We start from the raw sequence: 57671 nt of genomic DNA, 5'->3' as shown, positions 1-57671 counted from the left end.
CACAGATGATCCTTGACCTCCGGCGTTATCTCGACCTTTTCCCGTGCCAGGATCGCGCCAATCCATTCGGTGGCCCATCCGCGCTCGGAAGGATCATCGATCCATGCCAGCGGCTGCAGCGCAACGGGTTGATCGCCTCCTTCAGACAATGCGCCACCGAGATCATGCCAATCACCGCCCATGGCGAGGGCGGTCGCCCGGATGGAACCGCCAAAATCGAAAGCAAAGACCTGAGAGTTCGGATAACGCCTGAATTGCAACGCCATTAGCGCGAGCAACACGGATTTGCCGGCGCCGGTCGGCCCCACCACGAGGGTATGGCCGACGTCACCGACGTGGAGCGAGAATCGGAACGGTGTTGATCCCTCCGTCTTGCCGAACAGAAGAGGTGGACCTTTGAAATGCAGGTCCCTCGCTTCGCCCGCCCACACGGCCGACATCGGAATCATATGGGCGAGGTTGAGGGTCGAAACCGGTGGCTGCCGCACGTTGGCGTAGACGTGCCCCGGCAGACTGCCGAGCCAGGCTTCGACGGCGTTCACCGTTTCGATCATGCAGGTGAAATCGCGGCCCTGAATGACCTTCTCCACCAGGCGGAGCTTTTCATCGGCTGCATTGGGATCGCCGTCCCAGACGGTAATGGTCGCCGTGACAAAGGCTTGTCCGATCCGATCCGATCCCAGCTCCTGCAGCGCCGCGTCTGCATCGAGCGCCTTGTTGTGGGCGTCGGTGTCGAGCAGCGTCGACGCCTCGTTGGTCATGACTTCCTTGAGAATGGCGCCGATCGACTTTCTCTTTGCGAACCACTGCCGGCGAATCTTCGTCAGCAGCTTGGTGGCATCGGTCTTGTCGAGCATGATGGCCCGGGTCGACCAACGATACGAGAATGCCAGGCGATTCAGGTCGTCCAGGATCCCTGGCGTCGTCGTGCCCGGGAAGCCGGCAATCGTCAGAACCCGCACATTGGCCGAACCCAGCATCGGCTCGAGCCCGCCAGTCAGCGGTTGGTCGGCCAACAACGCGTCGATCTGCATTGGAATCTCGGGCACCCGAACGCGATAACGCTTGGTCGAAATGGTCGAGTGCAGGTAGGTCAGCGTGTCCTGATCATCGAGCCAGGCGCATTCGGGCATAAACCCTTCGACCAATTGCAAAACACGATTGGTTTGATCGACAAACCCGCGGAGGACCTCGCGCGCGTCGGCTCCAACGGAGCGATCGCGGCCCTCATAGAGCAAGCGCTCTGCCCTGGCGGCCCCCTCCTCCGGTGGCAGATAGAGGAAGGTCAGGAAGTAGCTGGACTCATAGTGGACGCCGGCCTCTTCGAACTGAGCTCTGCGCTCGGCGTCGACCAGTGCGGATGCGACATCCGAAAAGGTGCTCGGAGGATAGGCCCCTGCAAAATGGCGCTGCGCTTCAACGAATACGGCCCAGCCTGATCCAAGGCGGCGCAGGGCGTTGTTCAGACGGCCGGCAACAGCGACAAGCTCAGCCGGCACCGCGCTATCGAGGTCGGGCCCTCGGAACCTTGCTGTCCGCTGGAACGAGCCGTCCTTGTTCAGGATGATTCCCTCGTCGACAAGGGCTGCCCAAGGCAGGAAGTCGGCGAGACGGGCGTCAGAATGGCGATATTCGGTGAGGTTCATCATGACCGAGTACTCAGAGGTTGAGATGACCGGGAATGCGCAGATGTCGGCGCACCACATCGACGAAGGCGGGATCGCGCTTGGCGGCCCAGACGGCGGCCATGTGGCCGATGAACCAGAGCACGAGACCCGCGATCCAGAGCCGCAGCCCAAGCCCAAGCGCCGCCGCCATCGTGCCGTTGACGATCGCGACGGATCGCGGTGCACCGCCCATCAGGATCGGGTCGGTGAGCGCGCGATGAACGGGCACGACAAAACCTGCGATCTGTTCATCCATCAGATCACCACGCCGCCGCCGAAGGAGAAGAACGAGAGAAAAAAGCTCGAGGCGGCAAACGCGATCGACAGACCAAACACGATCTGGATCAGCCTGCGGAAACCGCCTGACGAATCCCCGAACGCGAGCGTGAGCCCGGTCACGATGATGATGATGACGGCGATGATCTTGGCGACCGGCCCCTCCACCGATTGCAGGATCTGATTGAGTGGCTGCTCCCACGGCATGTTCGAGCCAGCAGCCCATGCCGGTGCCGACGCCAAAAGAACCGTGCCGGAGGCGGCCACTGAAACGGCATCTCGAGGAAGGCGAAATTGCTGACGCATGTCAGTCTCCTGCTGATGAAAGGCTGTAGTCGCCGCCGGCACCAAGCCCCGCGACAAGGGCGAGTTCAGCGAGGCGACGGTCAGCGCCGCGGCCCGCAAGAACGGCGACGAGGTTGATGGTCTCGGCGATCAGGGCGCGCGGAACCGTAACGACGGCTTCCTGGATGAGTTGCTCGAGCCGCCGCAGTGCACCGAGCGCGGTGCCCGCATGAATGGTGCCGATTCCGCCGGGATGGCCGGTGCCCCAAGCCTTGAGCAGATCGAGCGCTTCGGCGCCGCGGACCTCCCCGATCGGAATACGATCTGGACGCAGTCGCAGCGAGGACCGGACGAGATCCGATAGTGTGGCCACGCCATCTTTGGTCCGCAAAGCTACGAGATTTGACGCTTTGCACTGGAGCTCGCGTGTATCTTCGATCAGCACGACCCTATCGGAGGTCTTTGCGACCTCGGCCAGGAGCGCGTTCGTCAATGTTGTCTTGCCGGTCGATGTCCCACCGGCGACGAGGATGTTCTTCCGTGCGTCGACCGCGTTCTTCAGGATCTTGGCCTGCTCCGAAATCATGATCCCGTTGGCGACGTAGTCGTCGAGCGTAAACACGGCGACGGCGGGCTTGCGGATCGCAAAAGTCGGTGCTGCAACGACCGGAGGTAAGAGGCCTTCGAAGCGCTCGCCGGTCCCAGGCAATTCGGCCGAAACCCGTGGCGCGCCGGCATGCACCTCGGCGCCTACGTGATGGGCGACCAGGCGAACAATGCGCTCGCCATCCGCTGCGGATAGCGTTTCGCCTGTGTCGATCAGACCATTCGACAACCGGTCGATCCACAGCCGCCCATCCGGATTGAGCATCACCTCGATGATCGCTTCGTCTTCGAGGTAGCCCGCGATCGCCGCGCCCAGCGCACTACGCAGCATTCGCGCACCGCGCGAATTCGCTTCCGATTGAATCGAATGGATTGCCACCGTTCGCCCCCACCGAATGAGGACGTCCAAAGAGCGCCCTCACATGGGGATGATTAGAAAAGGCATAAATTGACTTGGCGCAACAAGCGCTTTCGATGATCGTAGGCTGGCGTAGAAAGAGAAAGACTGAGAACTGAGGTTTGAGGCCTGCTCAATCGTATCGGTTCGCCGCGCGTTCTGCTCACCACTCCGAATCGTCGTCCACGGGCATGAGTATGGTCGAATTCTCATACAGGCCAACTGACTCGGCCGGGTCGCAAACATTCGCCGGCGTGAAGAACGGAATTGAACTCATCCATGAAGCGAAGGATCGGCGCCATGGCAGCGCGAACCAAACCAACGCCGCGATCTGCAGTGCTACGTTGAAGCCGAACGCGATCTGATAGGCGTGCACCGACCTATGGCCATCGTTCGTGGGCCATTGCTCCAGGATCAGGCCTGTCGCGTATTGTGCCAGAAATGCCCACCCAAAGTGCAAGACATTCAGGGCGCCGTTGGCGCGACCGGCAAGCTCGGGCGGAAAGTAGTCCACTATCACCGCGAAGCTCACCACGGTTGCCGTTCCGACGATTGCGACAACGGACCAGGGCAAGATCGACGGCAGAGGCACTCGCAGGATCAAGGTCAACTCGGCTACCACAAATAGCACTGCGACCATCGCCAAAGTCGCCTCCGCCCCGATTCCTCGCCGTTTCATGTAATGGACCGCCATGCCGAACAACCAGGCACCACAGCTCAAGACGATCGACATTATGAAGAGTTGTCGGACGAGGCTTGCGCGATCAAGCCCCTCCACGTCTGTCAGCCACGGCGATGCCCACAATCCCTGCAGAGACCAGGCCGATCCAATGCAAGTCGCCGACAACGGGGCAATGCGCCAGAAGCGCCGATCGCCGAAAACGGAGCCAAGGGTGGCGCGCGCTGTTGATGGAACAATGCCTCGTTCTGGCACCACAACATAGATGAGAATGGCACTCGCACCAGTAGCGGCCGCCACGATCTCAAAGAGCTGCCGCCAGCCCATCCAAGCGAGTAGGCCTTCGACGGGAGCCGTGGCGGTCACCGCTCCTAGCGACCCCAGCATGATCATGTAGCCGTTAAGCAAGCCAACTCGTTCCCTGGGGAACCAAAGGATGATGGACTTCAGTCCTGCCGTCAGCGCCGCCGCTACTCCGAGCCCGATCATTGCGCGTGCGACTATAAGTGACAGGAAATCGGTCGATACCGAGAACAGTCCGGCGCCCGCCGCTGCGAGCAAGAGCAGAACGCTCTGGACCCGCCGCGGACCAAAGCGGTCCAACAGTATGCCAACGGGGATCTGAGCCGCCGCGAAAACAAGGAAATAAACTGACGTAAGCAACCCGAGGTCGGCGGTCCCAAGCCCGATATCCGAGCTGAGATGACCGGCGATCAAGGCGTTGATCGTTCGAAACAGATACGAAAGATAATACCCAGCGGTAAAAGGAAGAAAAACGCGCGCAATTCGACTCCATGCTGTTGAAGATTGCATGCTGGCCCTTTTTGCTCGCTCCGGTCGTTCGAGCCGATAGCGCGTCCAGCTTTTTGTCAGCTCGGCTAAATTGGTGCGGTCGTAGGTTGGCGTAGGAAAAGAAAATCCGGCGCGATAGTGTGTCCAAGGGCTCAGTCAGTTTCGCTGGCCGGCTCCTGACGGCGGATATCTTCTGGAACCTCGCGCAAAAAGCTTTGCCCCTTTTGCAGACGGCGCCCGAGCGCCTCGATGAATCCTTCAAAGCGCTCCCTGCCCTTGGCCTGCGCGGCGGCCTGCGCATCGTTGGGCAAGGGTGGCGTGATCGTCAGCCAGAAACGGATGAAGAGGGCCAAGGTCTCGGCCGTCAAACCAACGTCACGTTCCAGCCTCTGCATCTGTCGCGACAGCCGATCGAGGCGCCGGGTGAACGCTGCCTCCTGCCTGTCAGCTCCATCCGGTGACAGAAACGAAGCAACGGCGGCTTCGACGATCGCTGAGCGGGACAGCTTCTTGCGATCGGCCAGATCAGATATCTGCTTCAGAAGCTCCGGCGGGAAATACACATTCATCCGGTCACGCATGTGTCTCAGAACTCCATTCCGTCATCCGGGTCCATTGCGACCTGACGCGCGACGCCACGCATCTGCTGGCGGAGAAGCCGAGTCTGGCGGACGGCATCGTCGTCGTCGTCAAGAACGGCTGCAAATTCCTCGACTGGTGTCGGTTCGGTCGTCTCCTTGGCGATCGCGACATGATCGGGAAGTTCGGGCTCTCGACGGAGGCCGCTATTCGCCGTGTCTTCCTCTCCTTGCCTCCTGTTGGTCGGAAGGGGCGCCGGCGTCAGCGTTGCAAGTGTCGACCATCCATCCGTTCGCGGTGATCGGCCGGCGGTCGAGGGATCGGGCGGCGGCAAGACTCTTTCTGTGAACCGCCGATCCTCGTAGTAGCGCACCTTTTTCGCTCGGATCGGCGGCGTGCCCGCCACCATCACGACTTCGTCCGTTGGCGGAAGCTGCATGATCTCTCCCGGAGTCAAAAGCGGCCTTGCCGTCTCCTGCCGTGAGACCATGAGGTGCCCCAACCAAGGATTTAATCTGTGCCCGGCATAGTTCTTCATCGCTCGCATCTCTGTCGCCGTGCCGAGCGCGTCGGATACACGCTTCGCCGTCCGCTCGTCGTTGGCCGCGAAGCTGACGCGGACGTGGCAGTTGTCGAGAATAGCGTTGTTGGGCCCATAGGCCTTCTCGATCTGATTGAGCGATTGCGCGATCAAGAAACTCTTGATGCCGTACCCCGCCATGAAGGCGAGCGCGGACTCGAAGAAATCAAGCCGCCCCAACGCCGGGAACTCGTCAAGCATCATCAGGACGCGATGCCGGCGATCGCGGGCGTGCAAGTCCTCGGTCAGGCGCCGGCCGATCTGGTTCAGCACCAGGCGGATAAGGGGCTTGGTCCGCGAGATGTCCGAGGGCGGCACCACGAGGTAGAGCGTCGTCGGGCGGCTATCTGCAATCAGATTCGCGATCCGCCAGTCGCAACGGCAGGTCACCTGGGCCACCACGGGATCGCGGTAGAGACCCAGGAACGACATCGCCGTGGAAAGGACTCCAGAGCGTTCATTCTCCGATTTATTGAGAAGCTCGCGGGCAGTCGATGCGACCACGGGATGAGCCCCCTGTTCGCCAAGGTGCAGCGTGGTCATCATCGCCTTCAACGTGGCTTCAATCGGCCGCTTCGGGTCAGACAAAAAGGCGGCCACGCCGGCCAAAGTCTTGTTCGCCTCGGCATAGAGGACGTGGAGGATGGCGCCGACCAAGAGCGAATGACTGGTCTTCTCCCAATGGTTCCGTTTGTCGAGCGAACCTTCAGGGTCGACCAGGACGTCAGCGACGTTCTGGACGTCGCGAACCTCCCATTCCCCTCGCCGGACCTCAAGGAGCGGATTGTAGGCCGAAGACTTTGGGTTGGTCGGGTCAAACAACAGGACGCGACCATGATGAGAGCGAAAGCCGGCGGTCAGTTGCCAGTTCTCGCCCTTGATGTCGTGCACGATGACCGAACCCGGCCAAGTGAGAAGCGAGGGGACCACCAGGCCGACGCCCTTACCGGATCGGGTAGGTGCAAAACACAACACGTGCTCCGGTCCGTCATGGCGGAGGTAGTCATGGTCGATCTTGCCCAGCACCACGCCATCCGGTCCGAGAAGTCCGGCCGCTCGAACTTCTTCCGCATCAGCCCAGCGCGCCGAACCATAGGTCTCGACATTCTTGGCCTCACGCGCCCGCCAAACCGACATGCCGATCGCCACCGCGATCGAAACGAAGGTTCCCGACGCCGCGATGAAGGCACCTTCGACAAAGACCTGAGGTGCATAGGCGTCGTAGACGAACCACCACCAGAAGAAGACCGGTGGGTAGTAGATCTTGAAGCCCATCAATTCGAACCAGGGCCGCCCGAGTTCCGGCTGATAGGCGAGCCGCCAGGCCGTCCACTCGGTTGCTCCCCAGATAGCGAGCAAAACGATCAGGCCGACAGTGATCACCTGTCCCCAGAGGATTTTGGTTCCGGACATCCCGAACGCCCTTCTGCAACTGAATTGATGAGATAGCTAGAGACCTAGATCGCGCTTGCGACCAAAACTCCATTCGATGCCGCCGCCGTCCTTCACGACGCCGGTGACGTGTTGGCCGAGCCTCTTTTCGAGTTCGCGGGACCAGGGCACGAGCTGAAAGCCAAGACCGTTGTCGATCATGGCAAAGCGTCCCGAGGCGAGCGTCAGCCGCTGGCGATACGTGCCCGCCACGTGCTCCCCGGAGGCGGCGTTCATCTGAGGCAGTCCGGTACTGGCCGAGACTTTTGCTGCCACCTCGTCCAGTTCGCGTCGGCGCAACGTGTTGAGGAGGTCGCGCTGCAGGATGACACGCTGGCCCTGCCGCCGTGCCAGGCCCTCCTGAACCAGATGCTCGGTACGGGCTTCGATGGCGTCGCGGGTCTCGCGGCCGAACCCGCCCATGGCAAGCGGCATGGGGTCGCGTTCAACCAGCCGGTGGTCGAGCCAGGTCGCTCCTCTTGCCGTGACCTGCCCGCTGAGATCGAGATCGGAGCGGGTCGCGAGCACCAAGGTGGGGCGCGGATCGCCGGTTTGGCCGAAGCGCCGGACTTCGACGATGCCGCCGACCGGCGGCGCCTGTTCGAAGGCCTCGACCCCACGGAAGCGAACGTGGTGCGCGCGTCCATCTGTTCCGTCGATCAGGGCGTAGGCCTCGCTCGTCAGTTCATCATGCAATCCCCGATCGACCAGTCGTCCGATGATCTGGGACGATGGCTGTCCACCTTCGATGACGTAGTCGGCAACGCCGCGCGCTTCCCCACGCTCGGTAAAGGCGCGGTGCATCGTCTTAATGATGTCGCCGCGCATGCCGAGGTCGCGCAAGCTGCGCTCCGCCTCGAGCCCGACCATCCATTCTCCGGGTGCGACGGATGCAGCAAGACCCATCCTCTCGAGGTGCTGAAGGCGACCGACCATCAGGCGCCGGATCTCGGGATCGGAACTGCCGGGATGTTCGGGGCGAGCATCGATATAGCCGGTTTCGTCAGCGGCCAGACGGATTTCCTGATCGAGCCGCGTCCATCGCTCTGCCGTGACTTCTATCTCCAGCGAATTGCGGATCTCGTGCTCCGGCTTTGGACCCAGTTCGATAGCGACCAGTTCCTCGGCCCGTGAGCGCAGGCCCCGGCTGATGTAGTCGCGGGAGATCACGAGATCTGCCCCTTCCTCATCGACTCCCCGAACGAGAAGATGGATGTGCGGGTTATCCGTGTTCCAGTGATCGACGGCCACCCAGTCGAACCGCGTGCCAAGATCAGCCTCCATCTGCTTGGCCAGGTCACCGGTGAAAGCCCTAAGGTCGGTCATCTCGTCGGCGTCCTCGGGCGAGACGATGAACCGAAAATGATGCCGGTCTTCCTTGCAGCGTTCCGCGAAAGCCGTGCCGTCAGCACGGTCGCTGCCGGCATCGAACATCTCAGCCCGCTCGCCGCCTCGGGTCACTCCGTCGCGCTTCAGGTAAGAGAGATGGGCAGTCAGCGGTGCTGAGCGGAAGACTTGTCCCTTATGACGGACCACACGCGCCTTCACCACAACGCGCCGCGTCGGGCTGAACAATCTGGCGCGGCTAAAGGACAGCCGGCCGCGGCCAAAGGTCGAGCGCCCATAGGTGGCCGAACGCCTGCCGGCCACCGTCTGACCCGAGGTGTGACCGGCTTTCTTCGCGGCACGTAGCACCTGGTTGATGAAGCTCTTCGGTTTCGAAGCCCGAGTGCCGCGGATGCGCCCAGGCCGAACACGCAGGTCGCTGTCGCGCACGCTCACGGCAGGGCTTCCCAACGATCAAAAGCGCACACGGTGCCGAAAACGCCTCTGATTGCATTCGTCAAAATGCAAGGCGCGGCACGCACCCCGACCGACCGGCACGCCGGAACCCAGGCCATACCAATGGATTGCGGTTCGACCGGCGAGCCTCTTTTATCTCGCCCCTGTGCTGTTGTGCTTCCCCGCTGTCCTCCCGCTTCCGCCAATTCCACTGTAAAGCACCCCAACGCTCGCCAGTTCAGGCCATTGCTCATTGCGAGCCTCCAACATCAGATCTCTCGATGAACAGACTGGCCCTCTTGGGAACGATCGATGACAACGCGTGAACATCAGAAGAAGCGATGACGCTGTTCGCGACGCTCCTGGCCCGTTGCCAATCTGGAATGCTCTTGCGTTCCGATTGCGTGACGAAGAGCGGCGCGACGGTCCAAGAGAGCTGGCCAGCGGATCGGCCGAAAGTGAACTCAACTCCTACCAATGCCGCGAGATTAGCGACATAGGCTTGCGTCTCAGCTGACAGCGGTTCACCGGCGAGGTGCCTTTCGTAGCGTGCTGGTCCAGCATTGTATGCTGCAAACGCGCCGGGTGCGCCATAGCGGTCGCGGAGCTCAGCTAGATACGCCGTGCCGGCCAAAATGTTATCGCGAGCATCGTATGGATCGTTGCCGAGCTCGTACCGCAGGCGAAGGTCAGCCCAGGTCGCCGGCATGATTTGCATTAATCCCATTGCACCCTTCGGCGACTTGGCGCGCGCGTTGCCGGCACTCTCAAGCCGGATCACTGAGCTGATCCAGCGCACGGGCACTTCGAACCGCAGTGAGGCCTCGACGATGAAGGGCGCAAGCACATTATTGGCCTGATCCTTCGCTGGCTGGCCAGCAAATTCCGTCTCGGCGAGAGCGACACCGTTGCAGATCATGAAAACGAACAGCAGCGGCACGACCGCCCAAATGAGCGTTCTGGACCGAGCCAAGCATGCCGCCGTGCTCGCGCCCGCCCAGGGTAAAGCTGCTTCGCGCCGGCCGTTCGGCCGCTTTGGACCGCCGCTGGGCGCGGCGACCTTGCAAGCACTGGCCGGGACGGAGGAGTGGTCCCTCAATCGTTCGAACAGAGGAATAGCGCGGCAGACACAGGAAACACACACGATCACTCCTCCCAGGTCCACACGGGGAACGCACGCCCAATGACAGCCGACGCAGGAAGAAAGCCGAAATATCGACCATCCAGGGAGTCGTCCGATTGCCAGTTCATGAGAAAAAGTTCGCCCACGCCGACCACGAGGCAGCCCTCCCATTTGGGTAGCGGCCGGTCGCGCCCGTCGCGATCCCTCGCCTCGCCCACCGCAACCTCGTCGACGGAGATGGTGAGCCCGCTCCTGCAGACGGTCTGCCCTGGAAGTGCCAGCACACGTTTGAGCATCGGGACGCCGACGGGCAGATAGCCGTTCAGATCGAGAAGGGTCGCAAGCGGCTCCGGTGGCAGAACGGCGACCAGCTCTGTGACATAAAAGCTCTGTGCGGGGCGTAAACGATAGAGGCCGAACGGGACACTCGCGGATGCGTTCCAGATGTAGAGTGGAGTTGGTTCTACGATTATCGTCGCGGCAAGAGCAGCGGCAGCGCCAAACATTGCGAGTATGGTCTTCAGGCGGCTCATCATCGCATGGCCCTCCGCCGATGAAGCCAGGCCTGATGGCGCGCCATCGTATAGGCGCGCGGGTTCTCGTTCACAGAGACACGGTTGTGAACGTGATGCCAATGGTCGGGAGCGACATCGGCCGGATCGATGCCGAGCGCCTCAACGGCATCGATCATCCGCAGTACCCGTTCGACTTTCTGCCAGCCGGAAAGCCGCAGCAGAATTTCTCCTCCGGGCTTTACGTACGGCACGGTTGAGCAGCGCTGTCCTGATGCGACCGCGCGCAAGATGTCGACCCGCGAAATGACAGTTCCAAAGTCGTTTGATGTCCAGCGGACGAAGGCGAAGATGCTGCCTGGCGCAAATGACAGGATTCGTCGGTGACGATCGACCGTCTTCTCGTCAGCGACGCAACCGAATCGAATGCGATTTTCGATGCGTTTCTCAACCCACAGGACTTCTACTTGCGTGAGATCGCTCATGCATTGGCTCCTCAGTTAGGCACAATTCGCTTGGCTTTCGCGAGCGAGAAGCGGTTCGTCGTGAGATCGTTGGCGTCTCGAGCCGCGGGATCGCCTGGGAGTGCCCGAGAAAGCTCGGGCTGGTCAGGCTCGGAATGATGTCTGCGCCGCATGATCCTGTGCTCGCGCGGTGATCAACGACGTTCCTGGCCCGCATAGGGGCGCAGCGTGGGGTGCTTCTTGGCCGGCAGTACAGTCCCCTTGCCTGGATCGGACGTTGACGTTTTGGCCCCGAGATCAGCCCAGGCTTTCAGATCGTCTAGTGCATAGACGACGCGTCCACCGATCTTCCGATACGTTGGCCCTGTGCCGTATGTGCGATGCTTTTCGAGCGTGCGACCGGACAGGCCAAGATAACGCGCGGCCTCCGGTGTGCGCAGAAAACGCGGCGGTAGACCGGCCATAGAATCAGACATTTGAAAGCTCCAGGATGAAGCGCGCGGTGGAGGGTCGCGCCGGCGCGTGTACGGCCATCATGGAGAAACGCGATGTCGGAGGGGGATGCCGAAGATTGGGGGGCGGATTTTCGATACCCCAAGCCGAAGGCGTCTATTCGCCGCTGCGGCCGGGCCGTAGAAGTCGGCGATAACCACCGCGCACCAACGCGACGCCGGTTTGCACCAGACGGACTGTGCGGCTGCGCAGATCATGCGTCTTCCAGGCCCGGTCGGGGATGCATTTCTTGCCGAACAACGCCTCTGCAATGGCGCGATATGTGCTGCCGGCAATTTGTGCATCGATCGCTCGAAGAGCTTCGCTCAGGCGTTCGCGCCTTTGTTTTGACAGATCCCGAAACGCCGGGCCCGCGGTGCGTCCGTTCATCGCGCGCCACAGCCGTCGTGCAGCAAACCCACGTTCTTCGAAATCGCCGTCAAACGGCAACTCGGCAGCATAGCGAGCGCCAACAGCGGGTGGCTCTTTCGACCAGACACGGTGGTCGACCGCGCCGATGCGCAGCACCGCGTGCCAACCGTCAGGGGCGCGGCGGACCTCGCCCGCCTCGAAATCAAGCAACGGCTGAGACGCTGCGCCAGTGCTGACAGGCAACGCGATCGTTGCGACCGGCACGACTGTCGGCAGAACCTCGGGCGCCCAATAGATAGTCTGCTGCTTGAAAGACCTTAGCGGATCATGGGCGAAAGCAGATGCCCCACTTCCTCCTGAACTCGGAACTCACCTCGCCGTCCGGGCTATTGGCGATAATCGCTTCGTAGTCGCGTCGATAGTCCAAGTTGCGACGAAGACATTCCCAGGCGATGTCAACGATCTCTGCATCCTGAAGACTCTCGTAGGATTCCGGTGACCGCCAGTCGAACTCAGGCATTGCTTCCGCCCCATTGCACGCAGCTAACAAGGATTGCGGCGCAATAACTATGATCGAATGGGTTGCAGGAAGACCCTAGTTTGGCACCACGTGGTGCTCCCGGATCACCACGTCTTGGCTGGAGAAGATGATTTCTGAACGGATGCTTTGGTCGAGGAATTTGTTCTAGTTCGACCCCGTACCACGCAAGAGACGCCCCTGTTCGGTCATCCATTTCGCGCGCGCAAGGTGACTCTGGTATGCGTTGCTCGCGCGGTCCGGCTCATGCTCTGGATCGATGTGGAGCACTATTCGAGCGACTTCCCGCCAGTCCGCGCCCTCGCTGTCGGCCTGCAGAAGCCGAATGTACGTGACGACATGCTGTTCGTCATAGGTCGTCATCGTCGATTCATTCGGCGCCACATCCGCGACGTCGGGGTCCACCGGCAGTCTAATCATGTCAAATTCGGCACTTCATGGAACCATGAACCTCTCTCTGGACCAAACTATCGAAATAGGTCGGTTATAGCCAGTGGTTTGATGGCCTACTGAATGGCTGCTTTTGCGCATGAGAGCTCGTGCGCTTGTGGCCTGGAATGTCCGCCGGATCCGTGTCGATCGCGGCATACCGCAAGAGCAATTGGCTTACGATGCCGGGATAGATCGCTCGTACATGAGCGGCCTTGAGCGGCAATCGGAAAACCCGACGATTGATCTGCTCGACCGATTGGCTGAAACGCTCGGTGTTCAGTTGTCGGAGTTTTTCCTTCAGCCGCCCAAAGGAGCGACGACGCCTAGGACACTACCCAAGGGTCGCAAGCCGATCCGACTGAATCGCGTGAAGAAGTAATTCCACGACGAATTCGAAGCCGGATGATGCCCCCTTTTGAAATTCTCGACATCCAAAGATTGCGGTTCATGCATAGGCGCTTGTAATTACGAGCGTCTGGCTGCCGACTTCGCGTTCCAGCAATAAACTCCCCGGAAATACAAATCCGGTGACCCATCCCCCAAGAACTCCGTTCAATCGGATACGTGTCATCTCAATCGGATTCGTGTCATCAACCAGAAACAAGATCGCATCGCGATCGCTGACGTAAAGCGTCGCCGTGTCTTTGGTCACCTCCACAAAGAGATTGTGGGTCATCGTTGACCAGTCCATCATCCCCCGGAACCTTTCAACGCGTGTCGGTCGTCCCATTGCCCGCGATCTTCCTGATCGCAGCGACCAACTCACGATCCCAAATGTCCGTAGTCCAGCCCGGTGACAGCACGAAGCTCGACGTGCCCGTTATTGGTCTCCAGGGGTTTCACGAACGGGTTGCTATGTGACGGCATGCCGTGTTGCAGTTTGATAGCTAGCAGCACAGCAGGAAGCCGCCGCAGACGGGATGTCGGCGCATCGAAAGGTCCCGCCTCCGAAGAGGCGGGACTGACGATCCCGAGGGATCAGTCGCCGTTGCGGCGAGACCAGATCAGGGTAAAGCCTTCGTCCCCTTCGACCTTCACCAGCGAGGCGTGGATCGGAGCCGGGAAGCTCGGATCGTCGAGCTTGACCGAGAGGTATTCGCGATCGCTGTCACGGGCGGTCTTCTTCCAGGCTGCGCCAAACTCGGTCACGCCGGCGAAGATGCGGAAGTCGGGCGCCTTGTCGTTGTCCTTCTCGGATGCGACGAACCTTGCCTTGATGTTCAGCGTCAGCGTCTTGATGAAGCCGACGAAGCCGTTGTCCGAAGCGGTGAAGGTGCCAATGGTAGCCATGATAGTCTCCGTTTGTTGTTCGGGGCCGCGCCAATCGCAGCCTCGATGGCGATCCTTGGCCCGAGGAGTGATCGGCCCGCAGCCTTCAGGCCCGCAGCGTAGCGGAGGACGGCGACAAGCCAGCTTTTTTGTCTCCCGCGAGGAATGCCGCCACTTGGCGGCAGGGGAAAAAAGCAGGCGCAGCCGTTGCGGGAAGGCGATCGAGGCCTTGGCCGACCCTCGGGCCCGATCAGTCCATTCGAGGTTGCGCTGGACGCAAGCCATGAACGAACTGACCGAGACAACCGTGGCGGCGGAAACCGACGCTGCACAAGGACACAGCTGGCTGGGTCGAGCGCATGCTGACGCCAGCGCATCAACGGCAAGGAAGACAGACCTTGGCAAACGCTAGCGCCCCTCATCGTAATCCCCTCTGCTGGGACGCGGTGCGGCCGAAGGTGCCGCCGGGGGCAACAACTCTCGCAGTCATCACACGGTCAAAGCGTCGGCCTCACTCGCTCGCTGTTGATTGAGGTTCTTTGGACTGGCGCCCACTTTATCCGGATCTACATCCGCCCTGTCTCGGGCCGCGGTAGCCTTGCTGCGAGAGCCGCCGGCAACAGCGCAGTTGTTTTGATTGTGCGGTCTCGATACGCCGGGGAGCTCTTTAGCCGGTCCCACTTTTGGGAGCGAGGCAAGTGCGGCACGCTCGGAATTGCGGGCCATCGTCCGGTCCGAACAGGAAATTGGGAAGCAACCCGTGAAGATTTTTCACACATGAGTGCAATTAGATATTGTTTTTCATAAGAAGTTTAGATTTTGATGGTTTTCTGAGCTTCGGACAGACAATTCAGGAAACGCGAGTATTTTTCAGGAAACTTACCGTGTGCACACAATTTTCAGGGCAAGTGAGCGTTTTTCACGACCGGCGGCTCCCGGAGACGGCCACCCCCGTGGGGTACGCCGCCCTGATTGACGCCTATAATCTGCCTGTTCCGGTTCCCCGGGCCCTGTCGGCGATCGGCACCAAGCATCGCATCATTGAACAGGACGGTTGGCGGATCCTCACGCCGCGCCATGCGCCTGAGGCCTCACTTGAGGGGCACCTGACCTTTGCGCTCAAGTACGAGGGCTTGGATCTCGCCCTCCTGAAGCGGCTCTTCCTCGCCGTCAGGGACGAAGAGGTCGCCGAGATTGTGCGTCAGAAGCCCACAGGGGTCTACACGCGCCGCATCTGGTTCTTGTACGAATGGCTGCTAGGCCGCGAGCTCAAGCTGCCTGCTGCGGACAAGGTCTCATATGTGGATGCTGTCGACACCGATATCCAGTTCGCAAGCGCAGGGCAGAATTCGGCTCGGCATCGCGTCCGCAACAACCTTCCCGGCACGCCGGAATTTTGCCCGCTCGTCTTCAAGACTTCCGCACTGAACGAATTCATCGCGCAGGATTGGAAAGAGCGCGCGCGCGCCGTCGTGAGCCGGGTACCGAAGGATCTGCTTGCCCGCACTGCCGCATTTCTTCTCCTGCAGGACTCGAAGTCCAGCTATGTGATCGAAGGAGAAGCGCCACCGCAGGACCGAATCCAACGATGGGGCCGCGCCATAGGCGAAGCAGGTCGCGCACAGCTCGACGACCAGGAATTTCTCCGCCTGCAGCGGATCGTAATCGGGGACGATCGCTTCGTGAAGCTTGGCTTCCGCAAGAACGGCGGCTTCGTCGGCGAGCATGACCGCGACACGCAACGCCCCATTCCCGACCATATCAGCGCACGGTCTGAAGACATCGTTCCGCTGATGGCCGACCTGATCGCTTTCGACCACAGTGCCGCAAACGGCCTCGATGCCGTTATCGCGGCGGCCGTGCTCGCTTTCGGGTTCGTGTATATCCACCCGTTTGAGGACGGCAACGGGCGCATTCATCGCTATCTGATGCATCATGTTCTCGCACGACGTGGGTTCAACCCGGCGGGCGTTCATTTTCCCGTATCCTCAGCAATCCTCGATCGGATCGTTGAGTACAGACGCGTGCTCGAGAGCTATTCAAGCAGACTGCTTTCCTGCATCCAATGGGAGGCGACGCCAGGCGGAAACGTCAGGGTTCTCAACGATACGGCAGATTTCTACCGGTTCTTCGACGCTACACCGCATGCGGAGTTTCTGTACGCCTGCGTGCGTCAGACGATAGAGCGGGATCTTCCGAACGAAACCAGCTTCCTACTCAGCTTCGATACGTTCCGCGCCGGCATCGAGAGCATGATCGACATGCCGGAGCGAACGCTGAACAATCTAGTTGGCTTTCTCAGACAAAATCAGGGAAAGCTGTCGAAGCGCGCGCGAGAGAATGAATTCGCTGCGTTCACGGAGGACGAAGTCTCAAAGATTGAACAACTGTACGCGGACGCGTTCGGCCAACACTGAGAATCACCTACAGCCGCGTGAGCAAAGGTCAGCCAGAGGAATGATTGAACCCATGACTTCGAGGGAAAATCCATGGGCCAACACCGTGATCGACTCGCGGAGATGACCGATCGTCCACCATGATGGACGATGTCGACAGAACGCGCGATGAAATCGCGGGCTAAGACAATCCTGCATAAAATCCGGCATCGACGAGCCGGCTGATGTCATCTCGACGAGCCCAGGCGAACCGAATTCGCCTAAAGTTGTAAGGACGGCGCTCACGCGCCGTCCTTACGAAATTTCCAGACTGGAATGCCGAGCCTCTTCGCCTTGTCGGCGAGGTTATCCTGTATGCCGGTACCCGGGAAGCACATGACCCCGATTGGCATCACTGCCAGCATAGCGTCGTTGCGCCTGAATGGCGCAGCCTTGGCATGCTTCGTCCAATCCGGTTTGAAGGTGATCTGCGGTACCTTGCGATTGCTGGCCCATTTCGCAGCGATCAATTCAGCGCCTTTCGGCGAGCCGCCGTGAAGCAGAACCATATCGGGATGCCTCGCGTGGACCTTGTCCAGCCGGTCCCAAACGAGCGAAACGTCGTTGAAGTCGAGCCCGCCGGTGAGCGCGATCTTCGGCCCGACTGGCATCAGTACCTCGGTTTCGGCCCGACGCTTGGCAGCGAGAAAGTCGCGACTATCAATCATCGCGGCGGTGAGCGTGCTGTGATTGACGACCGATCCAGAGCGCGGCCGCCAGGCCGAGCCGGTATGGACTTCGAAGTATTTGGCGGCCTGATCGCGAAAGAGTTCAATGGTGTTGCGGCGCTCGATCAACGTGATGCCCTCGGCCGTAAGACGTTCGAGCTCGACAGATCGTACCTCCGAGCCATCCTGCTCACATTGGCTCCTCTGCTGTGCCTGCTCGTTCGCGTCGAGCTCGCGTTCGATGCGGTCCACCACGCGGTGAAAGAGATTGACGGCCGACCAGAGCAAGTCGCCAAGATCAGGTTCCAGACGCGTGTCGTTCAGCGTCGAGACCAGGGCATCGAAGATGTCGGCGACGGCACCGGCAATCGACTCGCCTTCTGGAAGCGGCCTTGGATCGGGCTCGTCCTGTAACGGGCGGTAACCATAGAGCTGAAGCTCGTTGAGGACGTGTTCGGTCGGAGACGGAGCGTACGGTGGTTCGAAATCTGTGTCGTTATGATCGGTCGTCATGAGTGAGGCCCTTTACCAGATCGGCCGCGCCCATCGCGGCCTTCGTGGCGATCACCTGACGGCCGGCGGATCGGACCGGAACCCGGAGCGAGAGCGAAGGGCTGAAGCGACAGCGGAGGATGGCAGAGGTACGGCTATTTTGCTTCGCGATGCAAAGGCGCAAACGGCGCCGGCGGAAAATAGCCGCAACCTCTGCCATTGCAGGACCGCACCCGCCGGCTGTCCGATCGCCCTCTAGAAGGCCTGGAGCGACGCCGTCTGGCGGCCTCAGCCTCAATGACCGATCGCAACGCTGTCTGAACGAGCGACGTTCAACCTGTCTCGACAGTCATCAAGGACATGAAGCGCGCGACGTCCCGCGGCGCGAGCTGTACGCGCAAGGCCTCACGCAGCTCAGTGATGCCGAAAGCTCGCAGATCCTCATTGAAGTCCGCAAGCCGGGGCGACAGAGGGATCGCTTCGATACCGGCCTCTGAGGCGCGTTTGGTCATAGCCGCTACCGCGAAATCGCCAGCCGAATCACGATCGCGCGCGACGTACAGCCGGCGCAGCCGCCGCGGGAGCAGCAGAAGAGCAACATGGTTTGCGGAAAGCGCGGCCGCCATTGGCAGCGTCGGGGCTGCGCAGCGGAGCGACAGCATGGTCTCGATGCCTTCTCCCGCCACAAGCACGTCGTCGGCCGTACCGAATCGAACCGCGTTACCGAGAAGGTCACCCATGGCTCGTCGCGGTGTATCGATCGGCGCCTTACCCAAGCGCGCAATATCAAAACCGTTGGGATCAAGCCAGGTGCGATGCACGCCGGTGACCCGACCATCAAGATCTGTGACACGTGCGACCAATGCCGGCCAGATCTCGGTGGGCGCGTCCTCATTGGGTCGGTAGTAGCAGCGCGGTTGAAAGTGCAGCGCACCGTCATCGCGCGACGCTGAAATGCCGCGGTTGCGCAGATAGACCTCAGCGAGCGTCCCGGCGACTGGCTGTGACATGGCGAAGAGCCGCCGGGCCGCCTCGCGCGAACGGGACGGTGCTCTGCCGTGTCTAGGCTTCGGCGACGACTCGGGGTGTGGGCGGGGCAAATTGAGAAAGCGGCGCGCTTCAGCTGCCACGTCGCGGAAGTCGAGGAGCGCGCAGCTTGCGCGGATCACGTCGAGCAGGTCACCGTGCTCGCCCGTTGCAGCGTCAGTCCATTTCCCGGCCGGCTTCTCGGGCGCGTCCCTTAATCGGACGAACATGGAGCGTCCCGGCGTGTTGCGGGCATCGCCAACCAGCCAATAGTAGCCTTGGCGCCGACCGTTCGAGAGATAGTGACGACACACCGCCTCGGCCTCGCGCGCGAGGCGGTGCGCCAATTCGGAAGCATCGCGTCGCATCACGCAGCCTCCGTCTGGCCGTTGTGCTCATTCGGATAGCGCTCCAGCTTGAGCCCGTTGAAGGCGACGTCGCGGGATGGGGACAAAGTGGTCTTTTGGCCAGCTTTCGTCATCTCGAGTCTCCACGGCGGGCGCGAGAGCCTCTCTCTCGGCTTTCAACCCGTCGCGGAAATCCCGTCCCCCTCTCACTCTTCTTCCGAGGCCACGAAGAGATTCCTCAAGCCACCTCCTTTCGCCCACGCACAGTCCGCACCCTCACCCGCTATGTCGACTGCGCGATCGGGCAAAAACCCGACAATGTAATCCGCGGCCTTCCTGGCCTGGCTTGCCGCGCGAAAAATTGCCCGATTGTCCTCGCGCAGCACCTCAAGCCACGAGGCGATGTAATCCGAATGCCGCACTGTCGGCACAATGCCGAGCGCGGCACACGAGAATGCTGCGCACAGTTCCGCGATCAGCTCCTCAAAGGCATACTTCTTGGTGCCGTAGGCTCCTGTCAGATCGCGGTTGAGGCGCGAAGGATGTCCGCTGGCGTGCCCCATCTCGTGCAGCGCAGTGCGGTGCCAATTGATTGGCTCGAAGTAAGCTTCCGGCGGCGGCACCTGCACATAATCTTCAGCCGGCACGTAGAAGGCGTGGTTGCCGCCGATACGAAAGTCGATTCCGCTCGCCTCAATCAGGTTTTCGACGGCCGGTTCAATCATGCCCGGTGGAGACGGCGTGGCGGTTACGATCTCCGAGGGCAAACCATCGCACTGATCGGTATTGAAGACTGTGAAGCGCTTAAGGAACGCAATCGCTTTTGCTTCGTCGCCGGTCTGGCTTGCGCGGCGTTTTTCCTCGGCCGGCACGAAGTGGTCGGCATAGACGACGGAAGTACCACGCTCGCCTTTCCGGACGTGGCCGCCTAGCGACAACGCCTGACGAAAAGTAAGCCAGTTCTGACTGGCGAAGCCGCGCTCGACGGCGCGCCAAAGAATCAGTACGTTGATCCCACTGTATCGCCGTCCAGACGCAGCGTTCTTTGGCATTGCGAGCGGTGGCTTTCCCGCGGTGCCCCAGGGCTGAACCCAAGGCACACGGCCGGCCTCTAGCTCGGCGATGATCTTGTCAGTGATTTCGTCAAAAAGGCTCGCCCGGCTCTCACCGGCGCGCGCAAGGGAACGATGCTTGGACATCGCGGCTCTCCGCGACGGGCGCCGCGAGCCTCTCTCGCAGCCTTCAACCCGTCACCGAAGAGCAGCTCGCTTCTCTCACTCTGCCGTCCCGCAGCGGCCACGAGGCAGTTCTGCCGACGAAGAAGGCGTTGCGCACACACCCATCTGGCTGCAACGCAGCCACTATGGCCGAACAAGCGGCGGCGCGACGGCGGGCAAGGGAGGCAGTCGCAGGAGCGTCAGCATCGCGCCGCCCTCAGGCGCGACGCGGGACCGACTGCAGTCTCAAGACCGGTTAAGAAGGCACCCGCAGGAGGGTTAGCATAGCGCCGGCGCGGAACGCGGCGGAACCCGGGACCGAGTGCCTCCGGCGAGAGACACAATATAGCGCGCGAGCTGGGGTAATCCGATCCCAGCCCCTCTCGCTAACCTCAGCTGGGATTGATCCGACCCAGCAAAGGAGACGCAAGATGGCTCTATTCGTCGGACTGGATGTTTCGCTCAAAACCACCTCCATTTGTGTCGTTGAGGCGGACGGCTCGCCAGTATGGGAAGGCAAGGCTGAGAGCGAACCAACGACGTTGATCAAAGCGATAACACGATGGCGGGAACAGATCGCTCTGGTTGGCATCGAGGCCTGCCCCCTTTCTGACTGGCTCTACGGTGCGCTGGTCGAGTGCGGTTTTCGGATGGTGTGCATCGAGACGCGCCACGCTCAGCGCTTTTTGTCTTCTCGTCCCAATAAGACGGACCGTAGCGACGCTCGTGGGATCGCTGACATGATGCGGCTTGGTCACTACAGGCCCGTTCACGTGAAAAGCAAAGCGTCGCAGATATTAAGGACCACGCTCATCGCGCGCCGGAAATTCGTCGACCACATGCTGGCGATCGAGGATAGCATCCGCGGATTGTTGAAGGTACACGGCCTCAAACCGGGGCTTATCCACCGTGCTCGGTTCGCGGCCAAGGTCGAAGCCCTGCTGTCCGAGGCACCGGAGCTGCGAATGGCTATCGAACCGTTGCTCGAGGTACGCAACGCGATGCGAGTCAAGAAGGCACTGTTAGACCGTCAGCTTTCGCAGGTGGCGCGTAAGGACGAGATCTGCAAGCGTCTGATGACCATTTCAGGCGTGTTGGGCCGACTCCGAACAGAAGCGCGGACCGGGCAGAAGCAGTAAGCGGCAACGATCGTCACCCTAAGGGCGGAGACGCATCGCGGCTCCGGTCGCAGGCGCGTGCCTGCGAGTAGAGCGTGACCGAACCGAAGGGAGGAGCCGCCAAGGCCGCAAGTCTCCTCGTGCCTCAAGAGCAGACATTCATGGGTAAGTACTTCACGGTGGCGATGGGCCAGATTCGGCCATCTCAGCACGACGCGCATCTTGATCAATTCGAAAAGCTGCAGCAGGTCGCGACGACCGCGATAGCAGTCGGGGCTTGCTCTGGCCGGCAACCCCGATCATGCGAATGGCTTAGGGACTGAGCGGCGTGAGGGCGTTGCGCAGTGGCGCGCTGGAAATTTGCATCAAACCCGCAAATGGCTGGCCCAGCTCCAGGACTAGGTAGATCGCCCCGGCGGCCGACAGTGCAAAAACGAACAGCGAGCCGAAAACGGTTGCGCTGGGTTTGGCAAACAGGCCGAAGCTTCCAAAGATGATGGTGAGCCAGAAAATCAGCACCACCAGGAACGGCATAGGGATTGAGTTGTTCGTCTGTGCGAACAGCAGCAGGCGGGTCTGCGCAATGTCGGTGGCGATCTGTATGGCCCGGGCTTGCAGGGACCGCTGGGAATCGTTCTGCGGCGAAAGCTGCGGAAGCTTCGCAAAGAATGCGTCGCTTGCGGCGCTCGCCTCGAAGGGGTTCGCCTTGGCAACCTCGGAACTGTTCTCGCGCCACATTCGATCGGCTAAAACAACGATGCCGCGCCGTAACAGATTGCGTACGTCGTTCGTCTCCGGTCCGTACTGCGCCAGCAGATTGTCGAGCAGGACAACATTACTCGTCATCTGCGTGACTTGAGTGCTCTGCGTGTCGTAGGAGCCCTTAGCCGAGGCGATCAGCAGGCCGAGGACAAGCGCGGCTATCGTCCCGATCAGGCCCGTGCCCAGCCTGACGACATCCTTGTCATCCGTGCTCAGGTGATGCCCAGGAAGGAACATACCGAGCAAGGCGCCGCCTGAGATGCATACAAACGTGATGCACGATACTGCGATTGCATTCATGACTCACCTGTGTCGCGACTTGGCGGTGTGTCGCCTATGCGGCGGAGGCAACTGCGTGTCCCTTCGCGATCAATGTGCGTCGGTCGTGAATCAAGTTCTCCAGCCGGTGGGCTGCCACGTTCAATGTGGCATCATCCACCGCGCTCTCGTCTCCAGCAGCGGATTTAGCGCGCTCCGCCTTTAGAATGCCGTCGATTTCTTCTTCGATATCCGAAAGTTCAGCCTCTGTGTCGACTTTCCGAATCCGGCGCGCCAGGGCATAGAGAGAATCGAGCGGGCCTTCGGTTGCGCGGTTGCCGACGCCCAGGAATTTCCACGCCGCCGCAAGCATGGTGGCAGCGCCACCCAGTACCATCGGCGTCAAATAGATCCAGTTGCCGTATTCATCCATGAAGCTCTGCGTGGTGCTGTTGTAGACGGCCGCCGCGCCAGGGTGCAGCGGAAGGTAGGCATCCTGGTCGGTGCTGGGCGCGGTGATCTGCGCGAAAATCGGCTGCTCGCGCAGAAGATTCCTGCGCGCGCTCATGATCGCCTCGGTGAGGCTGGTTACCAGATCAGTGCCGAGCTTCTTTTGCGCAACTAGGTATAGTGAGGTCCTTAGGGTCGTCAGGTCATCTTCCGGGACCGGCGGCGATCCCCGCAGCGTGCCCTTCGGGACGTCGACGCTTTCAAAGGCGCGTTCATTCTCTGCAATTGCCCCCGCGGACTCGATCGGGATCAGTACCGGGACCTTTTTATGGTCGAGCTGAAAAAATCCGCGAACGAGCGAGAGGTATTTTTCGGCGAGCGGGATCGTGACAAGCAGGGCACTGACCTGTTTTGACTGAATGGCTTGCCGGACATCCGTCACAGCAAGGTTCTTGAACGCAACTTTTGCGCTCGCCAGATCATATTCCTTGGTCAACACATCGACAATTTTGGCGTTCGCTAGTCCGCCGACCACACCGACCGTGCGTCCCTTCAGGTTGGCCATGCCGTCGATCGACGATCCCGGCGGCGCGATGACCAGTACGACCATATGGCTGACGACGACGACGGCTTGCGCCTGCGACAAGTCGCCGACATCGCCGCGAACCACGGCCAGGTCGACCTTGCCCGCGGAGAAGGCGTTAGCCGCCTCAAGCGCGGTGCCGCTGTCGATAACCTTGAGCCGGACTGGCGCGTTCATTGAAGCGAGCTCGCTTGCCATGGCTGACATTGCCTGGGCTGCCTCGCCGTCAATCGAGCCGACTGCCACGGTAAGTGTTGCCGGGCGGGTGTAGTACCGATAGCCAAGGAGACCTGCGCCTGCGGCAAAAACGGCGACTCCGATAAGCAGGAAAAAGCGAAGCCAGAGCGGCAATTTTATCGACATCATGCTCGTCACTCCAGACGCGTCGGCCGATGGACATCGCTGCATGCCTTAATCGCAGCGCGTACAACCGCAATACTAAAGCCGCTTTGCTCTCGAACTCGGACATTGCTCGATGCAGTCGGCATGTCTCAAACGTGCCACATCCGGACTATCGCAATATGTCCGGCGCGGGCGCCTACTCAGCGCCCGTAAATGCGGTCCGGGATTGCGGTACCTAGTCCCTTGCTCTTTCGAGAGCATGCCGCATGTGCTTTTGTTCGTCACTCGTCATTTGCGTCGCGCCAAGCTTATAGGTCAGCTTGTCGATCTTGCCGGTGAAGCGGAACGGCAGCTTGTAGCTGTCGTCCACCGCCGTGCGGGTATCGCTCCCGATGTCAAAGGTTTCGTCGATCGCCATAAGGAAGGGGATCGTGTGCGGGATCGTCTTCTTGGCCAACTGCTTGCCATCCACCGTCAACACACCGGTGCCACCCTTGCCCGGGCCGGGGCCGTCATACTTGAAGTCAAACACGATCGCGTGCTTGCCGGGCTTAAGCGCATCGCCAAACACATCGCGGCCTCCCACGCCGCCCTCCCAGCGATACCGCTCTAGATTAAGCAAGTTGTAAACGAAGACTGGCTTGCCTTTGAGCAGGTAGAGAGCATATCCGCCGAAGCGACCGCCGAAAGTGGCAATCATTCCTTCCGCGCCGCCCTGGGGGACGGTAATCTCCGCCGTGATGGTGTAATCCTTGTTGAGGATGCTCGGGGTGTTTCCATCCGGAATGCCGGGGTTCTCACCGGAATACGTGAAGACCGTTCGCCCGGCGGTCGCGCTCGGCCGCGGTGTCACGAGGCGCGGCAGGATCGAGTTGTCCAGCGGCAAGACCTGGTATTTCGCCGCCTCGGTCAGGAACAACGCCTGGAGCTCCTTCAACTTGTCAGGATTCTTGGCTGCGAGGTCGTTGTTTTGCGAGTAGTCGTCAGCGATGTTGTAGAGCTCCCATTTATAGTCGTTGATGTCAGGCAGCTTGGCTGTTCCCAAGATCCACGGCGGGACCGGGGGCGTCGTGCATGCATACCAGCCATCGTGGTAGATTCCGCGATTGGCGAACATCTCGAAATACTGCGTGTCGCGCTTCGAGGGTGCGTTGGCATTCGCCTGGTCGAACGTGTAGACCATGCTCACGCCCTCAATGGGCTTTTGCGCAATGCCATTGACCATGGCCGGCGCCTGAATACCCGCGGCCTCGAGGATCGTCGGCACAATATCGATCATGTGGTGGAATTGGGTGCGGATGCCGCCGACGTCCGTGATGTGGCCGGGCCACGAAATGGCCATGCCCTGGCGTGTGCCGCCGAAGTGCGACGCCACCTGCTTGGTCCATTTGAACGGCGTGTCGAACGCCCAGGACCACGCGACCGACATATGCGGGTACGTCTTGTCGGAGCCCCAATCCTCGTAGTACCGCAGCAGCTCGGCTTCCGGGAGGTTCAGAATGCCGTTGTAAGCGGTCATCTGGTTCGGGGTGCCCTCGAGGGTGCCTTCGGCGCTGGTGCCGTTGTCGCCGCTGATGTAGACGATCAGCGTGTTATCGAGTTTTCCCATGTCCTCGACCGCCTGGATGACGCGGCCGATCTCGTGGTCGGTATAGGCGGCGTAGCCGGCAAACACTTCAGCCTCGCGCGCGTACAACTTCTTTCGCACGAAGGAAAGCGAGTCCCACTTCGGCAGGACATCCGGCCAGGGGGTCAGCTCGGTATTTGCCGGGATCACGCCGAGCCGCTTCTGGTTGGCGAAGATCTGCTCGCGCAGCTTCTCCCATCCCATGTCGAACTTGCCCCTGAACTTGTCGATCCATTCCTTCTTCGGCTGATGCGGCGAATGCGTGCCACCCGGCACGTAATAGACAAAGAACGGCGTGTCGGGAGCGGAGGCGTTCAAGCTGTTCATGTAGTTGATGGCGTCATCAGCCATGTCGGTGATGAGGTTGTAGTTTTGCTTGCCGATCCAGGGAAAAACCTGGGTCGTGTTGCGGAACAAATAGGGCGTCCACTGGTCGGTCTCGCCGCCCATGAACCCATAGAAGTATTGGAATCCCATACCGATCGGCCATTGATCGAACGGTCCGGCCGCGCTGTACAGATAGGTCGGGGTGTTGTGGTTCTTGCCAAACCACGACGTGGCATATCCGTTGTCGCGGAGAATGGTCCCGATCGTCGCGCTTTCGGGACCGATGACAGAATCGTAGCCCGGATAGCCGGTGGACATTTCACCGATGACGCCGTACCCGACCGAATGGTGGTTGCGGCCGGTGATCAATGCCGCCCGCGTCGGCGAGCAAAGTGCCGTGGAGTGAAACTGGGTATAGCGCAATCCCGCCTTGGCGATGCGATCCATGTTCGGGGTCGGGATGACACCGCCGAAGGTGCCGGAAACGCCATAGCCCTGGTCATCGGTCATGATCAGCAGAACGTTCGGCGCGCCTTTGGGCGGAACTACGGACGGTGGCCAATACGGTTTGGAATCTTTGGCAGTCTCGTTGACCACGCCACCGAATTTCGGAGGCTCAGGCGGCAGTTGTTTCCCGTCGATCGTGGTCGTGGCGCTGGGCGAACCCGGTACGCCGTTGATCTGCTGAGCGTGCGCTGCGGGGGCCAACATTACGCACAGGAGAAAACTCGATGATAGGAAACTCGCAATTTTGATCACGACGTCCTCCTCGAATGGCCGGTTTCGCTGTCCACTACACCGAGCTTACTGATTAAGGCGCCGTCATTTCGCGGCCTATGCGTTTTCGGCAGACGAGTAAGATATCAGAGGGAGGGCCGCGTTTAGCGGGGCACTCATGTCTGCCCGGGGGCAAAAAGAGACTTGGCCCCGCCGGCCAAGCACGACCGCTTTCGCGCCGGAACCCGACACCCGGACAGCCCAAAAAGAGGCTTGACGTTGTAGATCGGATTACAGAAGGGATCGAAGCCGGCGGCCGAGACGCGGCGCGGCTCGGTTTAACGAGAGCCCGTTGCGGTAATGCCGCACGCGCCAGGGAGCCGATCAAAAGATGTTCGCGGTGGCAATTGCGCACTGGTTTACGCCTTTGGCGATCTCGCAAATACTTAAGAACTCCGGCAGAGCATGAGAGCCTATCTGCCGCCTACGCTGGGATGCGTATCATTCCGACAAAGGGAAGACTTGCTCGGGGTTTGCATGCAAGTTGAGCAGCAGGTTTGTCGGATTGAGTGCTGATTATCCATCCGGTTCAGCTGACTCTCAGCCAGAGGCCCAGGATAGACGCTTGAGCGCCAAGAGCGGCACCCGTCGCGCTGGATTCGCCACTCATAAATCTGTGGAAGGCGCATTCCCCTCCCCGGTTCGCCCATCCGGCCGTTAGGCGGGAGAGGCGTTGGGTCCGGCAAGTGCGGCTATTTTCGTAGTGCGATAGCGATCTGCAACACAGCCGTTCCAGGTGGCGGTGCTCATGACGGCGCAGGTGCGGCTTGTGGGATTTTGGCACAAGCAGGACGGGTCGTGCAGCTGTCGTCTGTGCAGCCCTGCCGCCGGGGTCGTTGTCGAACCGTCAGTGCCGATCATGCACGAAAGCGACCGTGATGCCCCTGTTAGCCGACGTCGCCTGTCCTTTTTGCACGCCGCGCCAGCCGAGTCCCACATGAGCTCTCTGCTCCCCTTTTTGTGTAAGCTCGTCTGGCTTTCAATGTCCAAGGCCGCCGCTGATATGAGGCACGGAAGTATGCAAGCAAGAGGCAAGACGAGTGCAAGCTGAACCATCTGAAATCGGCACCTTCTGGGTCCCTGCGGTGTGGAATTCTCCCAAAAGATCTGAGTGTTTGATGGCACAGCTTAGGCATCTTGACCGTTGACCTGTGCTCATGGCACCCCGCTCTGCCTTTCCTGCCCGTTATCCGCCCATCGGCACATGGCCTGCACTCATGCGCGCTGACATGGCAGCTGCCTACCTCGACTATCGCGACACAAGTGAACTCGCACGCGCCGTGGGCCGCGGCGAAGCACCACCTCCCGTTGGTTATCGCGGAATCGGGCGTGCGCGACACCCAATATGGTCGAAGGCCGCCATCGATGATTTCGCGGCAACGACACGGAAACTGGATCCAGATAGATCGGAAGACCTGGTATCTCTCGCATGAATAAGCTTCCGCGCTACTGCCGACGAAAGTTACTGAAGAATGGTCGATGGGCATATTTTTTTGAGCCGCCAACCTGGGCCCGCAATCAGGGCTGCCAAGTCGAGGCTGAAGCATTGGGGGAAGACTACGCGGCGGCCATGGGGCGAGCCGAGAACATCTTATTGCCCGCCTTCGACAGTTGGGCTTCGGGAGGTTTGACCGACATGGTTCCGCCCTCTCCTTTGCCTGGCACTTTCGATTGGCTGGTCAGCATCTTCGAAGCGCATCAGAAATGGAGAGAGATTGATCACTACACACAGCGTTTATACAAGCAAGGTCTTGCCCTCTTCGCTAACCACACGCTGAAGGACGGTACCCGAGCGGGCTCGAAGCACCTCTCTGATTTTACGATGGGCTTCGTCGACGCAGTCTATGCAAAACTGCTCGTTGTGGAAGACAGAGACGCAAGTGGAAACGTCGTCAAGCGCGAGCGTCGCCGCTTCGCAAATGCGGCCATGGCCTCTTGCAGGCGCGCGTGGTTTGTTGGGCGGCGTGCCCAAGAAACGAAAGTGCCGACCATCAATCCATTTTCGCGGATGGGGCTAAAGACCCGTGCGCCTGGCCAGCCCGTCCGCCAGACGCCTACGGCGACTTGGGACGAACTCGTCGCATTCAGGGCGGCAGCGAAGGAGCTCGGATACCGCTCAGTCGGAACAGCCGCATTGTTGACATGGGAATGGCTGCAACGCGAAGAACACGTGTTTGGAGCTTTCGATATCTCGCACTATCGGCCCAAAGAGCGGCCGAACAGTGTGAAGATCGTGCATCCGAAGAATGGCGAGGAAGCCTGGTGGCCACTGTTCGACGAAACGGGCGAGCCGCTCTTCCCGGAACTGATGGCCGAACTCGACGCCATCAAGGAAACCGTGGTGACGGGCCTGGCCTTTCGGCGCGACCATGAACATCGCAGATCGCCTACACAGCTCCCTTGGATCACAGAACGCAAGGATCTGCGCTATTTGCGCCGTGTCGTAAGACGAATCGTCGCGGCAGCTCAGCTTCGGAGTGAACTCTCTTTTACTTCATTCCGTCACGGCGGATTTACTGAAGGAGCGGACAGCGATCTTACTGATGCTGAGTTACGCGCAGCCGGTCGTCATCGATCGGCACGCCAACTGCCGACCTATGCCAAACGCACGCGCAAACAGCTGATCGCGGGCTCCAAGAAGCGCCACGACGAGCGAGCAAGAGCAGCCCTTATCGGAATAGCCACTACCCTCGTGTCTGAATAACAGCATCGTGGGTTATAGTGGCTCTCCAAGGCTCAAACTTGGGCCTGCCGCTTTGACGTGACTATTTCCCTGTCCAGGACGGCTTGCGTTTTTCGCTGAACGCCTTCAGGCCCTCCTTGGCGTCCTCGGTCATCGCGAGCAGCGCGATCTGGCTTTCGGTGTAGGCGATGCTCTCGTCGAACGACATCGACGCGATGGCGCGCATGGCATATTTGCCGCGGCGGATCGCGGTCGGGGACTTGTCGACGATGCGGCCGATCAGCCAGTCGACCTTGGCGTCGAGCTCGGCTCCAGGCACGACATAGTTGAGCAGCCCTGCCGCTTGCGCGGCCTTGGCGTCGAACGGCTCGCCGGTGAGCGCCCATTCGTTGACGAGGCGCGGCGGCGCGATGCTCTGCAGCAGGCTCAGCACCTGCATCGGGAAGACGCCGACCTTCACTTCCGGCAGGCCGAAGATGACGTGATCGGCGGCGACCGCCATGTCGGTCATGCACAACAGGCCCATGCCGCCGGCCATGCAGACGCCACTGAGGCGCGCGATCGCCGGCTTGGTCGCGTTCTGCGACAGACGCAACAGATCGGCATAGTCGACATTTGGCTTGGAATGATCCATCGCGAAAGCCGCGCCGGAGTTCTGCAAATCGGCGCCGGCGCAGAACGCCTTGTCGCCTGCGCCCGTCAGCACGATGACGCGGACGTCCTTGTCGTCATGCGCGTCACGATAGCCCTTGGCGATGCCGGCGATCACCTCGCCGTTCAGCGCGTTGCGCTTCTCCGGCCGGTTGATGGTAATCCAGAACGCCTGCCCGCGTTTCTCGGTGATGACGCTTGTGGTGTCGGTCATGGCACGCTCGCTTGTTGTCTTCCGCTTGCCCGACATTTGCGGCAGACAGGACGGCAGGCGCAAGCGCAATCTCTGACGCCATGCCGCTTTAGCGCCTCGACACAACTTTGCGGCGCGATCGCAGCGAAAGCGCGTGCCTCAGGCCGCGCTGGCCGCCTTCCGGATCCAGACCTTGTTGTCGTGGAACGCCGCACCGCCGATCGGCGCGATCGTGTCCGCGCCCGTCAGCATGTTGATGCCGCGCCCGCCGATATGGTCCTTGTTGGGATGAACGGACTCCGCGATCAGCACGCCGCGCCGCACGCCCTCGAACAGGGTCGCGATCAGCGTGGTCTCGCCGCGGCTGTTGCCGAGCGTCACGGCGTCGCCATCGGCGATATCGAGCGCGGCCGCATCCAGGGGATGGATCATCACGCTCGCCTTGCCCTCGCGCGCCTGCGAGGACGGCGTCTCGTTGAAGGTGGTGTTGAGGAAGCTGCGCGAGGGGCTCGTCGCAAGCCGGAACGGATGGACCTGGTCGGCCTGCTCGATCACGGCCCAATGGTCCGGCAGCGCCGGCATGCTGTCGATATCGCCCATCATCACGCCGAGCGGTGGATGCGCCCAGTCGGCCTTGAAGTGGAACTTCTTGTCAGCGTGCGCAAAGCCGTCGAGAAAATGCGAGGTGCGGAAATCCGGCTGCAGATCGCGCCAGAGGTCGGCTTCGAGGCCGGCGATGTCGCCGTGGTTGCTGAGCTGCAGTGTCGCATCGATCAATTCGCGCGGCGTCATCTCGAAACCCCGGTGCCTGGCGCCGACCCGCGGCGCCAGCGCCTGCAGCAGCTCATGGTTGGAGCGGCATTCGCCGGGCGGGTCGATCAGCTTCGCGCCCACCGAGATGTGCTGGTGGCCGCCGCCGTAATAGAGGTCGTCGTGCTCCATGAACATGGTCGCCGGCAGCACGATGTCGGCCATCTGCGCCGTCTCGGTCATGAACTGCTCGTGCACCGCGACGAACAGATCCTCGCGCGCAAAACCCTGGGCTACCCGCGCCTGCTCCGGCGCCACCGTCATCGGGTTGGTGTTCTGGATCAGCATCGCCTTGATCGGCCCCTTGCAGTGCAGAGCCTCGGCGTCGCCGGTCAGGATGCGGCCGATCTGCGACTGGTCGAGCGCGCGCGTGGTCTGGTCGATCGCGTCGTGGCCCTCGATGATGGATTCGTCGAAATGCCACAGCGCGTAATTGTTGAAGAAGGCGCCGCCGCCTTCATACTGCCAGGCGCCGGTCACCGCTGGAATGCAGGTCGCCGCATGCATCTGCGTCGCGCCATTGCGCGAGCGGGTGAAGCCGTAACCGAGGCGGATGAAGGTCCGCTTGGTTTCGCCGACTGCCTTGGCAAAAGCCTCAATCTCGGACACCGGCACGCCGCAGATCGCCGACGCCCATTCCGGCGTGCGCGTTTTCAGATGCGCCTCGAGCTCGGCCGGGCAATCGGTGTATTTGTCCATGTAGGCGCGGTCGGCATAGCCGTCGCGGAACAGGACGTGCATCACGCCGCAGGCGAACGCGCCGTCGGTGCCGGGCCGCAGGATGATCTTGATGTCAGCCTGCTTCATCGTGTCGTTGTCGTAGATGTCGACCGCCGCGATCTTCGCGCCGCGCTCCTTGCGGGCTCGCGAGGCGTGCGTCATCACGTTGACCTGGGTGTTGACGGGATTGGTGCCCCAGATCACGACGAGATCGGACAGCGCCATCTCGCGCGGATCGACGCCGGCGATCTTGCCGGTGCCGATCGCATAGCCAATGCGCGCGACATTGGCGCAGATGGTCTGATAGAAGCGCGAATATTTCTTCACATGCGTGAGACGGTTGAGGCCGTCGCGCATCACGATGCCCATCGTGCCGGCGTAGTAATACGGCCAGATCGATTCCGCGCCGAACTCGCGCTCGGCCTCGTTGAAGCGGCGCCCGATCTCGTCCAGCGCCTCGTCCCAGGAGATCCGCGCGAACTGGCCGGACCCCTTCGGGCCGGTGCGACGCATCGGATACATCACGCGCTCAGGGTGATGGATGCGCTCGGCATAGCGCGCGACCTTGGCGCAGACCACGCCGGCTGTGTAGGTCTGCCTTTTCGAACCGCGCACGCGGCCGATGCTGCGGCCTTCGACGACCTCGATGTCGAGCGCGCAGGCCGACGGGCAGTCATGCGGGCAGGTCGAATGGCGGATTTCGATCTTGGCGTGCTGGTTCATGTCCCAGTTCGTAACATCAAAATAAGGGCCAGCCGAGCGCATTTTGCCGGCATTGCCCATGCGATTTGCTCAAACCGCGCGCGCCGCCGGTTCCTACCGCGCCTGCGAAATGGCGCGTGGTCACCCCGAAAACGGGCCGATATTCCCACCCGGATCGACTTTCTGAGGCGTCGACAGTCCGCGCGCCCGGCCGCTACAGTGCCGGCCAACAAGAACGACAGAGGGAGGTGGGCATGACGGCTTCAAGATTCGTGCTGGCGCTGGCGGCCGGCTTGCTCGGCGCGTTCTCCGCACTCCCCTGTTCGGCGCAAGAATATCCTGCCCACGCGGTCCGCATCGTCGTGCCCTTCGGCGCCGGCGGCCCGGCCGATGTTGCGGCGCGGCTGATCGGCAATGTCCTCCAGGAAAGCTTTGGCCAGCCTTTCGTCGTCGAGAACCGCACCGGCGCCGGCGGCGTCATCGGAACGGTCGAAGCGGTCAAGTCGCCCGCCGACGGCTACACGCTGCTGATGATGTCAAACACCCAGACTGCCAACGAATCGCTGTTGACCCCCGCTCAGCGCAAGTACGAGCTGATGCGCGACCTCGTGCCGATCGCCCCGGTCAACTATTCCGATCTCGTCATCGTCGTGAACCCGCAGGTCGCGGCGAAGACGCTGCAGGAATTCATCGCACTCGCCAAGTCGCAGCCGGGCAAGTTGAACTACGCCTCCTCCGGCCAGGGCACGCCCTACCACATGGCTGGCGAGCTGTTCAAAGCCATGGCCGGCATCGATGTCGTCCACGTTCCCTATCGCAACAGCGGCGAGGCGCGCAGCGGGGTGATCGGCGGACAGGTGCAGATGATGATCGATGCGGTGCCGGCGATGGCGCCGAATATCGGCGAGAACCAGGTGCGGGCGCTCGCGACCACCGGCCAGCAACGCTCGGCGGTGTTGCCGAACGTGCCGACCGCCGGCGAAGCCGGCGTATCCGGCTATGAGGCCACGATCTGGCTCGGCCTGATGGCACCGACCGGCACGCCGAAGCCGATCATCGACAAGCTCAATTCCGCCGTGAACGCAATGGTGAAGAGGCCGGACATCGCAAAGCTCTGGACAGAACAGGGTGCCGCGCCCATGTCGATGACGGCGGAGGAGTTCGACAAATTCCTGCGCGGCGACATCGCGAAATGGGCCGACGTCGTCAAGAAATTCGACAAGTCCTGAGGTCCCCGATCGACCATGCCGACCATTCGTTTTCATCTCAACGGCACCGCGACTGCGGTCGAGGCCGATTCGGATCAGACGCTGCTCGATGTACTGCGCGGCCGGCTCGGCGTGACCGGCCCGCATTTCGGCTGCGGGGCCAATGAATGCGGCGCCTGCTATGTCATGGTTGGCGATCACGCGATGGCGTCCTGCGACATGCCGATGTGGTCGGTCGCTGACAAGAAGGTCACCACGATCGAAGGCCTCGGAACGGCCGAGCAGCCGCACCCGCTGCAGCGCGCCTTCATCGCCGAACAGGCGATGCAGTGCGGCTATTGCGTTTCGGGAATCATGATCAGCGCGGCGGCGCTCTTGAAGCGCAATCCGTCACCGACGGAGGCTGAGGTCAGGGCGGCGCTCGATCGCAATCTGTGCCGCTGCGGATCGCATAACCGCATGGTGCGCGCCGTGCTGCGGGCGGCCTCGGAGACGGCTGCGTCATGACCGCGCCCTCCCCTGCCCCGAAACTGCCGGTTAGCCTGGCGGCCAATCCAAAGCTGTCGTCCTGGGTGAGGTTCACCGACGAGGGCCATGTGGCGATTTCGCCCGGCAAGGTCGAGATCGGCCAGGGCATCGTCACCGCGCTGGCCCAGATCGCCGCCGACGAGCTCGATGTCGATATCGGCCGAATTGAGATGATCCGCGCCTCGACGGCGAGCAGCCCGAACGAGGGCGTCACATCCGGCAGCCTCTCGATCCAGCAATCCGGCCGCGCGCTACGCCAGGTCTGTGCGGAGGTGCGCCAGCTCTTCCTCGCCGTTGCATCGGAACGCCTCGGCGTCGATGCGTCGCGGCTCGATATCAACGATGGCACGATCTCGGGGCCGGGCAATGTCAGGACCAGCTATTGGGAGCTGGCCGGCGAAGTCTCCCTCGATCGCGATGCCAGCGCGGGCGCGACGGCGAAGCTCGCCGCTGCACGTGGCGTTGCCGGGCATTCTGTCCAGCGCGTCGACATTCCCGACAAGGTGTTTGCGCGGCCTCGCTTCATCCATGACCGTCCGCTGCCGGGCCTGCTGCACGGACGCGTGCTGCGGCCGGATATCTCGGGCGCGAGGCTGATCGCGCTTGACGAAGATGCTGCACGAGGCGTTCCCGGTCTCGTCGCGATCGCCCGAGAGGGCGGCTTCGCCGGCGTGGTCGCCGAGACCGAAGCAGCGGCCGAAGCTGCGCTCAAGGCATTGCGAAAGGGCGCGACTTGGTCGGCCGGCGAGCCTTTGCCTGACGAAGACGACCTCGCGGGTTTCCTCAGGAGCCAGCCGGTCGAGACGACCATCATCGACACCAGAACATCGGCGGCCACCAAGAAAGCCGCCTACACCCTCCGCCGGCAATACACCCGGCCCTATATCGCGCACGCCTCGATCGCGCCGTCCTGCGCCATGGCGCAGTGGAACGGCGATCGCGTCCGTGTTTGGACCCACAGCCAGGGCGTCTATCTGCTGCGCGCCGATCTCGCCATCGTGCTCAAGCTGCCGGTCGAGAGCATCATCGTCGAGCACACGGAGGGCGCCGGCTGCTACGGACATAATGCGGCCGATGACGTCGCACTCGATGCCGTGCTGCTGGCAAAGGCCGCCGCCGGCCATCCGGTCAGGGTGCAATGGTCGCGTCACGACGAGATGTCCCATGCGCCGTTCGGCGCGGCGATGGCGATCGAGATCGAGGCCGATCTCGATGCGGACAATGAGATCATCGGCTGGCGCCATGCGATCTGGAGCAACGGCCATGCGGCGCGGCCGGGGCGCGCGGCGCAGCCGGCGCTGCTCGCGGCAACCGAGATCGCGAACCCCTACCCCCGCATGATCTCCTCCAATCCGCCCGCCGCGAATGGCGGCGGCGGAGACCGCAACTCCGTTCCGCTCTATGACCTCCCGGCCTGGACGATCACGAGCCATCGACTCCTGACCATGCCCGTGCGCACCTCGGCGCTGCGAACGCTGGGCGGCCAAGGTAACGTGTTCGCCATCGAATCCCTGCTCGATGAGATCGTCGCTCTGCGCGGCGAGGACCCGATCGAATTCCGCCTGCGCCATCTGCGCGACGAGCGAGCGAAGGACGTCATCCGCGCCGCGGCGCGACGCGCGCACTGGAAGCCGCAGAAGCGAGCCGGCGTCGGTCACGGTGTCGGCTTCGCACGCTACAAGAACACAGGCGCCTATTGCGCCGCGATTGCCGAGATCGAAGGTGCCGACGACATTCGTGTGAAGCGGCTCACGCTCGCGGTCGATGTGGGTGAGGCCATCAATCCGGACGGTGTGATCAACCAGATCGAGGGCGGCGCGATCCAGGCGACGAGCTGGGTGCTGAAGGAGCGCGTTCGCTTCGACCGGACACACATCACGTCCACCTCCTGGACGGACTATCCGATCCTGACGTTCAGCGAGGTGCCGGCCGTCGATGTCGAAATCATCCAGCGGCCGGAGATCGAGCCGGTCGGCGCCGGCGAGGCCGCGCACGGTCCGGTGACGGCGGCGATCGCGAATGCGGTGTTCGATTGCCTCGGCGTGCGCGTGCGCGACCTGCCGATCACGCGCGACAGGATCATTGCAGCCATGGAGCTTGCGTCGTGACGACAGTGAACATTTTGAGCGGAGGCGCGGCGCAAGGCCTGGTTCGGGGCCTCACCGAGACCTTCAAGGCGCAGACCGGATTCGGCATCGACGGTCAATTCGGCGCAGTCGGCATCATGGCCGACAAGCTGCGCGCGAGCGCGCCGGCCGATCTCGCCATCCTGACGCACGCGCTTGTCACCAAGCTCGCCGACGAGCAGCTCGTGACAGCCGCATCGATCGCAGACATCGGCAGAGTCGAGACGGCGCTCGCAGTTCGCGCTCGCGATCCCAAGGTGACGGTCAGAACCGAAGCCGATCTGCGCGAGGTGCTGCGCACCGCCGATGCCATCTTCGTCCCGGACACCAAGGCCTCGACCGCCGGCATGCACGTCGCAAAAATCCTGGATCAGCTCGGCATCGCCTATGAGGTCGCATCGCGCCTCAAGATCTATCCGAATGGCGCGACGGCGATGCGGGAGCTTGCAGCGTCGACCGCGCAAAGGCCGATCGGATGCACGCAGGCGACCGAAATCATCGCGACCGACGGCATCGTGCTGTCGGGATCGCTGCCACCGGGATCCGAGCTCGTCACGATGTATACGGCCGGCGTTGCCACGCGTGCCGCGCATCCGGCAGAGGCCCGCGCGCTGATCGCGCTGCTGGCCGGCGCAGCCCAGAGCGAGCTGCGCCGGCGCGTGGGCTTTGCCGGCTAGATACGCGCGCCTTACTTGCTCAGCTGGGTAAGGCCTGTAGGCGGTCCGTCGACGGCGGTCCAGCCGCCATCGACGAACAGCGTGCTTCCGCTGACATAGCTCGCGGCATCCGAGGCGAGATAGGCTACCGCCGTGGCGACCTCGTCGGCACTGCTCCAGCGATTGAACACGGTGTGGCCGGCGTAGAGATTGTAGATGTCGGGGCGCTGCTTGAAGGGGCCAGTGAGCGCCGTCTCCGCGATGCTCGGCGCAATCGCATTGACGCGCACGCCGGAGCGGCCGACCTCTGAGGCAAATCCCTTCACCAACAGGCCGATCGCCGCCTTGGTCGCGCCATACACCGCAAGGCCTGGTTCGATGGTCACAGCGCGCACCGAAGAGCAGGCGATGATGCTGCCGCCCTTCTGCTCCACCATGATGCGACCGAAGGCCTGGAAGAACCAGACGGTGCCTTTCACGTTCAGCGTAACGACGCGGTCGAGATCCTCCTCGGTGTAGTCGAGGATGGTCTTGCGGATGTTGAGCCCCGGCGTCGTCACCGCGATATCGAGCCGCGGGAATTTCTGCATGACGGTCGCGGCCAGCACGTTGACGTCAGCCGCGCTCGCAGCATCGCAGGCAGCGGCCTCGGCCCAGCCGCCCTGCTCCCGAATGCCGGCGGCGGTCGCCTCGGCAGCGTCAAGCGCGCGGTCGGCGCAGACGACACGGGCGCCGAGCCCGGCCAGCGCCTCGGCCGACGATTTGCCGATGCCCGAGGCGGCGCCGAGCACCACTGCGGTCTTGCCGGTGAGATCGAAGAGCTTGCGATAGTCAGTCACAGACAGATTCTCCTGTTGCTGCGACGCAAAGTATCGCAAGGCCGGTCCACCCGCCAAGTGACAGCGCACGCACGGCAGCTATCCCTTGTACCCCATCAGCAGGCGCGGCAGCCAAAGCGAGAACGCGGGAACGTAGGTCACAAACATGAGTGCTGCGATCAGGGCGGCGTAGAACGGCAGGATGGTGCGCATCACCGCGCCCACCGAGATGCCGCCGATGGCGCAGCCCACGAACTGCGTCGTTCCGACCGGCGGTGTGTTCAGCCCCAGGGCGCAGTTGATCAGCATCAGCATGCCGAACTGCACCGGATCCATGCCCGCCTTCATCGCAATCGGCAAGAAGATCGGGGTGCAGATCAGGATGGTCGCCGCCATGTCCATGAAGGTGCCGAGCAAAAACAGGATGACGTTGATGAGCAGGAAGATCATCCAGGGCTGTGTGGATACCTTGCTCATCATGTCGCCGGCGAGGTCCGCAACCTCGTAAAGCCCCATCAGATACTGGAACATGGTGGAGACGCCGATCAGCAGCAGCACCACGCCCGTCGTCTTCACCGCCTTGGCCGCGGCCCGCAGGAAGTTCTGCAAGGTCATGGTGCGGTAGATGAAGAAGGTCAGCAGGATCGTGTAGGTGACCGCGACGGCTGCGGATTCAGTTGCAGTGAAGACGCCGGACAGGATACCCGCCAGGATGATTCCGACGATCAGAAGGCCGGGCAGCGCGGCCGCGAAGGAGCGGAACACCTCGGCCCAGCCTGGAAACTTGCCAGCCGGATAGCCTCGCTTCACCGCGACGGCGTAGGCGGCGACCAGCATGCACGCCATCAACACGAGCGCCGGCAAGATGCCGGCAGCGATCAGCGCGCCGATCGATACCTTGCCACCGGCGGCCAGGGCATAGATGATCATATTGTGACTGGTCGGCATCAGCGCTCCGACCAGCGAGGCATGGGTGGTGACGTTGACGGCGTAGTCGGTGTCGAAACCCTCCTTTTTCATCATCGGGATCATCACCGCACCCATTGCCGACACGTCGGCCACGGGCGAGCCGGATACGCCGCCGAACAGCGTGCATGCAACCACGTTCGACATGCCGAGCCCGCCGCGGATGTGCCCGACGAGATTCTTGGCGAGCTGCACGATCTTGTCGGCGACGCCGCCATGCAGCATCAGCTCACCGCTGAAGACGAAGAACGGTATGGCGAGGAAGGAGAAGATGTTCATCCCGGACATCATCTGCTGGAAGATGACGGCAACCGGCAGGCCTTCGTAGAGGATGGTACAAATCGCCGAGAGGCCGATCGCGAAAGCGACGGGTACGCCGAGGATGAGGAAGCCGAAGAAGGTGGCGCCGAGAATGATCAGTTCCATGAGGGGACGACCTCTTCGCCGCGCAGGAGAGCAATGATGTGCTCGATTGAAAAGGAGACGATCAAGACGCCGGAGGCGACCAGCGGTACGTAGCGGACGACCTCAGGAAGGCCGAGATTGGGTATCTTCACGGTTCCGACCGACGCCCCGAGGATCCAGCCGTTGTAGACCATCGCAATGCCGAACAAGGCCACCAGAACGTGGATCACAAGCTCGATCTTCTCTCGCAAATGGTCCGGAAGCATCACCAGCAGACTGTCCATGCCGATGTGTCCGGCATCGCGCACGCCGACGGCGGCGCCGATCAGCGTGACATACAGGATCAGAACCAGCGCAAGGTTCTCCGTCCAGGTCGGGCTGGAGTTGAGCACGTAACGCCCGAACACCTGGTAGAACACGATGGTGACGATGACGAGCAGGCCGCTCACGGACAGATACATGCCCACGCGAGCGACGACGGCATTGATCCGCGACAGCAAGCCGGTCGACGGACGTCCGGCTAGTGCCTCCGGCTCGTGACTTACGACGTGTGGGTCTGACATCCGGGTCTCCTTGCGCGTCTCCTTGCGAGGGTCCGGTGTCGCCAGTCGGCGACGCCGGACCCGACGCCATGTTCTTACTTCGTGTCCTGGATACGCTTGACGAGGCTCTGCAGTTTCTCGTCACCGGCGAACTTCGCGTAGACCGGCTTCATCGCATCGACGAATTCCTGCTTGTTGGCGATCGTAATGACCTGAACGCCAGCCGCCTCGACGGTCTTGCGGGATGCCTGCTCACGCTCGTCCCAGAGCTTGCGCATGACGGGCACCGACTCCTTGGCCGCCTTGCGGATCATCGCCTGATCCTCCTTGCTCAGCGTGTCCCAGACCTTCTTGGACATCACGAGAACTTCGGGCGCCAGGGAGTGCTCAGTGACGTTGTAGAACTTGGCTGCCTCGAAGTGGCGCGACGACTCGTAGGAAGGCCAGTTGTTCTCGGCTGCGTCCACCAGACCGGTCTTGAGAGCGGTGTAGACCTCGCCATAGGGCATCGGCGTCGGGTTGGCTCCTAGGCTCTCGATCATGCCGACCCACAGGTCGGATTGCTGGACGCGAATCTTCAGACCCTTGAGGTCCGCGAGCGACTTGACCGGTGCCTTGACGGTGTAAATGGACCGCGCGCCGCTGTCGTAATAGGCAAGGCCGACCAATCCCGCAGGCTCCATGGCCGCCAGGATCTCGTCGCCGATCGGCCCGTCAAGGACGGTGCGCATGTGCTGCGTGTCCCGGAAGACGAAGGGCAGGCACAACGCGATGGTTTCCGGCACGAAGTTGTTCAACGGCGATGCGTTGATCCGCATCATGTCGAGCGCGCCGATCTTGAGCTGCTCGATGGTGTCCTTCTCCGAGCCCAGGGCTCCATTGGGAAACACCTTCACGCCGAGCTTGCCGCCGCTCGCCGTCGCGAGCTGCTTGCCCATGAACTTGACGGCCTCGACGGTCGGATAGTCGGCGGGATGTATGTCGGCGGAGCGGAAATCGCGTGCGGTCGCCAGGGGTGCTGAGACCGCCAGAACAACGGCTGCGATGATGCCGGTTAATGTCTTCATCTGGGCTTTCCTCCTGAGTTGATTATGTCGTCGTCGGGCAGGTGCTGCGGGCCGCCTTGGGTCGCCCTCCTTCAGGTGTGAAGTCGAGCGCTACAACTGCACCACCTTGGTAGGATTGCGAGACGGAGTCGAGTGGATTTGGCTGCTTCGTGATCGGGGATCTGCGCGGCAAGTGCCGGCCGCCCTGCAATCGCGCCCCGCCGTCGGCCAATGCCGGACACGAGACAACGATGCTCGTTGTATCCATGAACGTTCCTCTCGTTTTATGCTCGACCGCTATTGGTTGCGGCTTGGAGGTTCGGACGAGACGGACGCCCCATCCCTGCGCGAACGCGCTGCATCAGCGCGCGATGTCGCCAATGTCGTCCCTAGGCCGGGCGGCATTCTGAGTCCAAGCCAAATCCGGCATCGATCAATGCAAGAGTTGCATCGATGGATCGGGTGGTGCTCCGGGGGAGGCAATCAGCGGATGGTCCCTTTTTTCCGAAGCCGACTGGCCGTACTACAGCACGATGCTGTTCATGCTGATGCGCGTTTCGTTCTGGCTGCCGCGCATGGTGCTTCGGCGACGCCCATCACGCTGCGTTGACGTCGCCGGCGCGTTACTTGACGTTACCGGTAGCCCGCCCTCAGGATGTGCGGACGACCCCGGACATCTCGAGGGAAATGCCATGCCGCGAAAGCTGATCGATATCTCCGTGCCGTTGCAGAACGACGTGCCGGCCGATCCGCCGGGCAATCACCCGAGGATCCAGTACATCGATCACCAGCAGGGCCTGCCGCACATGCTGCAGTTCTTCGATGGCCTCAAGGCGGAGGACCTGCCGGACGGTCAGGGCTGGGCCGTCGAGCAGGTCTCGCTCTCCACCCATAACGGCACGCATCTCGATGCGCCCTGGCACTTCCACCCGACCATGAACCGCGGCGAGCGGTCATGGACCATCGACGAGGTGCCGCTCGAATGGTGTCTTCAGCCCGGCGTGAAACTCGACTTCCGGCACCTGCCCGACGGCTACGTGGCCACCGCCGAAGACGTCGAGAAGGAGCTGAAGCGCATCGGGCACACGCTGTCGCCGCTGGAGATCGTCGTCGTCAACACCAGCGCCGGCGCCAAATTCGGCCAGACCGACTACGTCAACTCCGGCTGCGGCATGGGCTACGAGGCCACCATGTACCTGCTTGAACGCGGCGTGCGGCTGACCGGCACCGACGGCTGGAGCTGGGACGCGCCGTTCGTCTACACCGCCAGGAAATATGCGGAAACAAGGGACGCCCGTCTGATCTGGGAAGGCCACAAGGCGGGACGGCACATCGGCTATTGCCATCTCGAGAAACTGCACAATCTGGACAAGCTGCCCTCGAGCGGGTTCACGATTTCGTGCTTTCCGGTGAAGATCGAACGCGCCTCAGCGGGCTGGACCCGCGCGGTCGCCATCATCGACGGCTAGGTCGAAGCCGTCACTCGCCGTCGAGGCCGCTCTCGGCGAGCTCGCGCAGCGCATCGATATCGAGCACGACGATCGCGCCATGCTCGAGGCGAACCCAGTTGCGTCCGGCCCAGGCGCGCAATTGCTTGTTGATGCTCTCGCGCGTCATCCCCACCATCTCGCTGATCTCCTGCTGCGTGATGGCCAGCGTGCCACTGCCCGAATCGAGCTTGCGCTCTTCGGTGAGGCCGAGGAGTGCGCTTGCGAGCCGGCCCGGCAGGTTCTGCAGGATCACCTGCTCGACCTGCTGGCTGGTCCAGCGCAGGCGCGCGCAGAGCAGCTCGATGAACTTCATCGCCAGCGCCGGCTGGCTCTTCACGAAGGGCAGGAAGTCCCGCCGATCGATGACGTAGAGTTCGCAATTGGTGTTGGCGGTCGCATCCGCCGAACGCGGCGCGCCGTCGAGGACGGCGATCTCGCCAAAAATCTCTCCCGGACCGATCAGATTGAGAATGGCGTTCCGCCCATCGGGCGAAGAAGAGGAAATCTTTACTGTCCCCGAGATCACCGCAAAAAGATTGTTGCCCGCGTCGCCCTTCGCGGCGATCGTCGCGCCGCGCTTCACCAAGGTGTGCTTGGCATAGCGGCAGAGCTGGTCGAGCGCCTCCGGCTCCAGATCTGCGAAGATCGGGTGCTTGCGCAGGACCGATAGTTTGTTGCCCGACGACTGTCGGGGGTCACCGGCCTTGTCCTGAGGCACGCCGCGGGACTCCTAAGACTGCGAGGCACTGAGTTCCTGCGTAGTCAACGTTAGCAGGCTTTTCAACCGGAAAGCATGCACATGATTTGAGGCAAATGCCGCGAAAATGCCGCGGTCGTGCTGAAAGCCGCATCCGCAGGATGCGCCAATGCGATCCGGACGATGCAGAGTTGCAGATGCCGCAAGCCGCGAAGGGCCGATCAAGGCAAGCAGACGCGCGCGGTGGGCGCGTTGGAACGCGACCGCGGTCTCAGGGGCTTCAGCGTTTGAAATCCGAATCGGGGCGCGCGGTGCTGGCCTGTCGGTCCGCCCAGGCCAAGGCCGCGGAAAAAACGGCAAAGACGGCTACGACGGCAATGGTCACCAGCAAAGCATCAGTCGGCATCGCGCCTCTCCCGAATCGCTTTCGGCATTATTCGCGGCACGCGCCGGGCGTCATTGATCGGGATCAAAAATCGGAGGGGCCCATGGAAGACCCCGGCTTCAGGCGGCCGCCAACGCCCCTGCCCGTTCGGCATCGAGCAGGCCGATGCCGCCCGGGATGATCTCGATCACGCCGAGGCGCTCCAGCTTGGTGAAGGTGCGGCTGACAGTTTCGATGGTGAGACCCAGATAGTCGGCGATGTCCTGCCGGCTCATCGGCAGCGGCACCGTCCCTATCGGTCCCTTGAGCAGGATCAGCCGTTCACGCCAGCCGAGGAGAAAGGTCGCCACCTTTTCGTCCGCTGAGCGGCGGCCAAGCAGGACCATGTGGTCGCGCGCCTGGGTCAACTCGCGGATTGCCAGCTCGTTGATCCGCCGTAAGAGATGCGGCCGGTCCTCGATGAAACGGGTGAAGGGCGCCTTCGCGAACTGGCAGATCGTCACCGTGCCAATCGCATCGGCGGAGAAATTATGGCGCCCGGAAATGTTCATCCCCAGGAAATCGCCAGGCAATGCAAAACCGACGATCTGCCTGCGGCCATCAGGCAACAGCTTGTACAGCCGCATGACGCCGTCGAGGACGTTGTAGAACGACGTTGTGATGTCCTCCTCGGAGAAGACGGTCTGACCGGCGGCAAAATGGACGCGCCGTCCCAGATGCTCGAGCTCCCGGAGTTCGGCCGCGTCCAATGACGAGCAGACCGCGAATTCGCGGACCGCACAATCGCTGCAGGAATGCCCGTTCGGCTCAATCGTAACCAGGGAAGCCTTCATCCACCGCTCCAAGCGTCGGCTGCCTCTCGCATCAACCGAGTATGCCGCGCGGCCTGCATTTTACTGCATCGGGAGCGAGGCACTTGAGGCAGATCAAATCTGGCGGACATGACCGCTTGATCCGCCGCTTCCGAATTCGTGTCTCTGCCAAGATCGTAGATCGACTACGCGGCAAGCGCGTCTTGCTCAGCATCAGTCCACCAGATGACTATCCATTCGCCCGTACTGTGACGATCGGAAGCGACGCCTCGGTTAGCCTCGGGACGGATGATAAGAACATTGCGGAGGCGCGGCAGGCCAACGCCTTGGACCATCTTCACCGGCTCTTCGATCTGACCGAAGCGGCCCCGATCAGTCTCAGTCACAAAGACATGGTCGCGCTGAGCGAGGAGACGTACCGACTCTACCAGGAAATACACCGCGACATCCCGGCGAACCTGACGCATGGATGTATCACAAGGCTCTCAGTCGCGCGGCGCCTGAAGGTCGCGTCGAGAATCCACCCCCAGCCGCGCTGATGCCGAACGAGGCAAACACCGCTATTGAACTGTTTGGGACTGGTGATCTGACAGCGGCCGTCAACGCCATTCCGGCCGATCAGCATGACGCGCTGGAAGATCGGTTCGGGCTTCTCGCGGATTGGGTTCCGATCCGCCAGCGCATTCACCTAAACCCGAATGATCGGCGACGCTTCCTGCGCTTTGACGGGGCAGCCAAGCTCGGCGCATCGGCAAGCAAGGCGATCGCTACTTGCGCAGCCTGTTCACGGCAGGCGCAGTCGCCGTGATCCGCTATGCCAAGATCCATGGCACGGGGCATCGGCCCTGGCTCATCGCGTTGTTGGCGCGGCGCCCCACCAAGGTCGCGGCCATCGCACTCGCCAACAAGCTCGCCAGGATGGCATGGGCGAGGATGGCCAGGACGAATGCTACAAGGAACCCGCCACTCTTACGGCGTGAACGAGATCACAGCCGGTCATCCGGGTGCAACGTAACGGTTGGAAGGGCGAACAGCACTAATGCAGCGCCGGTTGATCCGGCGATCAGGACAACCCACTTGGGCCACAGCATCGTCGAATGCGTGCTATTGACCGGGACCTGATCCGCGGAGGGCATTATGGCCAGCGGTCACGTGAACCGCGCTAACAGATCCCATGAATGAGGCGCAGAGGAGCTAAGCTGCGTCATCGGAAACCGGAGGTCTGATCATGTCTCATTCGACCAATATGCTGCCGCGTTCTGTCGATTACGATCAAACGCTCATTCTGGCGATCGAGTTGAGCAACAAGAGCTGGGTCTTGGCGGCGCAGGTACCTGGCCTTTCGCAGACCAAGGCGAAGCGGACGATCGAGCCGGATAAAAATAATCTGTTGGCGACGATTGACGGTTACCGAATCCGAGCGGCTGCCGCTGGTCGCTCGGTCAAGCGGGTGGTCGCCAGCTACGAGGCCGGATGGTGCGGGTTCTGGCTGGCGAGATGGCTAATGGCGCACGGCATAGAGGTGCACGTCGTCCAACCTTCAAGTGTACCCGTTGACCGGCGCATGCGCCGCGGTAAATCGGATGGCATCGATGCAGAATTGCTGTTGCGCACTTTGCTTGCCTGGCTTCGCGGCGAGCCCCGCGTCTGTTCGATGGTGCCAATCCCGGACGAAGTCGATGAGGATGCGCGGCGTTGTATCCGGGAGCGAAGTGAGTTGGTCTCCGAGCGTGTCGGCCTCGTGAATAAGATCGGTGCCGTTCTGGCAACGCTGGGCACTGAAGATTACAATCCCCTTCTTCAAAGCCGTCGTCGCCGGCTAAACGAGCTGAGGACGGGCCTTGGCGATCCAATACCGCCAAATGCATTGGCCAAGATCGCGCGTTTGCTTGCGAGGCTAGAACTTGTTCTTGCGCAAATTGCGGAGTTGGAACTTGAACGTGATGCCGTTGCCAAAACCCGTGCTCCGGACCAGGCCGGTAAGATGATCCAGCAACTCATCAGCCTGCGCGGCATCGGTGTACAAAGCGCAACCGTGCTGGTGCGAGAGGCCTTTGTCCGACGCTTCGCTAATGGCAAGGCGCTCGGGTCATATGCCGGGCTCACCTCGACGCCGTATAGCAGCGGGGGCATCGATCGTGAGCAGGGTATCGGGAAAGCAGGCAACCGTCGGCTCAGAACGGTGATGGTCGAATTGGCCTGGCTTTGGCAACGCTACCAGCCAGGGGCCGCGCAGGTGGTCTGGTTCCGTGAACGCGTCGGCTCGACTGGCCGCCGCGTTCGCAAGGTCATGGTGGTCGCGCTCGCGCGCAAACTCCTGATTGCCTTATGGCGGTTCGTCATCGACGGTGTCATGCCCGAGGGTGCGGTCACGAAGCCCTCCATGTAACCGTCTCCGAAACCGGGCAGCGCCGCAACAGCACTGCACCGGTGATCCGAGGGAACGTCGCCGTTGTTCGGCGTGGCGCTTCGCCGCCGTCTTCACAGAGTGGTGCTGTTCCTTGGAAGCTCTCCAGTCCCGAATGAGGGACAGTGGTCGGGATCACCATCCCGCCGGATGTGAGGTTAGCAGGCAGCCCTGCAGCAAGAGAGCTCACCTCGGATCGCCGTCGGCTGAAGGCCATTGACAGAGGACTCATCATGTGAGGCCGAACACATGGCGCTCCGACCAACGCCGCAAGTGACGATTCTTCTTGCTAGCCCGGAGCCGTCCATAGGCGACTTCAGTCTCCTGAGTCGCAAAAGCGTGGCAACATTTCTGCTGTAACCGGCCTTTGGGGCTCGTTAGATTCGATTTCCGTCGGGCAGAGGAGCTAACCATGTCACATCTCGCGCAAATTGCACTCGCGTTCTTGCTGCTGACGGTGCAACTTCCGGCAGCATTTGCGCTAGACAATGCACCAGCGACCATTTCTCAGGAGCTTGTGCCATTCTCGTCGGATGAGGGGCTTGCGCGGCTGGCCCACTCAACTGCAAAGGTGGACTTTCCCGCCCTTGCCAATCAATTTGAGGCGGAGTCTAACGGCGCGTTCTGTGGACCCGCGTCTGCAGCAATTGTGCTCAACGCCGTTCGAGGCCGGAGCCCTGATCTGCCCCGGGACCGGAGCCGATTACATTCAGAAGACCTTAAATACATTCCGAGCGCATACGATCCCACGATCCCTCGCTTCACGCAGGACAACGTGATCATCAAAGGCCTGAAGACCCGCGCGCAAGTTCTCGGCGAACCTGTAACGATCAATGGAAAACAGATCCAGGACTTCGGCTATCAGGTCCGTCAGCTCGATGAGATGCTGAGGGCAAATGGCCTAACGACCCGGCTTGTCATCGTTGATGACAGCAAGCCCGAGCAGGATATTCGGACTGATTTGGTTGAAAACCTCAGGCGTCGGGGCGACTATGTGATCGTCGCCTACCAACGCAAGGCTGTGGGCCAACAGGGCCCCGGACATATCTCGCCGCTTGGCGCATATGACGCTGAATCCGACTCGTTCCTTGTCCTTGACGTCAACCCTGCGAGCGCTGGCTGGGTGTGGATGCCAACTGCGACCCTCGTTAAGGGTATGCGCACATTCGATACGGTTGAGAATCGCGGGTATATTCTTGTTGAGACCCCTTGAGGCGTTCTTCACTTCGCGTCGATGAAATTTCCGCACGGCCCGAATCGGCCCCCTGGCGACGTCCGCCTTCTAACCGTTCCTCGTCATGATGTCCTTTTCATGTTTACGCGGACGCTTGGAAGAGATGCAAAACATTCTGCAAACGCGAATGCATCCTTGAACGGAACGCGGAGTACCTCAAAACGCGAGTTAGCGCTTAGAAGGGACCACCAGAGCGAGAGTATCGCGCATACATTATGCGCTCTACGGGCATATCGAGCTTCGTATCGATCTAATGTGCAAGGACGAGACCGAAGCCAAGAGGCGCGCCAGACGCTTGGCGGACCGCCACGACGTAGAGCTCTAGAGCCAAGATCAAAAGATCGCGCAGTTTAAGAGTGAATAAGGCTGACGTCTCAAATGCTCGTTGGTTTCACAGTGAACCAGATGGGCGAGGTGGCGTTAGAAGGCAATGGACAATGACGACCTTCAAGCGCGCAGTGAACAAGCTCTTGTCGTAGTGTCCCTCAGTACGGCAACGCTGATTGCGTGCTCGGCCTCTTGATATCTGCAACGCCGCCTCGGTTGGCGGCCTTTTTTTTAAGTACTCGGTCAACCTGCTATGTCGCTTGTTGGCCTACTTCAAAGCCCGGGCTGCAAGTGGCAGCACCAGGATCACCTGTGACGCGGGCGTCCGGGCTATCGAACGAAACTATAACTGACGATGTTCACCAGAGAGACAGTCGTCCACCTGATCGGCGAGCCCTGCCTGAAGTTGTACCGGGCCCAAAGGCAAAGACCATTGGTATTTCCAATTCGACGACCACGGGCTGTCCGGCATCAAGAGGGTGATGGTGAAGCGGCTCAACGACCTGCCGCTCGCTACATGGTTGAATGAAGGCAGAACATTTGCCGCCGCAATGCGGGCGAAGCGCGAGCGGTGACGATCGCGGGAGCAAGCGGTGATCGACAGACCCCAAGCAGCCGGGAGCTGCAGCCGGGCCGCAGGGCGCGATGAATCCACCGACGGCGGGCGGTCCCGCGCCGGGTGGTCCGCCGATCAGACCGGGCAGCTCACCGGCACGCCGCCGCCGCGCCCGCACCCGACACCGGCCGCGCCGCTGATGCCGGGTTGAGTTAGGCGCGCGCCAAAAAGCGCGAATGTCGGCTTTAGCGGGCTTACGTAACTTACTGGCCCCAGCTCACCCGAAGCTGGGACCTTTTCTCAACGCCTGTCGATGATTAGGCCGCTAGGTTCGCGCCGCTCGGCGAACGGCAGGCCGGTTTCGCGGGCGAGACGTTCGCCTAGCTCATGCGCTTTGTCGCCGTTATCCCTGCCTAGGAAGGTCTCGATCATGTCGAGAAATTCACCCGCAGCGTCGAGCGTGCAGACGTGACATTCGAAGGAGCGTGCGGGATTTGCGCCTGAGATCGGAACGGTGTCACCTCTTCCGCCCGAGGACAGTTAACGTCCTGGCCTGATTGAGGAGTGTTCCGATGCGCGTTCCAGTCCTTCCAATTCTCGTGAGTGGCGCTCTCTGCGCCGCCACATCCGTGCAAGCGCAGACTTACGATCCCGCCTACCCGGTTTGCCTCCAAGTCTATACGGGCGGCTTCATGGATTACTATTTCGAGTGCGCCTACACCAATATGGCCCAGTGTCAGGCGTCCGCATCGGGCCGCGCGGCATCATGCGTGGTCAATCCCTACTATGCCGGGAAAGGCGGAAAGCCCGCAGTACGTCACAAGCGAACGCATCATCAGTGACTACCGATTGAGCCCTTTGCCCTGTGTCGCCATTCCCGGCGGTTTCGTAGGATCGGCAAAGGCGCGCACGCGCCGTGCTAGTCCACCTCGATGGTGCCTGCTTCCGGCGAGATCGGTCCCATATCTGCACCCATAGCGGCGGCGTCGAGTGCCTTTCTCTCGCCGCCGCTAGACCTCTTCCTCCGTCGAACAGGCCGTGCAGAAATCCCGCCACGGCACTTGCACGACCGAATGCCCAACGGCTCGCCAAAAAGCAGTTCCTAAAGCGAAGTAGGAAGGTCCAAGCGATGGCTGAGTTTTGCCGGTACCCTCACCCGGAGGGCGCTGAACGTGACCCCAGCCCTCAGTCGAAGCCGGGGCTTTTTTGAAAGCTGAGCCATGACCATAGTGCTAATACTGGCGACGGCAGGGATCGTTTTGGTCGGCGCAATCGTCGTGCTGTTTGAGATCAAGGCCGCGCGCGAGAAGAGGAACAGCAGGCGATGGCCAAGCTGCCGATGGCCCTCGCTTCCAGAGGGCACTCTGAGTGACCCACTGACTTACTGGCCCCAGCTCACCTCCTCAGTAGAGCTGGGGCCTTTTTAATGCTCTTGTAGCTCAGTGGTAGAGCGGCTGTTGTGTGTACCGGTTCGAGACCGGCCACGTGCTCCATCACCCGAGATTGTTCCCGGCTCGCAGGGAGAGGATCGTTGCGCGAAAATTGTCCTCGACCTTGCGAATGCACGACTTGCAGAACCACAGCTCCTTGATTTGCTCCCCAAGGTCATTTGCCATCGAGCGGACCATTTGGTTGGGCAGGTAGTAGCGCGGATCGAGTGGCGGCTCGCCGGGGCCTGCAGCAACGAGGATCGAAAACTGGCCTGGTGCTGCGCAGCAGGTGCATTGTTGCATGGTCGTCCTTTCTAGTGTGCCTCAAGCTATCCGCCCTTCGCCGGTTCGAGCCCGGCCACGGGCTCCAGCGACCGTCACTGCTTGTGTTTCGCTCGCATCGCGGCCGCGACTGTCCTGCCCTCACTCACCCATGCACCATCGAGCTCGGCCCGCCGCACCGACATCCGCAGTACGGCATCGCCGCATTGGCGCGGTTTGAAAACCGATGTATGGCACTACTGTCCAGAACGAGAACGACCTATCAGTCGAAAACCGCATAAGATTCACGCCTCGTTCACGGCTCGTTCCTGTCATTTAGCCGAACTTGCATAATTTTCCCGACCTATAGTGGCTGCCGCCATTCAGCAATTGCCGCTGTTTCGGCTGTCGCATCTGGCCTCCGATTGCCTCTTTTTCCCGGTCATGGCCGCGCGCGGCCACGCGACGCAGGCAGCATCTCGTCTATTGTTGCTTTGACGACCGAGGCGAACTCACTCGTGAAGCCCATTCAACCCAAGGCGATATCCTGGATCCTGACGACCGATGAGGAGCGCGATGCTTGGATGCGCCGCTTGTTGAGGCAAAGGCGCGCCCTTGCGCTTAAGATCGTGAGTGTGGGCAGACAAGGAAGATAAGGCGGCAGGTTGAACGCGAACAGCTGGTTGGTTAGCTCGTCCTTGAGGCATCCAAACGTGACAGCCCAGCCTCGATCACCACGATGTCTTCCTCGATCTGCTGGACAGTACTCGTGCAGTCGATCCCGGTACACCCATTGAGGTCTGCGATAAGTCTTCGGCGCTGCATCCGAAATCATCCAGAGCCGCCTGGTGTCTTTCAGGAAAACAAAACCCTCCACTATCAACTCAATAGCTCGCGATATTCCTCAAACCCCTCCGAGCCCTATTCGACCCTCAAGCTCTTCTAACCAAGCTAGGTTTCGATCTCGATGCCCCCGACATCCGGCTTGGCCTTGCATCGCGCTGTCTTGCGCTCATGGCCAACAGCCACGGCCGGTACCACGGCGTCTACCACCGCCGGTACAAACGGCGGATCGTCAGCTATCGGCGTCGGCAACTGGCGCGCTTGCCGGCGCCAGGTGAACACTTGTTGTGGGCTCAGCCCGTGTCGCCGGGCAATCTCGGAAACGACCGCGCCTGGTACCAACGTCTCCTCGACGATCCGAGCCTTGTCGTCCTTCGAGAACCAACGACGGCGTCCCGTCTCCGTGATCACTTCCAGCCGGCGCGCCGTCACGTCCGACTTAAGCGTATGGTCAAGCATAGACACAAGCCGATCCCTTCAAAGAGATCGTGAAACTGGCCTATCCCATGTGCCGCGAGAAGGTGGGAGCGGAACGACGCTTACGGTCGAACGCTTCTTTAAAGCTAAAACACTTCCGCCGCGTCGCCACGCGCTACGAAAAGACCGCACAAAACTTCCTCGCAGCCGTCCTTTTGGCTGCAACCCGTCTATGGGCTAGGTTTGAGTCCACGACCTAGCTAGCTAGTCTAGCTAGCTAGACTAGCTAGGGCCCCGCGTGGGTCCCGTCGCCGGCGTGCCTATGCCCCTAAAGGTGGCGGCGGGGCCTTGATGCGGGGCAATACGCGAGGAGCCTACATGCGCCTTTACCCTCATAACCCTTCGGTCGATTTAATTGCCCTCGCGGCTGGCACCATTCTGGTGCTGGGGTTTATGGCCGCCATCGCAGTGCTGGTCCGCTAGAGGCGGTCGAAAAAAATCTGACGCGCGGATGCGCCTGCGTGGGGCCACTTCGATGTGATCTTTGGGACTGAAACCGATTTGACGGGCGAAGAAATTATCGAGTTCGCGCCTTGATGCTAAGCGCGCCGGGCGGGTCGATTTAACGAACCACGAACACGAGGCCGCCAACTGAGGCGGCGTCACTACGTGATCACTTCGACGTTCATAGCGCCCCGTCATCGAGTGGCTCGTAGCCGCGCTCGATCAGCCAAGCCTTGCTCTTGCGCCGGTACTCGAGCGGCAGCGACCGGCTCGCGGTGATGGCCTTGTGGAACGTCAGCTCCACAAGCTCGTCGCTGGAGGGCGGCTTCATGCTACGCGAGCGCATGAAGCGCTTCAGGTGTCGCGGGCTCTTGAGCAGCACGCGATCGAGGTCGGCGAGGTAGCGGGCGATTTCGTCCATCGGTGACTGTGATGTTATGGCGTGGTGCCGGGAATGATCCAGATGCGGTCTGATGGTCGCGGCTGTTGCGGATCGAAGGCAAGTCGCGCGGCACGTCGAAAGCCCGACGCCTACGCGCAGAGCCTTGGCCGGTGATTTGGATAAACTAGCTCTGGTAGCCTTCGTTCAAAAGAGAACCGGGCTGACGTATTCACGACCGCCCATCGTGGTGTCCCATGTGGCCTGTCCGCGCCGGGCGTGCTTGAGGCGCGCCGTCATGGTACCGGCGCGGCCACGCACACTCGACATCGGTTCCCCGCATCATTTTGACTGAGGTCATACCGAATTTGGCGAAGTCGATGGCGTCGAGATCGATGGCGTCGGCGCGGCTCATCGCGCATGCCGGCCTTTCGGTCGGCCGCGGCAATGTTCCAGCGGCCTTGCGCCGATAATAGGTGACGCGGCTCATGCCGAGCGCGGCGCATGGCGTGAGACTCGGGTGCGTCACGCTTAAATCCGTAACGCTATCTATATCGCGTGACCCATTTGCGTGACGCCGGCACCCATCACCGCGCTTGCGGGACCACAGACCCAACCGCCCAACCGACAGACAGTTCCCAATTCTGCCCCACATGCAGCTGGCGCGCATCATGCGGTAGTGTGCAGCAGATCGACGGCCAGCAATGTTGAATGGCCCCCCGATCCAACTCATCAATGATCGCAACTTGGCGGGCGATGTGCTTGTCGCTCAGCGTAATGTGGCGCTCTGCCTCTGCCAAGTGTTCTCGAATTAGCAGCAGGTCCACGTGGTCAGTCTAACCTCAGAGGGGGCACCCGGGTAAACTCAATTTAGCGCTGACGCAATGGACCGCGCGGAAATTCCGTTGAGGATCAAAAGCAGCAGTCAACGCAGCTATCGTACGACGTCCGGTCCTCCGCAGTCAGCCGATATAGCGGCTGCGGCTGCGTTGTTCAGCTCAGGGCCACAAGCAGATTCAGCAAAGCGGCCCCATTTGCAAGATTATGCGTTTGCCTCAGCGGCCACGAGTGATGATGGGCGATTGAGACGGATCGCAATCTGTTCCGTGGGCCGCTTCAAGGTCTCGGACGGCGACTCGCCGAACGCGGCGCGATAGGCCACTGCAAAACGGCCGAGCTCGCAAAAGCCGTGGTCGGTAGCTATCCGAGTGACGGTCGACGTCGATGGAGCCGCGCTTAACAACGCGCGATGCACGAGGTGCATTCGACGGAGCGTGAGAAAACGGATCGGTCCCATGCCCAAATGCTCTTCGCAGGAGGCGCGAAGAGTTCGCTCCGCGACACCGATAGCTGCACAGATTTCGGTGAGATAGAGCGGCCGGTCGGGATTTGCCTCCAGAAACTCTTCGAATCGCGCGATGACCGCATTATGGCACCGGCCACGAGTGCTGGTCTTTTCGTCGAGCGTATCGGCGAGGCATCTGACCATGACGTGCACGAACTCATTCTCTAGCGCCCGAAGCACCTCCGGCAGTTGCAAAATTTCGGGAGTGTCATATGCGAGCCATCCGACCGCCCGGTGTAAGTTCAGCAGTCGCGACATCGAACCAGGGTGCGGACGAAAAATGTGCCGTTCTGAATTTTCCATCAACTCGCAGCCAATTATCGCTTGGACTGCGGTATCAAACTCGTCGGTTGGGATGGACATCGCGCCGTAGTCGAGACCTGGGCCGCATCGTCGATGCTCGGCTTCAAGCGTGTTGTCAATGATGTCGCCGGGCATGACTTCAATTCCACAGTGATGGTACGGTGACAAATTGGACTCGGTAAGAAAGCCGATCGATCGCCGACCAGGCTTGCTTGTGGCGGTGCTGACTGTTGGCGAAGATAAGTGAGTACGTTGCAACCAGAGCCGGCTCATGGCGACCTGGGTCATCTCGACCCGAAAATCTTTCGACGTGGGAAGTATTTCAATGTCAGAATGCGGGAAGGCTGCCTGGCACGCCAGCGGATCGGTAAAGGAAAGAACTCTACTCCAAGCCACTTCTGTTCTCCCCCAAAACAAAGCTACAATTTGGTCGGGAAGCAAATTGACAGAAAAGAGTCTTCGGACCGCAAAGGCAGCTTAGGCGAGGTGATTGCGAATCCGGTTGTATCGTAGGATCGTTGTTACCTCTGATCAATGTACCTCTTTTGACGTAGGTCAATGGTTTGGTGGCATCTTCAGCCTAGGCGTGCCAGCGCTTCAAATTTTAGACCATTTGATGAAACCAATGCGGTATGGTCGAAGCTGAGCGTGTTTCCAACGCTCGGGCATCGAGACCGCTAGACTGTATGTCCCCTCCACAAAATGACGCGACTCACCCTCGATGTTGCGACGAGGGTGCCTCGACGGACCGGGCAGAGCCTCAAACAAGGAGGGCGAGTCGTGGGTCATCTACCGAGGTATTTGTCGGAATCGATAAGTCAAAATCGCGCAATGCAATAGCCATTGCCGACGGCGGGCGGCGAGGTACGATATCTCGGAGAGTTTTCTGCCACGGAGGCAGCGATCCGAAAGCTGGTGGCAAAGCTTGTAGCGAAATGCTGTCATCTGACGTTTTGCTACGAAGCAGGGCCGACAGGATATGGCCTCTACAGACTGCTCAAGAGCCTCGGCCATGACTGCCTGGTGGTGGCCCCCTCGCTCGTTCCGAAGAAGGCTGGCGATCGAGTGAAGACGAACCGGCGCGATGCGGTAAGCCTCTCGGACGAGCGCCATGAGGCTATGCGCGATCTCTAGCGCGCCCGTCAGGCGGTGAAGAAGGACCTCTAGGGCATCAACAGATCTCGTCATTGATGCTGCGGCTGGGACGGATCTATCCGGGCAAGACAACGTGGGGACCAGCCCACATGAGATGGCTGATGTCGCAGAAGCTCGAGAATCGCGAGCAGCGCATCGCATTTGAAGAGTTGCTTGAGGGGATACGCCAGGAAGGTGAGCGGATGGAGCGTCTGGAAGATGCCATCCGCGAGGGACCGCTCTATCAAGATAGAAGGCCGTCTTGCCTTGCTGTTATCGAAAGGGCCACGAGGGAAATGCCGCTAACGTCATTGCGGCGTCCTCGGTTACAACCTCCACCTCCCCGCGCCTGCTGCGCGTCACCCTGCTCGCTCTATTGCGAGCCGTCCCCATTTCGCCGACGCTCAAACGGGCTGCGCGTTATACCCACCGCGTGGCCATCGCCAACAGTCGCCTGATCGCCTTCGACCAGCAGCGCGTCACCTTCAAGTGGGAGGATTATCGGATCGAGGACGCGATCGATAGAAGCACATGACGCTCGGGACCTTCGAGTTCGTCCACCGCTTCCTCATCCACGTGCTGCCTAAGGGCTTGCACCGCATCCGCCACTACGGCCTGTTCGCCAAAGGCGCTTGCGCCGACAACGTCGCACGCGCCCGTGAGCTGCTCGCCGCTGCAAAACCTGAGGACCAGCCTGCCAGTGCTGCCGCCAATCCCAACAGGCCGGCTTGCCCATGCTGCGGCGGCCGCATGATCATCATCGAGGTGTTCGCGCGCGGGGCAACGCCACGGTACCAGCCGACAGCTCCAACGAACCGCATCAGGATCGACACATCATGACTGCGTCGCAAGCCCGCAAATCTGCCCCTCGCACTTGCTGGATCTCGACCAGCCACGACAGAGCGCGCTCAGATATTCACCAGCCATCGCAAATCGTTGGACAACTTATGGAGTTCGATGCCGTCCGCCGCGCATTCGTCAGCGGCTTCACCGTCCCACAACTCGTCGGACCGGCTCGATCCTTATCAACGATCCCACCCGCGGCGCTCAAATCCCCATAGTGCCTGCCGCACAGTCCCCGGTTCCCTCAGCGCGGTTTCCTCCCTTGGAGGCTTTCGGACGCCGGCCGCCGAACTCGCGGCGCCGTCCTTCAAGCGGCCGGCATCCGAAACCCTTCACACTTCCGGACTCATGCATTCCGCTCGGGCAAAGGCCTTGGTGGCCGCACTGTCGAACGCCGTCGGCCATACAGAACCGGCTTGTGCTCGAACGGCAACGTGCTTCGTCGCGCAACCGGTACATTGGCTAAGGCCGAGGCTTCAACCAACGCGACGAGAGTGGGAGGTGAAAAATCTTGAAGCCTTTTATTTCAGGAAACGCCTCTGCTGCGTCCACGGACACCAGGGCCGCGACCGCAGCCGGCACCTCACCATTGACCAGTCGATCGATCGCCGCCGTGTGCCCTGCGCTGAGTTGGACCACAGGACCTCCTGCTACCACAATCGCGGTCATGATATCACCGCTCGATGCGGAATACCTGTCATCGATAGCAACGTTTTTTGCAGTAAGGGCGAATACCGACGGGATCTCCGGTCGAGCTATTACAACGGCAACCAGCGGCTCTTTGACAGGCGACGCACCTGCAATTGAGGCGGCCCCATCACGTGCCGCGGTTGCGGCCGCGACCGTCAATCGCTCTGCAACCGCCGTCGCGGCCGCCACCTGCTCCTGTATCGTCCTGCTATTGGAATTCGGAGTGGGCCCCACGGTGGACCGCGGATCCGCGACGCTTAGCCCTGTTGTACCGGGACCTGCGGCGGGGGCGCTGCTTTTGAGCTCGAGTTCCGTCTTCAATGAAGGAGGCGGGAGCGGGATTCCGGTTGCCGGAGGCTGCGCCTTTGCCGTGGTGACAGTAGGTTTCGCCTTCTTGGTAGCGAGATGTGCCGGCCCCCTGTCACGGCCACGATGAGCCGGCTGCTTTTCGGAGGCTGCCGCAATTGTAAACTTGGCCGATTTTGTTCGGCTATTGGCTTTGGATGACGCGAGTTTAATCGGCTGATCGGCAGCCGTCCTATTGGAGCAGGCGAAGCCATGTTTGTCAGTGCACGATTCTATGGCCGCTTGGCGCGGTGGTTGACGACTACAGCCGACCAAGGTCGCGGCCAGCGCGATGATGAGAGGTGTTCTCAAGCAATCACCCTAGAGGATGAATTCCTGCCGGTATTCTCTCTGCGTATTGATCTCCGCGCTGATCGTTATCTTTTGTGCGAGAGTGTTAAACGAGCATTAAGCGTCCGCCGTCAGGTACGAGAAACCGCCGTATGGTTAACGCCAGGGGTGGAGCGCGTCACATTGGTTCACGCGGCGGATCGCGCCCGCTATAGCGAC

The 57671-nt window shown here is 61.3% G+C and carries 51 protein-coding genes and 3 pseudogenes (1 of these 54 running past the window's edge); 18 read left to right on the top strand and 36 right to left on the bottom strand.

Annotated elements, in window-relative coordinates; all coding sequences use genetic code 11:
- The 15 genes from trbE to AXW67_RS23440 form a co-directional block, all read right to left on the bottom strand.
- Positions 1-1649 carry the 5' portion of a conjugal transfer protein TrbE gene (gene trbE, locus AXW67_RS23505; protein WP_063679764.1) on the bottom strand. The gene continues 793 nt to the left of window position 1, outside the view, so only the first 1649 of its 2442 coding nucleotides appear in the window; the start codon lies at positions 1647-1649; its stop codon lies beyond the left edge, outside the window.
- A gap of 10 nt (positions 1650-1659) precedes the next feature.
- The gene (locus tag AXW67_RS23500; protein WP_063679763.1) at positions 1660-1923 is read right to left on the bottom strand and encodes a VirB3 family type IV secretion system protein; all 264 of its coding nucleotides are present in this window, start codon (positions 1921-1923) and stop codon (positions 1660-1662) included.
- On the bottom strand, positions 1923-2249 hold the full coding sequence (locus AXW67_RS23495) for a TrbC/VirB2 family type IV secretion system protein (RefSeq protein ID WP_063679762.1): 327 nt from the start codon (positions 2247-2249) through the stop codon (positions 1923-1925). The genes AXW67_RS23500 and AXW67_RS23495 overlap by 1 nt, the downstream gene beginning before the upstream one ends.
- A 1-nt stretch (position 2250) precedes the next feature.
- Positions 2251-3165 carry a P-type conjugative transfer ATPase TrbB gene (gene trbB, locus AXW67_RS23490; RefSeq protein WP_063679761.1) on the bottom strand — a complete coding sequence of 305 codons (915 nt, stop codon included), beginning with the start codon at positions 3163-3165 and terminating at the stop codon, positions 2251-2253.
- Between the two features lie 229 nt (positions 3166-3394).
- On the bottom strand, positions 3395-4723 hold the full coding sequence (locus tag AXW67_RS23485) for an MFS transporter (RefSeq protein ID WP_063679760.1): 1329 nt from the start codon (positions 4721-4723) through the stop codon (positions 3395-3397).
- Positions 4724-4854: 131 nt separating this feature from the next.
- Complete coding sequence (locus tag AXW67_RS23480) at positions 4855-5283, bottom strand: CopG family transcriptional regulator (RefSeq protein ID WP_063679759.1); 429 nt, start codon at positions 5281-5283, stop codon at positions 4855-4857.
- Positions 5284-5288: 5 nt separating this feature from the next.
- Positions 5289-7274, bottom strand: a complete 1986-nt coding sequence (locus tag AXW67_RS23475) for a conjugal transfer protein TraG (protein WP_063679758.1) — start codon at positions 7272-7274, stop codon at positions 5289-5291.
- 36 nt (positions 7275-7310) lie between these two features.
- Positions 7311-9074, bottom strand: a complete 1764-nt coding sequence (locus tag AXW67_RS23470) for a relaxase/mobilization nuclease domain-containing protein (RefSeq protein ID WP_063679757.1) — start codon at positions 9072-9074, stop codon at positions 7311-7313.
- A 250-nt stretch (positions 9075-9324) separates the two neighbouring features.
- A complete protein-coding gene (locus AXW67_RS23465) occupies positions 9325-10014 on the bottom strand; it encodes a lytic transglycosylase domain-containing protein (RefSeq protein ID WP_245315691.1) in 690 nt (229 codons plus the stop codon).
- A 206-nt stretch (positions 10015-10220) separates the two neighbouring features.
- Positions 10221-10733 (bottom strand): S26 family signal peptidase, encoded by a 513-nt coding sequence (locus tag AXW67_RS23460; protein ID WP_082908013.1) that lies wholly within the window; start codon positions 10731-10733, stop codon positions 10221-10223.
- Positions 10730-11194, bottom strand: a complete 465-nt coding sequence (locus AXW67_RS23455; protein WP_063679755.1) for a DUF2840 domain-containing protein — start codon at positions 11192-11194, stop codon at positions 10730-10732. Before AXW67_RS23455 ends, AXW67_RS23460 begins: the two co-directional genes overlap by 4 nt.
- Before the next feature lie 173 nt (positions 11195-11367).
- Positions 11368-11649, bottom strand: coding sequence for a helix-turn-helix transcriptional regulator (locus AXW67_RS40790; RefSeq protein ID WP_082908012.1), 282 nt, complete (start codon positions 11647-11649; stop codon positions 11368-11370).
- A gap of 133 nt (positions 11650-11782) precedes the next feature.
- Complete coding sequence (locus AXW67_RS23450; RefSeq protein WP_245315689.1) at positions 11783-12301, bottom strand: DUF2285 domain-containing protein; 519 nt, start codon at positions 12299-12301, stop codon at positions 11783-11785.
- 61 nt (positions 12302-12362) lie between these two features.
- Positions 12363-12557, bottom strand: a complete 195-nt coding sequence (locus AXW67_RS23445) for a transcriptional regulator domain-containing protein (protein WP_063679753.1) — start codon at positions 12555-12557, stop codon at positions 12363-12365.
- A gap of 165 nt (positions 12558-12722) precedes the next feature.
- Positions 12723-12995 carry a hypothetical protein gene (locus AXW67_RS23440; RefSeq protein ID WP_063679752.1) on the bottom strand — a complete coding sequence of 91 codons (273 nt, stop codon included), beginning with the start codon at positions 12993-12995 and terminating at the stop codon, positions 12723-12725.
- Positions 12996-13104: 109 nt separating this feature from the next.
- Between AXW67_RS23440 and AXW67_RS23435 the strand changes: the two genes are divergently transcribed.
- Entirely contained in the window at positions 13105-13386 is a 282-nt protein-coding gene (locus AXW67_RS23435) for a helix-turn-helix domain-containing protein (RefSeq protein ID WP_063679751.1), read from the top strand.
- A gap of 52 nt (positions 13387-13438) precedes the next feature.
- On the opposite strand, the pseudogene AXW67_RS44260 reads toward AXW67_RS23435, so the two are convergent.
- Together AXW67_RS44260 and AXW67_RS23425 are read right to left on the bottom strand one after the other, a co-directional pair.
- Positions 13439-13937, bottom strand: a pseudogene (locus AXW67_RS44260) (DUF932 domain-containing protein); the annotation flags it as partial.
- A 48-nt stretch (positions 13938-13985) separates the two neighbouring features.
- Positions 13986-14297: a DUF736 domain-containing protein gene (locus tag AXW67_RS23425; protein ID WP_063679749.1), complete on the bottom strand. Its 312-nt coding sequence runs from the start codon at positions 14295-14297 to the stop codon at positions 13986-13988.
- 932 nt (positions 14298-15229) lie between these two features.
- Here AXW67_RS23425 and AXW67_RS23420 point away from each other — a divergent pair.
- A complete protein-coding gene (locus AXW67_RS23420; RefSeq protein ID WP_430648730.1) occupies positions 15230-16693 on the top strand; it encodes a Fic family protein in 1464 nt (487 codons plus the stop codon).
- A 260-nt stretch (positions 16694-16953) separates the two neighbouring features.
- Here AXW67_RS23420 and AXW67_RS23415 read toward each other — a convergent pair whose 3' ends face one another.
- The 3 genes from AXW67_RS23415 to AXW67_RS23405 all read right to left on the bottom strand — a co-directional run bounded on the left by AXW67_RS23415 (position 16954) and on the right by AXW67_RS23405 (position 20443).
- Positions 16954-17892, bottom strand: coding sequence for a DUF2493 domain-containing protein (locus tag AXW67_RS23415; protein ID WP_063679747.1), 939 nt, complete (start codon positions 17890-17892; stop codon positions 16954-16956).
- Between the two features lie 311 nt (positions 17893-18203).
- Complete coding sequence (locus tag AXW67_RS23410; protein WP_063679746.1) at positions 18204-19265, bottom strand: DUF7146 domain-containing protein; 1062 nt, start codon at positions 19263-19265, stop codon at positions 18204-18206.
- 185 nt (positions 19266-19450) lie between these two features.
- A complete protein-coding gene (locus AXW67_RS23405) occupies positions 19451-20443 on the bottom strand; it encodes an ArdC family protein (RefSeq protein ID WP_063679745.1) in 993 nt (330 codons plus the stop codon).
- Between the two features lie 449 nt (positions 20444-20892).
- Between AXW67_RS23405 and AXW67_RS23400 the strand changes: the two genes are divergently transcribed.
- Entirely contained in the window at positions 20893-21600 is a 708-nt protein-coding gene (locus AXW67_RS23400; RefSeq protein WP_063679744.1) for an IS110 family transposase, read from the top strand.
- A gap of 291 nt (positions 21601-21891) precedes the next feature.
- Here AXW67_RS23400 and AXW67_RS23395 read toward each other — a convergent pair whose 3' ends face one another.
- From AXW67_RS23395 to AXW67_RS23385, 3 genes are all read right to left on the bottom strand, one after another.
- Positions 21892-22641: a bestrophin-like domain gene (locus AXW67_RS23395; RefSeq protein ID WP_063679743.1), complete on the bottom strand. Its 750-nt coding sequence runs from the start codon at positions 22639-22641 to the stop codon at positions 21892-21894.
- A 34-nt stretch (positions 22642-22675) separates the two neighbouring features.
- Positions 22676-23998, bottom strand: coding sequence for a TAXI family TRAP transporter solute-binding subunit (locus AXW67_RS23390; RefSeq protein ID WP_063679742.1), 1323 nt, complete (start codon positions 23996-23998; stop codon positions 22676-22678).
- Between the two features lie 211 nt (positions 23999-24209).
- Complete coding sequence (locus AXW67_RS23385; protein WP_063679741.1) at positions 24210-26639, bottom strand: arylsulfatase; 2430 nt, start codon at positions 26637-26639, stop codon at positions 24210-24212.
- A 1495-nt stretch (positions 26640-28134) separates the two neighbouring features.
- Between AXW67_RS23385 and AXW67_RS23380 the strand changes: the two genes are divergently transcribed.
- A complete protein-coding gene (locus AXW67_RS23380; RefSeq protein WP_145927811.1) occupies positions 28135-29409 on the top strand; it encodes a hypothetical protein in 1275 nt (424 codons plus the stop codon).
- Positions 29410-29470: 61 nt separating this feature from the next.
- Here AXW67_RS23380 and AXW67_RS23375 read toward each other — a convergent pair whose 3' ends face one another.
- Positions 29471-30253: an enoyl-CoA hydratase/isomerase family protein gene (locus AXW67_RS23375; protein WP_063679772.1), complete on the bottom strand. Its 783-nt coding sequence runs from the start codon at positions 30251-30253 to the stop codon at positions 29471-29473.
- 138 nt (positions 30254-30391) lie between these two features.
- Positions 30392-32485, bottom strand: coding sequence for a molybdopterin oxidoreductase family protein (locus AXW67_RS23370; RefSeq protein ID WP_063679771.1), 2094 nt, complete (start codon positions 32483-32485; stop codon positions 30392-30394).
- Positions 32486-32718: 233 nt separating this feature from the next.
- Between AXW67_RS23370 and AXW67_RS23365 the strand changes: the two genes are divergently transcribed.
- The 4 genes from AXW67_RS23365 to AXW67_RS23350 are packed head-to-tail and all read left to right on the top strand — an operon-like array spanning position 32719 to position 37003.
- On the top strand, positions 32719-33693 hold the full coding sequence (locus AXW67_RS23365; protein WP_063679739.1) for a tripartite tricarboxylate transporter substrate binding protein: 975 nt from the start codon (positions 32719-32721) through the stop codon (positions 33691-33693).
- A gap of 15 nt (positions 33694-33708) precedes the next feature.
- On the top strand, positions 33709-34179 hold the full coding sequence (locus AXW67_RS23360) for a (2Fe-2S)-binding protein (protein WP_063679738.1): 471 nt from the start codon (positions 33709-33711) through the stop codon (positions 34177-34179).
- On the top strand, positions 34176-36308 hold the full coding sequence (locus AXW67_RS23355; protein ID WP_063679737.1) for a xanthine dehydrogenase family protein molybdopterin-binding subunit: 2133 nt from the start codon (positions 34176-34178) through the stop codon (positions 36306-36308). Before AXW67_RS23360 ends, AXW67_RS23355 begins: the two co-directional genes overlap by 4 nt.
- On the top strand, positions 36305-37003 hold the full coding sequence (locus AXW67_RS23350) for a molybdate ABC transporter substrate-binding protein (protein WP_063679736.1): 699 nt from the start codon (positions 36305-36307) through the stop codon (positions 37001-37003). Before AXW67_RS23355 ends, AXW67_RS23350 begins: the two co-directional genes overlap by 4 nt.
- An 11-nt stretch (positions 37004-37014) precedes the next feature.
- Here the strand turns inward: AXW67_RS23350 and AXW67_RS23345 are convergent, their stop codons facing one another.
- From AXW67_RS23345 to AXW67_RS23330, 4 genes are all read right to left on the bottom strand, one after another.
- Positions 37015-37821: an SDR family NAD(P)-dependent oxidoreductase gene (locus AXW67_RS23345; protein ID WP_063679735.1), complete on the bottom strand. Its 807-nt coding sequence runs from the start codon at positions 37819-37821 to the stop codon at positions 37015-37017.
- A 78-nt stretch (positions 37822-37899) separates the two neighbouring features.
- Positions 37900-39192 (bottom strand): TRAP transporter large permease, encoded by a 1293-nt coding sequence (locus tag AXW67_RS23340; RefSeq protein ID WP_063679734.1) that lies wholly within the window; start codon positions 39190-39192, stop codon positions 37900-37902.
- Positions 39183-39734 (bottom strand): TRAP transporter small permease, encoded by a 552-nt coding sequence (locus AXW67_RS23335; protein ID WP_063679733.1) that lies wholly within the window; start codon positions 39732-39734, stop codon positions 39183-39185. The genes AXW67_RS23340 and AXW67_RS23335 overlap by 10 nt, the downstream gene beginning before the upstream one ends.
- A gap of 74 nt (positions 39735-39808) precedes the next feature.
- Positions 39809-40780 carry a TRAP transporter substrate-binding protein gene (locus AXW67_RS23330; RefSeq protein ID WP_027555018.1) on the bottom strand — a complete coding sequence of 324 codons (972 nt, stop codon included), beginning with the start codon at positions 40778-40780 and terminating at the stop codon, positions 39809-39811.
- A gap of 671 nt (positions 40781-41451) precedes the next feature.
- On the opposite strand from AXW67_RS23330, the gene AXW67_RS23325 reads away from it, so the two are divergent.
- Positions 41452-42228, top strand: a complete 777-nt coding sequence (locus AXW67_RS23325; RefSeq protein WP_063679732.1) for a cyclase family protein — start codon at positions 41452-41454, stop codon at positions 42226-42228.
- A gap of 10 nt (positions 42229-42238) precedes the next feature.
- Here the strand turns inward: AXW67_RS23325 and AXW67_RS23320 are convergent, their stop codons facing one another.
- The 3 genes from AXW67_RS23320 to AXW67_RS23315 form a co-directional block, all read right to left on the bottom strand.
- Positions 42239-42967, bottom strand: a complete 729-nt coding sequence (locus AXW67_RS23320) for a Crp/Fnr family transcriptional regulator (RefSeq protein WP_063679731.1) — start codon at positions 42965-42967, stop codon at positions 42239-42241.
- A 259-nt stretch (positions 42968-43226) separates the two neighbouring features.
- On the bottom strand, positions 43227-43352 hold the full coding sequence (locus tag AXW67_RS44780) for a hypothetical protein (RefSeq protein ID WP_256380026.1): 126 nt from the start codon (positions 43350-43352) through the stop codon (positions 43227-43229).
- A gap of 98 nt (positions 43353-43450) precedes the next feature.
- Complete coding sequence (locus AXW67_RS23315; RefSeq protein WP_063679730.1) at positions 43451-44164, bottom strand: helix-turn-helix domain-containing protein; 714 nt, start codon at positions 44162-44164, stop codon at positions 43451-43453.
- Between the two features lie 83 nt (positions 44165-44247).
- On the opposite strand from AXW67_RS23315, the gene AXW67_RS23310 reads away from it, so the two are divergent.
- The 4 genes from AXW67_RS23310 to AXW67_RS23295 all read left to right on the top strand — a co-directional run bounded on the left by AXW67_RS23310 (position 44248) and on the right by AXW67_RS23295 (position 47763).
- On the top strand, positions 44248-44682 hold the full coding sequence (locus AXW67_RS23310; RefSeq protein WP_145927808.1) for a hypothetical protein: 435 nt from the start codon (positions 44248-44250) through the stop codon (positions 44680-44682).
- The gene (locus AXW67_RS23305) at positions 44682-44951 is read left to right on the top strand and encodes a hypothetical protein (RefSeq protein ID WP_063679728.1); all 270 of its coding nucleotides are present in this window, start codon (positions 44682-44684) and stop codon (positions 44949-44951) included. The genes AXW67_RS23310 and AXW67_RS23305 overlap by 1 nt, the downstream gene beginning before the upstream one ends.
- A gap of 420 nt (positions 44952-45371) precedes the next feature.
- Entirely contained in the window at positions 45372-46532 is a 1161-nt protein-coding gene (locus tag AXW67_RS23300; protein ID WP_063679727.1) for an IS110 family RNA-guided transposase, read from the top strand.
- A 430-nt stretch (positions 46533-46962) separates the two neighbouring features.
- The gene (locus AXW67_RS23295; protein ID WP_063679770.1) at positions 46963-47763 is read left to right on the top strand and encodes a phytochelatin synthase family protein; all 801 of its coding nucleotides are present in this window, start codon (positions 46963-46965) and stop codon (positions 47761-47763) included.
- A gap of 1204 nt (positions 47764-48967) precedes the next feature.
- Here the strand turns inward: AXW67_RS23295 and AXW67_RS44775 are convergent.
- A complete protein-coding gene (locus AXW67_RS44775; RefSeq protein WP_283806466.1) occupies positions 48968-49099 on the bottom strand; it encodes a hypothetical protein in 132 nt (43 codons plus the stop codon).
- A gap of 140 nt (positions 49100-49239) precedes the next feature.
- Here AXW67_RS44775 and AXW67_RS40775 point away from each other — a divergent pair, with 140 nt between their 5' ends.
- Positions 49240-49509 carry a DUF3551 domain-containing protein gene (locus AXW67_RS40775; RefSeq protein ID WP_082908008.1) on the top strand — a complete coding sequence of 90 codons (270 nt, stop codon included), beginning with the start codon at positions 49240-49242 and terminating at the stop codon, positions 49507-49509.
- Between the two features lie 1800 nt (positions 49510-51309).
- Here AXW67_RS40775 and tnpA read toward each other — a convergent pair.
- Positions 51310-51660: an IS66-like element accessory protein TnpA gene (gene tnpA / locus AXW67_RS23275; RefSeq protein WP_063679724.1), complete on the bottom strand. Its 351-nt coding sequence runs from the start codon at positions 51658-51660 to the stop codon at positions 51310-51312.
- Between the two features lie 98 nt (positions 51661-51758).
- Here tnpA and AXW67_RS40770 point away from each other — a divergent pair.
- Positions 51759-51878: pseudogene (locus AXW67_RS40770) on the top strand (IS5/IS1182 family transposase); the annotation flags it as partial.
- Between the two features lie 425 nt (positions 51879-52303).
- Here the strand turns inward: AXW67_RS40770 and AXW67_RS23270 are convergent.
- Positions 52304-52543: a hypothetical protein gene (locus AXW67_RS23270; RefSeq protein ID WP_063679723.1), complete on the bottom strand. Its 240-nt coding sequence runs from the start codon at positions 52541-52543 to the stop codon at positions 52304-52306.
- Between the two features lie 1000 nt (positions 52544-53543).
- On the bottom strand, positions 53544-54545 hold the full coding sequence (locus AXW67_RS23260; protein WP_145927807.1) for an AraC family transcriptional regulator: 1002 nt from the start codon (positions 54543-54545) through the stop codon (positions 53544-53546).
- Between the two features lie 519 nt (positions 54546-55064).
- On the opposite strand from AXW67_RS23260, the gene AXW67_RS23255 reads away from it, so the two are divergent.
- The 3 genes and pseudogenes from AXW67_RS23255 to AXW67_RS43480 all read left to right on the top strand — a co-directional run.
- Positions 55065-55283, top strand: coding sequence for a transposase (locus AXW67_RS23255; RefSeq protein WP_145927806.1), 219 nt, complete (start codon positions 55065-55067; stop codon positions 55281-55283).
- A 415-nt stretch (positions 55284-55698) separates the two neighbouring features.
- Positions 55699-56123, top strand: a pseudogene (locus tag AXW67_RS23250) (transposase); the annotation flags it as partial.
- A 1251-nt stretch (positions 56124-57374) separates the two neighbouring features.
- Positions 57375-57671: hypothetical protein (locus AXW67_RS43480; protein WP_210183975.1), on the top strand; the 297-nt coding region annotated here is incomplete at its 3' end.

Source organism: Bradyrhizobium neotropicale (assembly GCF_001641695.1).
Taxonomy (GTDB): Bacteria; Pseudomonadota; Alphaproteobacteria; order Rhizobiales; family Xanthobacteraceae; genus Bradyrhizobium; species Bradyrhizobium neotropicale.
Note: the sequence above shows the minus strand (reverse complement) of the source record. Positions and strands in the feature narration are given on the sequence as shown.

Coding starts and splice junctions, on each gene's coding strand:
- AXW67_RS23315 (WP_063679730.1), bottom strand. CDS start 44,164: ATGAAGGCTTCCCTGGTTACGATTGAGCCGAACGGGCATTCCTGCAGC.
- AXW67_RS23395 (WP_063679743.1), bottom strand. CDS start 22,641: ATGAATGCAATCGCAGTATCGTGCATCACGTTTGTATGCATCTCAGGC.
- AXW67_RS23270 (WP_063679723.1), bottom strand. CDS start 52,543: ATGGACGAAATCGCCCGCTACCTCGCCGACCTCGATCGCGTGCTGCTC.
- AXW67_RS40775 (WP_082908008.1), top strand. CDS start 49,240: ATGCGCGTTCCAGTCCTTCCAATTCTCGTGAGTGGCGCTCTCTGCGCC.
- tnpA (WP_063679724.1), bottom strand. CDS start 51,660: ATGCTTGACCATACGCTTAAGTCGGACGTGACGGCGCGCCGGCTGGAA.
- AXW67_RS23360 (WP_063679738.1), top strand. CDS start 33,709: ATGCCGACCATTCGTTTTCATCTCAACGGCACCGCGACTGCGGTCGAG.
- AXW67_RS23475 (WP_063679758.1), bottom strand. CDS start 7,274: ATGTCCGGAACCAAAATCCTCTGGGGACAGGTGATCACTGTCGGCCTG.
- AXW67_RS23400 (WP_063679744.1), top strand. CDS start 20,893: ATGGCTCTATTCGTCGGACTGGATGTTTCGCTCAAAACCACCTCCATT.
- AXW67_RS23335 (WP_063679733.1), bottom strand. CDS start 39,734: ATGTCAGACCCACACGTCGTAAGTCACGAGCCGGAGGCACTAGCCGGA.
- AXW67_RS44780 (WP_256380026.1), bottom strand. CDS start 43,352: ATGCCGACTGATGCTTTGCTGGTGACCATTGCCGTCGTAGCCGTCTTT.
- AXW67_RS23485 (WP_063679760.1), bottom strand. CDS start 4,723: ATGCAATCTTCAACAGCATGGAGTCGAATTGCGCGCGTTTTTCTTCCT.
- AXW67_RS23380 (WP_145927811.1), top strand. CDS start 28,135: ATGAATAAGCTTCCGCGCTACTGCCGACGAAAGTTACTGAAGAATGGT.
- AXW67_RS23440 (WP_063679752.1), bottom strand. CDS start 12,995: ATGATTAGACTGCCGGTGGACCCCGACGTCGCGGATGTGGCGCCGAAT.
- AXW67_RS23460 (WP_082908013.1), bottom strand. CDS start 10,733: ATGATGAGCCGCCTGAAGACCATACTCGCAATGTTTGGCGCTGCCGCT.
- AXW67_RS23370 (WP_063679771.1), bottom strand. CDS start 32,485: ATGAACCAGCACGCCAAGATCGAAATCCGCCATTCGACCTGCCCGCAT.
- AXW67_RS23305 (WP_063679728.1), top strand. CDS start 44,682: ATGCCGAACGAGGCAAACACCGCTATTGAACTGTTTGGGACTGGTGAT.
- AXW67_RS23445 (WP_063679753.1), bottom strand. CDS start 12,557: ATGCCTGAGTTCGACTGGCGGTCACCGGAATCCTACGAGAGTCTTCAG.
- AXW67_RS23355 (WP_063679737.1), top strand. CDS start 34,176: ATGACCGCGCCCTCCCCTGCCCCGAAACTGCCGGTTAGCCTGGCGGCC.
- AXW67_RS23385 (WP_063679741.1), bottom strand. CDS start 26,639: ATGTTGGCCCCCGCAGCGCACGCTCAGCAGATCAACGGCGTACCGGGT.
- AXW67_RS23330 (WP_027555018.1), bottom strand. CDS start 40,780: ATGAAGACATTAACCGGCATCATCGCAGCCGTTGTTCTGGCGGTCTCA.
- AXW67_RS23390 (WP_063679742.1), bottom strand. CDS start 23,998: ATGATGTCGATAAAATTGCCGCTCTGGCTTCGCTTTTTCCTGCTTATC.
- AXW67_RS23455 (WP_063679755.1), bottom strand. CDS start 11,194: ATGAGCGATCTCACGCAAGTAGAAGTCCTGTGGGTTGAGAAACGCATC.
- AXW67_RS23375 (WP_063679772.1), bottom strand. CDS start 30,253: ATGACCGACACCACAAGCGTCATCACCGAGAAACGCGGGCAGGCGTTC.
- AXW67_RS23325 (WP_063679732.1), top strand. CDS start 41,452: ATGCCGCGAAAGCTGATCGATATCTCCGTGCCGTTGCAGAACGACGTG.
- AXW67_RS23300 (WP_063679727.1), top strand. CDS start 45,372: ATGTCTCATTCGACCAATATGCTGCCGCGTTCTGTCGATTACGATCAA.
- AXW67_RS23415 (WP_063679747.1), bottom strand. CDS start 17,892: ATGACGACCGATCATAACGACACAGATTTCGAACCACCGTACGCTCCG.
- AXW67_RS23410 (WP_063679746.1), bottom strand. CDS start 19,265: ATGCGACGCGATGCTTCCGAATTGGCGCACCGCCTCGCGCGCGAGGCC.
- AXW67_RS23480 (WP_063679759.1), bottom strand. CDS start 5,283: ATGCGTGACCGGATGAATGTGTATTTCCCGCCGGAGCTTCTGAAGCAG.
- AXW67_RS23340 (WP_063679734.1), bottom strand. CDS start 39,192: ATGGAACTGATCATTCTCGGCGCCACCTTCTTCGGCTTCCTCATCCTC.
- AXW67_RS40790 (WP_082908012.1), bottom strand. CDS start 11,649: ATGTCTGATTCTATGGCCGGTCTACCGCCGCGTTTTCTGCGCACACCG.
- trbB (WP_063679761.1), bottom strand. CDS start 3,165: ATGCTGCGTAGTGCGCTGGGCGCGGCGATCGCGGGCTACCTCGAAGAC.
- AXW67_RS23405 (WP_063679745.1), bottom strand. CDS start 20,443: ATGTCCAAGCATCGTTCCCTTGCGCGCGCCGGTGAGAGCCGGGCGAGC.
- AXW67_RS23425 (WP_063679749.1), bottom strand. CDS start 14,297: ATGGCTACCATTGGCACCTTCACCGCTTCGGACAACGGCTTCGTCGGC.
- AXW67_RS44775 (WP_283806466.1), bottom strand. CDS start 49,099: ATGATCGAGACCTTCCTAGGCAGGGATAACGGCGACAAAGCGCATGAG.
- AXW67_RS23500 (WP_063679763.1), bottom strand. CDS start 1,923: ATGGATGAACAGATCGCAGGTTTTGTCGTGCCCGTTCATCGCGCGCTC.
- AXW67_RS23365 (WP_063679739.1), top strand. CDS start 32,719: ATGACGGCTTCAAGATTCGTGCTGGCGCTGGCGGCCGGCTTGCTCGGC.
- AXW67_RS23435 (WP_063679751.1), top strand. CDS start 13,105: ATGAGAGCTCGTGCGCTTGTGGCCTGGAATGTCCGCCGGATCCGTGTC.
- AXW67_RS23495 (WP_063679762.1), bottom strand. CDS start 2,249: ATGCGTCAGCAATTTCGCCTTCCTCGAGATGCCGTTTCAGTGGCCGCC.
- AXW67_RS23295 (WP_063679770.1), top strand. CDS start 46,963: ATGTCACATCTCGCGCAAATTGCACTCGCGTTCTTGCTGCTGACGGTG.